The 57,671-nt window shown below is 50.7% G+C and carries 52 protein-coding genes and 3 pseudogenes (1 of these 55 running past the window's edge); 28 read left to right on the top strand and 27 right to left on the bottom strand.

Annotation, left to right across the window (positions count from 1 at the left end; translation table 11 throughout):
- The 3 genes in view from ACI2I2_RS02080 to pcaC are tightly spaced (each overlapping or abutting the next) and all read left to right on the top strand, a layout consistent with a single transcriptional unit that may run on beyond the window.
- A protein-coding gene (locus ACI2I2_RS02080) for a 3-carboxy-cis,cis-muconate cycloisomerase (protein WP_404656378.1) crosses the window boundary here: on the top strand, positions 1-208 show its end. The gene continues 1,157 nt to the left of window position 1, outside the view; only the last 208 of its 1,365 coding nucleotides appear in the window; its start codon lies off the left edge, out of view; the stop codon is at positions 206-208.
- Positions 186-941, top strand: a complete 756-nt coding sequence (gene pcaD / locus ACI2I2_RS02075; protein ID WP_404656483.1) for a 3-oxoadipate enol-lactonase — start codon at positions 186-188, stop codon at positions 939-941. The genes ACI2I2_RS02080 and pcaD overlap by 23 nt, the downstream gene beginning before the upstream one ends.
- Positions 942-1,322, top strand: coding sequence for a 4-carboxymuconolactone decarboxylase (pcaC, locus tag ACI2I2_RS02070; RefSeq protein ID WP_404656377.1), 381 nt, complete (start codon positions 942-944; stop codon positions 1,320-1,322).
- 94 nt (positions 1,323-1,416) lie between these two features.
- Here the strand turns inward: pcaC and map are convergent, their stop codons facing one another.
- The 5 genes and pseudogenes from map to ACI2I2_RS02045 all read right to left on the bottom strand — a co-directional run bounded on the left by map (position 1,417) and on the right by ACI2I2_RS02045 (position 5,355).
- On the bottom strand, positions 1,417-2,196 hold the full coding sequence (gene map / locus ACI2I2_RS02065; RefSeq protein WP_404656376.1) for a type I methionyl aminopeptidase: 780 nt from the start codon (positions 2,194-2,196) through the stop codon (positions 1,417-1,419).
- Positions 2,177-2,395: a ParD-like family protein gene (locus tag ACI2I2_RS02060; RefSeq protein ID WP_404656375.1), complete on the bottom strand. Its 219-nt coding sequence runs from the start codon at positions 2,393-2,395 to the stop codon at positions 2,177-2,179. Before ACI2I2_RS02060 ends, map begins: the two co-directional genes overlap by 20 nt.
- Positions 2,396-2,465: 70 nt before the next feature.
- Positions 2,466-3,422 (bottom strand): annotated as a pseudogene (umuC, locus tag ACI2I2_RS02055) (translesion error-prone DNA polymerase V subunit UmuC); the annotation flags it as partial.
- A gap of 242 nt (positions 3,423-3,664) precedes the next feature.
- Positions 3,665-4,933, bottom strand: a complete 1,269-nt coding sequence (locus ACI2I2_RS02050; protein ID WP_404656374.1) for a Y-family DNA polymerase — start codon at positions 4,931-4,933, stop codon at positions 3,665-3,667.
- A 2-nt stretch (positions 4,934-4,935) separates the two neighbouring features.
- Positions 4,936-5,355 carry a translesion error-prone DNA polymerase V autoproteolytic subunit gene (locus ACI2I2_RS02045; protein WP_404656373.1) on the bottom strand — a complete coding sequence of 140 codons (420 nt, stop codon included), beginning with the start codon at positions 5,353-5,355 and terminating at the stop codon, positions 4,936-4,938.
- Positions 5,356-6,040: 685 nt separating this feature from the next.
- Here ACI2I2_RS02045 and ACI2I2_RS02040 point away from each other — a divergent pair.
- The 15 genes from ACI2I2_RS02040 to ACI2I2_RS01970 all read left to right on the top strand — a co-directional run bounded on the left by ACI2I2_RS02040 (position 6,041) and on the right by ACI2I2_RS01970 (position 29,078).
- Positions 6,041-7,149 (top strand): IS3 family transposase gene (locus ACI2I2_RS02040; RefSeq protein ID WP_404656372.1). Its coding sequence is split into 2 segments (ribosomal slippage): positions 6,041-6,302 and positions 6,302-7,149, totalling 1,110 coding nucleotides; the frame shifts between segments, so codons are not numbered across the junction.
- Positions 7,150-8,010: 861 nt separating this feature from the next.
- Positions 8,011-8,556, top strand: coding sequence for a fimbrial protein (locus tag ACI2I2_RS02035; RefSeq protein WP_404656371.1), 546 nt, complete (start codon positions 8,011-8,013; stop codon positions 8,554-8,556).
- A 33-nt stretch (positions 8,557-8,589) separates the two neighbouring features.
- On the top strand, positions 8,590-9,294 hold the full coding sequence (locus tag ACI2I2_RS02030; RefSeq protein ID WP_404656482.1) for a molecular chaperone: 705 nt from the start codon (positions 8,590-8,592) through the stop codon (positions 9,292-9,294).
- A 46-nt stretch (positions 9,295-9,340) separates the two neighbouring features.
- The gene (locus tag ACI2I2_RS02025) at positions 9,341-11,884 is read left to right on the top strand and encodes a fimbria/pilus outer membrane usher protein (RefSeq protein WP_404656370.1); all 2,544 of its coding nucleotides are present in this window, start codon (positions 9,341-9,343) and stop codon (positions 11,882-11,884) included.
- Positions 11,885-12,341: 457 nt separating this feature from the next.
- Positions 12,342-13,553 carry a fimbrial protein gene (locus tag ACI2I2_RS02020; RefSeq protein ID WP_404656369.1) on the top strand — a complete coding sequence of 404 codons (1,212 nt, stop codon included), beginning with the start codon at positions 12,342-12,344 and terminating at the stop codon, positions 13,551-13,553.
- A 65-nt stretch (positions 13,554-13,618) separates the two neighbouring features.
- Entirely contained in the window at positions 13,619-14,548 is a 930-nt protein-coding gene (locus tag ACI2I2_RS02015; protein WP_404656368.1) for a LysR family transcriptional regulator, read from the top strand.
- A 32-nt stretch (positions 14,549-14,580) separates the two neighbouring features.
- A complete protein-coding gene (locus ACI2I2_RS02010; RefSeq protein ID WP_404656367.1) occupies positions 14,581-15,441 on the top strand; it encodes a LysR family transcriptional regulator in 861 nt (286 codons plus the stop codon).
- A gap of 370 nt (positions 15,442-15,811) precedes the next feature.
- The gene (locus tag ACI2I2_RS02005) at positions 15,812-16,996 is read left to right on the top strand and encodes a fimbrial protein (protein WP_404656366.1); all 1,185 of its coding nucleotides are present in this window, start codon (positions 15,812-15,814) and stop codon (positions 16,994-16,996) included.
- A gap of 385 nt (positions 16,997-17,381) precedes the next feature.
- Positions 17,382-24,053 (top strand): autotransporter outer membrane beta-barrel domain-containing protein, encoded by a 6,672-nt coding sequence (locus ACI2I2_RS02000; protein ID WP_404656364.1) that lies wholly within the window; start codon positions 17,382-17,384, stop codon positions 24,051-24,053.
- A 55-nt stretch (positions 24,054-24,108) separates the two neighbouring features.
- Positions 24,109-25,056 carry a LysR family transcriptional regulator gene (locus ACI2I2_RS01995; protein WP_404656363.1) on the top strand — a complete coding sequence of 316 codons (948 nt, stop codon included), beginning with the start codon at positions 24,109-24,111 and terminating at the stop codon, positions 25,054-25,056.
- A gap of 24 nt (positions 25,057-25,080) precedes the next feature.
- Positions 25,081-25,944 (top strand): LysR family transcriptional regulator, encoded by an 864-nt coding sequence (locus ACI2I2_RS01990; RefSeq protein ID WP_404656362.1) that lies wholly within the window; start codon positions 25,081-25,083, stop codon positions 25,942-25,944.
- 339 nt (positions 25,945-26,283) lie between these two features.
- Positions 26,284-27,336: a DUF4331 family protein gene (locus ACI2I2_RS01985; protein ID WP_404656361.1), complete on the top strand. Its 1,053-nt coding sequence runs from the start codon at positions 26,284-26,286 to the stop codon at positions 27,334-27,336.
- A complete protein-coding gene (locus ACI2I2_RS01980; RefSeq protein ID WP_404656360.1) occupies positions 27,333-28,148 on the top strand; it encodes a DUF4198 domain-containing protein in 816 nt (271 codons plus the stop codon). The genes ACI2I2_RS01985 and ACI2I2_RS01980 overlap by 4 nt, the downstream gene beginning before the upstream one ends.
- Complete coding sequence (locus ACI2I2_RS01975; protein ID WP_404656359.1) at positions 28,145-28,720, top strand: HupE/UreJ family protein; 576 nt, start codon at positions 28,145-28,147, stop codon at positions 28,718-28,720. The genes ACI2I2_RS01980 and ACI2I2_RS01975 overlap by 4 nt, the downstream gene beginning before the upstream one ends.
- 28 nt (positions 28,721-28,748) lie before the next feature.
- Positions 28,749-29,078, top strand: coding sequence for a cupin domain-containing protein (locus ACI2I2_RS01970; protein WP_404656358.1), 330 nt, complete (start codon positions 28,749-28,751; stop codon positions 29,076-29,078).
- A gap of 119 nt (positions 29,079-29,197) precedes the next feature.
- Here the strand turns inward: ACI2I2_RS01970 and ACI2I2_RS01965 are convergent, their stop codons facing one another.
- Entirely contained in the window at positions 29,198-30,049 is an 852-nt protein-coding gene (locus tag ACI2I2_RS01965; protein ID WP_404656357.1) for a mechanosensitive ion channel domain-containing protein, read from the bottom strand.
- Between the two features lie 45 nt (positions 30,050-30,094).
- On the bottom strand, positions 30,095-30,487 hold the full coding sequence (locus tag ACI2I2_RS01960; protein WP_404656356.1) for a YidB family protein: 393 nt from the start codon (positions 30,485-30,487) through the stop codon (positions 30,095-30,097).
- A 1,043-nt stretch (positions 30,488-31,530) separates the two neighbouring features.
- Between ACI2I2_RS01960 and ACI2I2_RS01955 the strand changes: the two are divergent.
- A pseudogene (locus ACI2I2_RS01955) lies at positions 31,531-31,866 on the top strand (porin); the annotation flags it as partial.
- Between the two features lie 437 nt (positions 31,867-32,303).
- Here ACI2I2_RS01955 and ACI2I2_RS01950 read toward each other — a convergent pair.
- From ACI2I2_RS01950 to ACI2I2_RS01930, 5 genes and pseudogenes are all read right to left on the bottom strand, one after another.
- Positions 32,304-32,630, bottom strand: a pseudogene (locus ACI2I2_RS01950) (DNA polymerase V subunit UmuC); the annotation flags it as partial.
- Positions 32,631-32,719: 89 nt separating this feature from the next.
- Positions 32,720-33,676: an omptin family outer membrane protease gene (locus tag ACI2I2_RS01945; protein ID WP_404656355.1), complete on the bottom strand. Its 957-nt coding sequence runs from the start codon at positions 33,674-33,676 to the stop codon at positions 32,720-32,722.
- Between the two features lie 108 nt (positions 33,677-33,784).
- A complete protein-coding gene (gene umuD / locus ACI2I2_RS01940; RefSeq protein ID WP_404656354.1) occupies positions 33,785-34,213 on the bottom strand; it encodes a translesion error-prone DNA polymerase V autoproteolytic subunit in 429 nt (142 codons plus the stop codon).
- Positions 34,214-34,348: 135 nt separating this feature from the next.
- On the bottom strand, positions 34,349-35,080 hold the full coding sequence (locus ACI2I2_RS01935) for a MerR family transcriptional regulator (RefSeq protein ID WP_404656353.1): 732 nt from the start codon (positions 35,078-35,080) through the stop codon (positions 34,349-34,351).
- Positions 35,081-35,293: 213 nt separating this feature from the next.
- The gene (locus tag ACI2I2_RS01930; RefSeq protein WP_404656352.1) at positions 35,294-36,514 is read right to left on the bottom strand and encodes a diguanylate phosphodiesterase; all 1,221 of its coding nucleotides are present in this window, start codon (positions 36,512-36,514) and stop codon (positions 35,294-35,296) included.
- Between the two features lie 325 nt (positions 36,515-36,839).
- Here ACI2I2_RS01930 and ycgZ point away from each other — a divergent pair, with 325 nt between their 5' ends.
- The 4 genes from ycgZ to ACI2I2_RS01910 all read left to right on the top strand — a co-directional run bounded on the left by ycgZ (position 36,840) and on the right by ACI2I2_RS01910 (position 38,343).
- The gene (gene ycgZ, locus ACI2I2_RS01925; protein WP_404656351.1) at positions 36,840-37,079 is read left to right on the top strand and encodes a regulatory protein YcgZ; all 240 of its coding nucleotides are present in this window, start codon (positions 36,840-36,842) and stop codon (positions 37,077-37,079) included.
- 5 nt (positions 37,080-37,084) lie between these two features.
- On the top strand, positions 37,085-37,384 hold the full coding sequence (locus tag ACI2I2_RS01920) for a hypothetical protein (RefSeq protein ID WP_404656350.1): 300 nt from the start codon (positions 37,085-37,087) through the stop codon (positions 37,382-37,384).
- A 43-nt stretch (positions 37,385-37,427) separates the two neighbouring features.
- A complete protein-coding gene (locus tag ACI2I2_RS01915) occupies positions 37,428-37,694 on the top strand; it encodes a biofilm/acid-resistance regulator YmgB/AriR (RefSeq protein WP_404656481.1) in 267 nt (88 codons plus the stop codon).
- A gap of 181 nt (positions 37,695-37,875) precedes the next feature.
- A complete protein-coding gene (locus ACI2I2_RS01910) occupies positions 37,876-38,343 on the top strand; it encodes a LuxR family transcriptional regulator (RefSeq protein WP_404656349.1) in 468 nt (155 codons plus the stop codon).
- 28 nt (positions 38,344-38,371) lie between these two features.
- Here ACI2I2_RS01910 and ACI2I2_RS01905 read toward each other — a convergent pair whose 3' ends face one another.
- The gene (locus tag ACI2I2_RS01905; protein WP_404656348.1) at positions 38,372-39,331 is read right to left on the bottom strand and encodes a hypothetical protein; all 960 of its coding nucleotides are present in this window, start codon (positions 39,329-39,331) and stop codon (positions 38,372-38,374) included.
- Positions 39,332-39,434: 103 nt separating this feature from the next.
- On the opposite strand from ACI2I2_RS01905, the gene ACI2I2_RS01900 reads away from it, so the two are divergent.
- Positions 39,435-40,361: a LysR family transcriptional regulator gene (locus ACI2I2_RS01900; RefSeq protein WP_404656347.1), complete on the top strand. Its 927-nt coding sequence runs from the start codon at positions 39,435-39,437 to the stop codon at positions 40,359-40,361.
- On the opposite strand, the gene mdcH is transcribed toward ACI2I2_RS01900, so the two are convergent.
- From mdcH to mdcA, 8 genes are all read right to left on the bottom strand, one after another.
- A complete protein-coding gene (mdcH, locus tag ACI2I2_RS01895; RefSeq protein WP_404656480.1) occupies positions 40,351-41,253 on the bottom strand; it encodes a malonate decarboxylase subunit epsilon in 903 nt (300 codons plus the stop codon). The two genes, ACI2I2_RS01900 and mdcH, sit on opposite strands and share 11 nt — an antisense overlap.
- Entirely contained in the window at positions 41,253-41,870 is a 618-nt protein-coding gene (locus ACI2I2_RS01890) for a malonate decarboxylase holo-ACP synthase (protein WP_404656346.1), read from the bottom strand. Before ACI2I2_RS01890 ends, mdcH begins: the two co-directional genes overlap by 1 nt.
- A 1-nt stretch (position 41,871) precedes the next feature.
- Positions 41,872-42,831, bottom strand: a complete 960-nt coding sequence (locus tag ACI2I2_RS01885; protein ID WP_404656345.1) for an AEC family transporter — start codon at positions 42,829-42,831, stop codon at positions 41,872-41,874.
- Positions 42,832-42,971: 140 nt separating this feature from the next.
- Complete coding sequence (mdcE, locus tag ACI2I2_RS01880) at positions 42,972-43,772, bottom strand: biotin-independent malonate decarboxylase subunit gamma (protein WP_404656479.1); 801 nt, start codon at positions 43,770-43,772, stop codon at positions 42,972-42,974.
- Positions 43,772-44,605, bottom strand: coding sequence for a biotin-independent malonate decarboxylase subunit beta (locus ACI2I2_RS01875; RefSeq protein ID WP_404656344.1), 834 nt, complete (start codon positions 44,603-44,605; stop codon positions 43,772-43,774). Before ACI2I2_RS01875 ends, mdcE begins: the two co-directional genes overlap by 1 nt.
- The gene (gene mdcC / locus ACI2I2_RS01870) at positions 44,598-44,897 is read right to left on the bottom strand and encodes a malonate decarboxylase acyl carrier protein (RefSeq protein WP_404656343.1); all 300 of its coding nucleotides are present in this window, start codon (positions 44,895-44,897) and stop codon (positions 44,598-44,600) included. The genes ACI2I2_RS01875 and mdcC overlap by 8 nt, the downstream gene beginning before the upstream one ends.
- A 10-nt stretch (positions 44,898-44,907) precedes the next feature.
- Positions 44,908-45,768 (bottom strand): triphosphoribosyl-dephospho-CoA synthase, encoded by an 861-nt coding sequence (locus tag ACI2I2_RS01865; protein ID WP_404656342.1) that lies wholly within the window; start codon positions 45,766-45,768, stop codon positions 44,908-44,910.
- Positions 45,768-47,423, bottom strand: coding sequence for a malonate decarboxylase subunit alpha (mdcA, locus tag ACI2I2_RS01860; protein WP_404656340.1), 1,656 nt, complete (start codon positions 47,421-47,423; stop codon positions 45,768-45,770). The genes ACI2I2_RS01865 and mdcA overlap by 1 nt, the downstream gene beginning before the upstream one ends.
- 406 nt (positions 47,424-47,829) lie before the next feature.
- On the opposite strand from mdcA, the gene ACI2I2_RS01855 reads away from it, so the two are divergent.
- On the top strand, positions 47,830-49,389 hold the full coding sequence (locus ACI2I2_RS01855) for a hypothetical protein (RefSeq protein WP_404656339.1): 1,560 nt from the start codon (positions 47,830-47,832) through the stop codon (positions 49,387-49,389).
- A gap of 224 nt (positions 49,390-49,613) precedes the next feature.
- Here the strand turns inward: ACI2I2_RS01855 and ACI2I2_RS01850 are convergent, their stop codons facing one another.
- The 5 genes from ACI2I2_RS01850 to ACI2I2_RS01830 all read right to left on the bottom strand — a co-directional run bounded on the left by ACI2I2_RS01850 (position 49,614) and on the right by ACI2I2_RS01830 (position 53,179).
- Positions 49,614-50,099: a SymE family type I addiction module toxin gene (locus ACI2I2_RS01850; RefSeq protein ID WP_404656338.1), complete on the bottom strand. Its 486-nt coding sequence runs from the start codon at positions 50,097-50,099 to the stop codon at positions 49,614-49,616.
- A 326-nt stretch (positions 50,100-50,425) separates the two neighbouring features.
- Positions 50,426-50,722 carry a NadS family protein gene (gene nadS / locus ACI2I2_RS01845; RefSeq protein ID WP_404656337.1) on the bottom strand — a complete coding sequence of 99 codons (297 nt, stop codon included), beginning with the start codon at positions 50,720-50,722 and terminating at the stop codon, positions 50,426-50,428.
- Between the two features lie 29 nt (positions 50,723-50,751).
- The gene (locus ACI2I2_RS01840; protein WP_404656336.1) at positions 50,752-51,072 is read right to left on the bottom strand and encodes a type II toxin-antitoxin system RelE/ParE family toxin; all 321 of its coding nucleotides are present in this window, start codon (positions 51,070-51,072) and stop codon (positions 50,752-50,754) included.
- 250 nt (positions 51,073-51,322) lie between these two features.
- The gene (locus ACI2I2_RS01835; protein WP_404656335.1) at positions 51,323-52,129 is read right to left on the bottom strand and encodes an alpha/beta fold hydrolase; all 807 of its coding nucleotides are present in this window, start codon (positions 52,127-52,129) and stop codon (positions 51,323-51,325) included.
- A gap of 18 nt (positions 52,130-52,147) precedes the next feature.
- A complete protein-coding gene (locus ACI2I2_RS01830; RefSeq protein ID WP_404656334.1) occupies positions 52,148-53,179 on the bottom strand; it encodes an AI-2E family transporter in 1,032 nt (343 codons plus the stop codon).
- Positions 53,180-53,578: 399 nt separating this feature from the next.
- On the opposite strand from ACI2I2_RS01830, the gene mdtJ reads away from it, so the two are divergent.
- The 3 genes from mdtJ to ACI2I2_RS01815 all read left to right on the top strand — a co-directional run bounded on the left by mdtJ (position 53,579) and on the right by ACI2I2_RS01815 (position 56,524).
- Complete coding sequence (gene mdtJ / locus ACI2I2_RS01825) at positions 53,579-53,941, top strand: multidrug/spermidine efflux SMR transporter subunit MdtJ (RefSeq protein WP_404656333.1); 363 nt, start codon at positions 53,579-53,581, stop codon at positions 53,939-53,941.
- Entirely contained in the window at positions 53,928-54,257 is a 330-nt protein-coding gene (gene mdtI, locus ACI2I2_RS01820; protein WP_404656332.1) for a multidrug/spermidine efflux SMR transporter subunit MdtI, read from the top strand. The genes mdtJ and mdtI overlap by 14 nt, the downstream gene beginning before the upstream one ends.
- 104 nt (positions 54,258-54,361) lie before the next feature.
- Positions 54,362-56,524, top strand: a complete 2,163-nt coding sequence (locus ACI2I2_RS01815) for an EAL domain-containing protein (protein WP_404656331.1) — start codon at positions 54,362-54,364, stop codon at positions 56,522-56,524.
- Here the strand turns inward: ACI2I2_RS01815 and ACI2I2_RS01810 are convergent, their stop codons facing one another.
- The gene (locus tag ACI2I2_RS01810; RefSeq protein WP_404656330.1) at positions 56,525-57,349 is read right to left on the bottom strand and encodes a trypsin-like serine peptidase; all 825 of its coding nucleotides are present in this window, start codon (positions 57,347-57,349) and stop codon (positions 56,525-56,527) included.
- Positions 57,350-57,671 lie beyond the last annotated feature (322 nt).

Below are 57,671 nucleotides of genomic sequence, written 5' to 3'. Positions count from 1 at the left end.
CGAAACGCTCTGTCATCAGGCGCTGGATCAGAAGCGTCCACTGCTCGAATTATTGGAAAACGAACCACGCGTAAGTACCCATTTCACCTCAAACGAACTCAAGACGTTGCTGGACCCTTCACGGGCCACCGGCAGCGCCACTCACTTTGTGCGTCAGGTTCTGACGCGCTATAAGGAGCAAAATCCTGATGCTTCACTATCAGCTTGATGGCCCAGAAGATGCGCCGGTGCTGGTGCTTTCAAACTCCATGGGCACCACGCTCTCACTGTGGGAGCCACAGCTTAAGGCGCTGACGCCGCACTTTCGCGTGCTGCGTTACGACATGCACGGTCACGGACAAACCCGTAAACGTGGCAAAGTGACGCTCGCCCAATTGGGTGAAGACGTGATTGCGCTGCTCGATCACCTGAATATCGACAAAGCCTGTTTTTGCGGGATTTCAGTCGGTGGTCTGATTGGTCTGTGGCTGGCGCGTTTTGCCCCGGAGCGATTTTACGGTTTGGTGGTGGCGAACACCGCCGCACGAATTGGCGACCAGGCAAGCTGGCTTTCACGCGCACGAGCCGTGCGTCAGGAAGGCATGGGTGTTGTTGCCGCCGGAACAGCCGATCGCTGGTTTACACACAGCTTCCGTCAACATTACCCGGAAGTCGTTGAACCGCTGGTGCATCAACTCGCGCAGATGGACCCGGAAGGGTATGCGGAAGGTTGTGAAGCGTTGGCCGGAGCAGACCTGCGTACTGAAGTGAGCGCGATTACAGCGCCGGTGATGATTATCGCCGGGGAACACGATCCGGTGACAACTGTTGCCGACGCCGATTTTCTGCATCAGCAAATTGCTGGCAGCCAGCGCGTGACGCTGTCAGCCTCACACCTTTCCAATGTAGAAGCCGCAGACGCGTTTACCGCCGCGGTGCTGACTTATTTTCGGGGGCAGTAAATGAACGACGAGGACCGTTATCAGCAAGGTATGGCGGTGCGCCGCAAAGTGCTGGGCGATGCGCACGTCGATCGCACGTTAGATAATTTATCGCCGCTCAATGAAGAATTTCAAAACTTCATTACCCGCTACGCGTGGGGCGAAACCTGGACCCGCCCTGGGCTGGATCACCACACTCGCAGCCTGATAACCATCTCAATGCTGATAGCTTTGAACCGTGAAGCAGAACTGAAAATGCACCTGCGTGCAGCGTTCAATAATGGCGTCACGCGTGATGAACTCAAAGAGCTGATCATGCATTCGGCGCTGTATTGCGGGCTGCCTGCCGCTAACGCCACGCTGCATCTGGCGCAGCAGGTTTTTGACGAGATGGATGCGTGACATCGCCTTTTTGCCCGGCGGCGCGAGCTTGCCGGGCCTACATGACCCGGTTTTGTAGGCCTGCGCAAGCGTAGCGCCGCCAGGCAACCCAATGTTAAGCGGGGATCGTTTCCCCTTCACGTAACGTCAGCACTTCAAAACCGTCGGCGGTGACGGCAATGGTGTGTTCCCACTGCGCCGACAATTTTTTGTCGCGAGTGACTACCGTCCAGCCGTCTTTTTTGGTTTTGATTTTGCTGTCGCCCTGATTGACCATCGGCTCAATCGTGAACACCATGCCTTCGCGCAGCACTTCACCCACGCCGGGTTTGCCGTAATGGAGGATCTGCGGTTCTTCGTGCATCTCGGTGCCTATTCCGTGTCCGCAATATTCCCGTACCACGCTGTAGCCATTGCTCTCGACATAAGACTGAATGGCATGGCCGATATCGCCCAGCGTTGCGCCGGGTTTCACCGCTTTAATGCCTTTCCACATCGCTTCATAGGTTTTTTTCACCAACCGGCGAGCCAATGGCGAGACGTCGCCAATCAGGTACATTTTGCTGGAATCCGCAATCAGACCGTTTTTTTCCAGCGTGATGTCAACGTTCACTATCGCGCCGCTACGCAGATGCTCAGTCTCTTTGGGAATGCCGTGACAAACCACCTCATTCACCGACGTATTCAGCACATACGGGAAGTCATATTGCCCTTTGCTGGCGGGGCGAGATTGCAGCGTATTAACGATAAAATCTTCCGCCAGGTTATTGATTTCCATGGTGGTAATGCCCGGCTGAATTTTCTCATCCAGCATCGCAAACACCGAGGCCAGCAGCTCTCCGGCGTGACGCTGGCGAGCGAGTTCGTCTGCGGTTTTAATTTGAATTGATGGCATTGATTACCTCCAGTAAGCGGTCAGATCCTGATTTCAGCATCATCATTTTGATTTGGTGGTAGTTCAGCTCCGGATAAAGCTCGCTCATCATGCCGAGGCGGACCCAGTACTCAGCCTGCGCGTTGACCGAACGCGACATCGCTTTGCTGGCATCACGAATGTCCTCGTGCAGCAGGTCGGAGATTTTGACAATACCCATGACGATATACTCTGTATATGAAACATATATAAATCGTATATGTTTCGCCGTGTGATGTCACGTGGCGGCTTTAGTCAATCGTGCGGGGAACATCGCTCAGCCGGGTGGTCCATGCGGGGGAAAGCATCGAGCGTTTCATGGTCCAGCCCGGGGAAATGCCCTGGCTGACAAACCACAATTTATTGCCTTTTTTGTTTTGCTTATCGATAACGTCCATCAATTGTTCGCTGTTGGCTCGCGGGGCAAAGTCGTCGAACAAATTGAGCTGGGCCACGCCCTGGCTGTAAAAATCCCCCAGCATCACACCGGCTTTCTGATAACGCGGCCCTTGTTTCCAGATAGCGTTGAGACAATGGGTGGCTGCGGTAATGATATCCCGGGTGTCTTGCGTGGGCGTCAGCAGGCGAATGCCGCTGCTGTTGCTGTAATAAGGTTCGTGTTCATCGTGAGGGCTGCTTTTAATAAAAGCGGACACATAGCGGCAGAACTGATGTTCCAGACGCATTTTTTCGGCAGCACGCGCCGCCCAGGTGCAGATCCCTTCACGCACTTCGAGATAATCGCTGGTGCGTTTGCCAAACGAGCGAGAGCTGATAATTTCCTGTTTTGCCGGAGGATACTCTTCAAACTCCAGACAAGATTCGCCGCGCAGTTCGCGTACTGTGCGCTCCAGCACCACGCTGAAGTTTTTGCGAATAAACCACAGGTCGCAGTCCGCCAGTTTTAGCGCGTTATCCACGCCCATCGCCGTTAATCTTTTGCTCAGCCGCCGCCCGACACCCCAGACTTCATCCACCGGGACGTGTTCCATCAATTTACGCTGGCGAACGGGCGAGGAGAGATCAACCACGCCTTTGGTACCGGGATATTTCTTGGCCGCATAGTTCGCCAGCTTGGCCAGCGTTTTGGTGGGGGCAATGCCGACACCGACCGTCAGCAACGTGCGATTGAAGATCAGTTCGCGGATCTCACGCCCGGTTTTTTCCAGTTCGCGAAAACCCGTTAAATCGACAAACGCTTCATCAACTTAAAGGAAAGATTGCTATTTATGGACATTAAATATTTTCATAAAAATCATTCAATTAAATTGTGATGCAATGTCCATAGCTTTTACCCATTTTAGAAGCCTCAACAGACTCCAATGTCCATGCCCCAGTTGGCTATTTAGCTTTCTTTTTAACGCATCTAGTAAACTAACCGTATTTATCTGGTACACATGCGCGCATAGTTGATAATGTGAAATTAAGGGTTCAAAGATTGACGAGCCATTCATCTGACAGTCAGCAAATCGGAATAACGCGTCGTATACCGCGGTGAAAGCATGTCGCGCTTCATTTGCCACTGCTGCTGTATGCCCTGTCCGGCAAAATACAACGTCCCTCGACCTTCTTTAGCATTGAGGTGATCCAGCACCTCCATCAACCGGCCGCTGTTTTGACGCGGCGCACTGTCGTCGAACAGATTGAGCTGTGCGACTCCCTGGCTGAAAAAATCCCCCAGCATCACGCCTGCTTTCTGATATCGGTGACCCTCTTTCCAGATGGCATCAAGGCAGCGTGTGGCTGCGCCGATAATATCCCGACTGTCCTGTGTCGGAGTCAGAAGCTTTATCGAGGAACAGTTGCCGTAATAGGGTTCGTTCAGTGCGAAAGGCGACGTTTTGACGAACGATGACACAAAACGGCAATACTGATGCTCGCCCCTCAACTTCTCAGCAGCTCTAGTGGCATAACTGCAGATCGCCTGACGCATTTCTTCGTAATCAGTAATACGACCACCGAAAGAGCGGGAGCAGACAATCTCCTGTTTCACCGGAGCAAACTCCTCTAACTCCAGACATGGTTCGCCATTAAGCTCACGAACAGTCCTTTCCAGCACCACATTGAAGTGCTTTCTGATAAAACGGATGTCGGTATCAGCCAACTGTAATACGGTTTTGATCCCCATCGCCTCCAGTTTCCTGGAAATGCGGCGCCCAATGCCCCATACGTCTTCAACAGGTAGCGCAGCCATCAATTTCCTCTGACGTTCCAGGTTTGACAGATCCACTACGCCCCCCGTCTGCCGCTGCCATTTCTTGGCGGCGTGATTCGCCAGTTTAGCCAGCGTCTTTGTCTGGGCTATGCCTACACCAACGGTAAGATGCGTGCGCTGTAAGACAGTAGAGCGGATTTCACGCCCAAACTCTGTCAGGTCACGACAGTTCCGCACGCCTGTCAGATCGCAAAAGGCCTCATCGATGCTATAAATTTCGCAGCGAGGTGACATTTCTTCCAGGGTCGTCATCACCCTGTCGGACATGTCCGCATAGAGCTCGTAGTTGCTGCTGAAGCAGACTACACCGTGACGCCGGAACAATTCTTTCTGCTTAAAATACGGTTCGCCCATCTTAATGCCAATTTTTTTTGCCTCTGCCGAACGTGCAATCACACAGCCATCGTTGTTCGAGAGACACGCAATCGGCCGCCCCTTCAGGTCCGGGCGAAATACTGTTTCGCAAGATGCGTAGAATGAATTCACATCACATAGTGCAAACATGTTCAGCTCGCAGACTTCACGATGTAAGTCACCACCCCGAAGATCTCCAGATTCTCCTCACAGCCAATCATTATTGGCCGATAGGAAGGGTTGTCTGGTTTGAGCATCACGATGGGGTGTAGCTGAAGCCGTTTAACAGTGAACTCCCCATCGACTGCAGCAATGACAATATCTCCGTGACTGGGTTTGCGGGAACTGTCTACCACCAATAGGTCGCCCTCTCCGATCCCTGCATCACGCATTGAGTCGCCAGAGGACTTAACAAAATACGTCGCGCTAGGATGCTGCACCATCAGTGCATTCAGGTCGATGCGTTGCTCGACATAATCCTGCGCAGGGCTCGGAAATCCACAAGGAACCAAATCCGCAAAGAGAGGTAAAGCCACAATCTGACGCAATTCAGTGGGCGTGAAAAACTGCATAATTATCACCGATGTAAATTTGAAAAGGTAAAACCGATACCACTGGCGGCTTATCAAACCCAGCACGGTTATCAGGTGGGTAACATGCTGGTATCCGTCCTGCAGGAGCAACCGCTCACAGAAAAGCCATTTTGTGCCTCAATGACTTCAACTTGCTGACTTATCCCGCATTTGTGTAGACCGATTGCTACATGGTAGATTCCCTACCAAGGTGTAACTGTTTTTATATACAGTATTATTCATTGACAGCCATGGTCAAGATCAAAAAGTAAGGATCCCGGCAACACCATGAGCATGCACAGGATTTATTATGCAGACGATGGTTCGAGTCAGCATTCCTTGCCAGTTCACGGCCAAAGACATGGGTTAGTGGACATGGAATGTGGGCTGAAGGGTATGGATACAGATTGAAGCGGCACACTGAATTTGGCCACCTGATACGAGCAGCCATCATCTCTCGTGGAGGTGATTTAAAGATGAAAATAAAAAAAGAGCCCATAAAATCATGGACTCTTCTTCAGAAGTCTCTTTATTCTGTTCTGCTCTAATTGAGCAGAACAGTTGAAGAAATCCCTATGCCTAGACGGATCAAACCATAGCCTCTCATGACCCTGACCCGAAATCCTGAGCCAGCCAGAAACAGAATTCCGGCATGATCTACACTCCCTGAACGGAGGTGGTGCCGATGAAAAAATCACGATTCACCGAAGAGCAGATTGTTTTTGCCCTGAAGCAGGCCGAACTGGGTACGCCGGTACCTGAGGTCTGCCGTAAGCTGGGGATTTCTGATGCCACGTTTTATACGTGGCGCAAGAAATACGGCGGGATTTCGCCCTCTGAGCTGAAGCACATGCGCCAGCTTGAGGAAGAGAACCTCAGGCTGAAGAAGCTGGTTGCCGATCTGAGCCTCGACAAAGCCATGCTGCAGGATGTGCTGGCAAAAAAGAACTGACGCTGGCACGCCTGCGTGAATGGGTCCGGGACCTGCAGGCCCGCTACGGGGCCAGCGAGAGGCAGGTTTGTTTTGCTCTGCGGGTCAGTCGCAGTTCGTTTCGCTATCGTTCTGTGGCCGCCGACGACAGCGCACTGCGATTGCGCATCCGTGAAATCACCGAAACCCGGGTCCACTATGGTTACCGCAGAGTTCACGTCATGCTCAGGCGGGAGGGCTGGCGGGATAATCATAAACGCATTTACCGGCTCTACAGCGAACAGGGCCTGTCCCTGCGCCTTAAACGTCCACGCCGGAATAAATCGGCACAGCGGCGACAGCCCCAGTCTCAGGGGCTGTATCCGAATCATGTCCGGGGTATGGACTTTGTCTCTGATGCCTTATTTGACGGGCGTCGGTTGCGCCTGCTGACAGTCATTGACCTCTACACGCGCGAATGTCTGGGAATTTGCGTGGGCCAGAATCTGCGATCAACAGAGGTCGCAGAGATGCTGAACACCATTGCACTCAGACGCCCCTTACCCCAGTTGCTGAAAACCGATAACGGCGCTGAATTTGCAGGGAAAATGCTGGATAAGTGGGTGTATGAACGAGGGATCCGTATAGACTTCTCACGACCGGGAACACCGACGGACAATGCCACAGTGGAGTCGTTCAATGGCAGGCTTCGACAGGAATGTCTGAACGAGAACTGGTTCATGTCCCTGGAGGATGCGCGGTGCAAAATCGAGGCCTGGCGCATACACTATAACCAGAAGCGTCCCCATTCTGCTCTGGGCTGGATGACGCCATCTGAATTCGCCGAGAAATCTGCCGGTTGCCAGAATATGCAGCCAACATGAGGCCGGCTATTCCTGATTATGACTGGAGCATATTCGGGGTCAGGGTCAATCTGATTTATTCAACAAAGTTACTCTCACCCTATGTCAGGAAAATTATCAATGAAAAATTGGCTTTGGTTCGCAGCATTACTGAGCCAGGATTTCGGCATGAATAAAATGGCCTCATCTGTCCTTTTCTCTCTCCAGCTAAAATTCTAATGGTTATCTCAAAAACATGCCGTCGTTGTGATTTCCGATTTTTTAAATACAAATATCAGTAAGTTTGTGGTTAATGACGTTTAATTGATGAGTTTGATTCGATATGTGAGCGTAATGTGGCGAATTACGTGTTTAGCTGTGGTGTTGATATCACTATGAAAAATATGATTTTTTTTGGGTGGCATACATTTTATTAATTTGTTGATTTTAGTTAGGCTCTAATTTTGAATGTAATTAGAAAAGTTAATTAACTTATTGTTTTGTCAGAGCTTTTATTTGTCGCGCCTATCGTGTTATACGCGGGGATGTTATTTTTTTAAACCGTAATCATTATCATTTATTGGTGTTTTGTTCCTTTTTTGTTTGGTTTTTTGGTTTTTTGTTTCTTTTTTTTGATTGTTTTTGATATTGTATATTGAAATGGTTGTTTTCTAAGTATTCCAAAAGTGTTTTTTTGTATTTAAACGAGACTTTTGATTGGGGCGTTATTTTTGTGTAAGGTCTTACTTCATGGATAGACAAATTTAGGTCATTTGAATTTGACTATTCATTCAGGCTTCATTTGCACTAATGTGCATGACTGATGATAGAGATATCACGCTATTCTCTCTCGAGAATAGCGGTGGTCGTCATCCTCAATTAACTTGTAAACGGGACTTACAGATGAAAAAAATTATTACTTCTTCTGCACTTCTGGCTGTTATTTCGGCCGCTACGATGAGCGCACAGGCTGCTTCTACTGGTACTATCAATTTTAATGGAGAGCTGACAGCGACAACTTGTGATGCAGATGTTGATGGCCAGGGCCCAGACGCGACTGTGGTTTTGCCTACTGTCGGCACCAACCAGCTGACCGCACAGGGACAGACAGCTGGCCGTACCGGTTTCGTTATCGGCCTGAGCAACTGTGCTGGTACGCTGCAAACGGCTTCCGCATTTTTTGAATCAGGCTCATCCGTTGATTTGTCGACCGGACACCTGAAAAACATGACGGGTGATGCCACCAACGTTAGCTTGCAGCTGAGCGAAGAAGGCAGCAACGAGCAGGTCATCCAGGCGGGTAATTCCAACCAGACCGCAAACGCAACTTATTACGACACATCTTCCGGCTCTGCTGAACTGCCGTATGCCGTCGAGTATTTCGCCGACGGTGCAACCACTGCCGGTACCGTTGTAAGTGATGTTGTGTACTCCATTCAGTACAAATAATCCGCTCAGGAGGAGTCTGGCTCCTCCTGTTTTATTGGAGGAACATCAGTGTATCGCACATTGCTTTCTGTATGCGCATCATTATTAATTTGCACCACTGCGAATGCCAGCATTGTAATTACTGGTACACGTGTGGTTTATCCGGCTGGAGACAAGGAAGTCAGTGTAAAAATAAGCAATAAGGGTAGGTCGCCGGTGTTAATTCAGAGTTGGTTAGATAATGGTGATACCAAAGCCAAACCTGATCAGATTAAACTTCCCTTTGTTTTAACACCACCTATTAACCGTGTTGAACCAGACAGGGGACAAACCCTACGTATTCGGGCTCTGCCTAATAATTTACCCGAAAATAAAGAATCAGTTTTCTGGTTAAATGTACTGGAAATCCCTGCAAAGCCCAAAGACGAACTTAAAGATACGAACAACTACCTTCAGGTGGCCTTCCGTAGCCGCATTAAGTTCTTTTATCGACCAGCGGGGTTGAAGGGTAGTCCCAAAGCAGCGGCAACGGACCTGCAGTGGTCCCGCGTGGGCTCCAGTCTGCATGTGAAAAACGATTCGCCTTATCACATCTCACTGGTGGATGTGTATGTCAACGGCAAGAAAGCCGACGGAAAAATGCTTGCACCGTTTGCTGAAGATAATTATGCCCTGACAGTGTCAGCAGGCAGCAAAGTAAAAGCAGAATATGTCAATGATTACGGTGCCGTTATTCCATTGGATATCACCGTACAGTAATCGCTCGAGACGATTATTAAACTCCGGATGAGGATAATAAAACGCCATGAATAAAAGTAAAGTGAATGATAACGCTTACCCGTTATTTTCAATGAAATTATCCCCTTTGGCGATTGCATTATTTTGTCTGGGTGCTCAGGCGCAGTCTGCGGAGCATCATCCTGCTGCACTGGCGAAAAATGTGGAATTCAGTTCTTCCTTTTTACAACTTGAAAATCCGATGGCCGTTGACCTCAGCCGCTATGCAAACGGCGCCAGTATCGCTCCTGGCGTCTATAACACCACGGTTTATGTCAATGGTAATGCCATCGGAAATTTGGATGTGGACCTGCGTGAGCGTAAAGATAAGACTCTCTATCCTTGTATGAGTGAAACGCTGTTGCGCCAGATCCCTTTCCGTTACGACCATTTGCCAGCACACTTCTTTGAGCAGGCTGGTCAGTGTGGCGACCTGACGCAGATGCTTCCGGAAGCGGTGACGCAGTACGACAGTAATGAGTTGCGTCTCAATATTCAGCTGCCGCAACTGTATGTGTCGGACAATGCGCATGGTTCGGTGAGCCCGGAACTCTGGGACAGCGGCATTCCGGTCGCCATTCTGGGGTATAACCTGAACGGCTATCAGAATACGTCTCAGGGATATGACAGCCAATCTTTGTATGCCGGCATCAATGCTGGTGTGAATCTGGGAGCCTGGTATTTTCGCCACAACGGAAGTTATAACTGGGACAATCGCGGACAAAAAAAATACGAATCCATTAACACCTATTTGCAGCGTGATATCACGTCGATGAGGGCTCGTGCGTTGGTTGGCCAGGCCAATACCCGTGGTGATGTGTTTGACACACTCCCATTTACGGGCGTTGAGCTCGCCACCGACGAACGCATGTTGCCAGAATCCCAGCGTGGCTATGCGCCGGAAATCCGTGGGATTGCGCGAACGAATGCGAAGGTCACGGTTCGTCAGGGTGGGACGGTTATCTACCAGACGAGCGTCCCTCCGGGGGCTTTCCTGATTGACGATCTTTATCCGACAGGTTACGGCGGCGACCTGATGGTGACCGTCGAGGAAGCGGATGGCACTCGTCAGTCGTTCGCTGTGCCTTATGCTTCGGTCGTGGAGCAGTTGCGTCCGGGGGCCACACGCTATGAAATTGTGGGCGGTAAACTTCGCAATGATTATCTCGCTGATGATGTTGCGCTCTACCAGGGTACGGTTCGTCATGGGATCACCAACTGGTTGACCGGCTATGGTGGCCTGCAGGCCAGCCAGAATTATTACGCTATTCTTGGCGGTGCGGCTGTAGGGACGAGTATTGGCGCCTTCTCCTTTGATATTACTCAGGCACGAATGCACCTGCCGCATACGCCAGAAGTGACGAGCCCGGGGCAGAGCTATCGCCTGAGCTACAGTGAGACAGTGGACAGCAGCAGCCTGTCTGTGGCCGCATACCGTTTCTCTTCCAACGGCTACATGGATTTTCTGACCGCCCAGCAGACGTTGAATGCTCTGCACCACGGGGGCAATGCGGACAGCATCTGGCGCTCCCGCGAGCGATTCAGTCTGACGGCTAGCCAGGGGTTACCAGGGGCATGGGGCCAGGTTTACGTCAGCGGCTCGGTGCAGGATTACTGGAATAAATCCGGCTCCGACAAACAATATCAATTCGGTTACAACAACAGTTATGGATCGGTCAGCTACGGGATTTCTGCTGGCAGGAGCTACAACCTGAACGGCACAGAGGACACCTATCTGCTGACCCTGAGCGTCCCACTTGGGCGTTCTGACAGCACTTATCGTCCGCAGCTTTCTATGCAGCTGGCACATGATTCGAGCGGACATACTGCTGAACAGGCTACGGTCTCAGGCACAGGAGGCTATGAGCAGCAGTTTAGCTATAGCGCGACAGCGATGAACAGCAATCAGGGCGTAGGGACCTCGGGAGCGGTGAGTGGACAATACCGCGCGCCTTATACCAATCTGAGCGCCGGTTGGAGCGGCGGGCGTAATTATCATAGCGAGTCCCTTGGCGCTAACGGTACCCTGGTTGTACACAGCGGCGGCGTAACGCTGACCCCCTATAACTCAGATACCTTCGCCCTGATTGAAGCCAAAGGAGCGACAGGCGCTTCTGTTTCAGGTTACCCAGGCGTTCACATCGATCGATTTGGCTATGCGCTGGTCCCTTATCTCGATCCCTATCAGTTGAACGACATCACTCTGGATCCGAAGGGGGCCAGCGATGACGTAGAAATGGTCAGTACAGAGAAGAAAGTGGCTCCGTATTTTGGTGCGGTAGTGAAAGTGAAATACGGCACTAAGACGGGAACGCCGGTGCTGGTCAATGCCACGCTTAAAAGTGAGCCTGTGCCGTTTGGTGCTGAAGTGCTGGATGAACAGGGTCAGAGTGTGGGAAGCGCAGGCCAGGGGGGGCAGGTCTATGCCAGAGTACAAAACACGATGGGCGTTCTAACTGTGCGTTGGGGAAAGCGCCCAGAAGAGTCGTGCCACATCCACTATCATCTGATGCCTGTGGCTTATGAGCAGAAAGGCAGCAGGATACAGACCTTCAACTCCGTGTGTGAATAACCTGGTGAGCTTTGACGAATCAGCTTGCTTTGCTGGCTGGCAAGAAGAGGAAGATGGCGATGAATAAAGCGGCGGAAAGTGTGAAAACCAGAGGCAACATTGCATTGATATTCTTGCAGGCAGGTGAGGGCCGATATCATTGTTATTGATTCTGATACTAACGCCGCAACGGGCATTGATGTTCAGTTAGGCTACGCTACCGATATTAGTACCAGCCCAACGCAACCTCTTGAAAAATGATTAGTAGGGTCGGCTGGGGGTATTTAAACCCCAACGAATGGAAGAAGCTAATTTAAAATTCCACTGGCACTCGGCTATTATCAAACTGCAGATCAGGTTACGCCTGGGGAAGCCAATGCTAAAGTGATCTTCAATATTGATTATAAGTAATGTGCGGTAATGTCAATGCGTGCAAGGGCCTGTAACTAATTCAACCAATATAATTGAGTAGATGATAATGCGATGGGTGAAAATTAAATTTATGATTATGCCTTTTCTGGAAAAGGTAAGCGTGACGTTTAGTTTGATGGGCGACATACACAAGAGAAATACACTGTCATGCACAATGTTTATTGTGTTGGTCACGCTATCTCCCCATGCTTTCGCTTCATGTTACTTCGATCCTGACTCACCGGTGCAACAGCAAGTTAATATAACCGTGCCGTTGCAAGTGTCCAGGGTAACGGTAGGGCCCGATTATCCTGTAGGTTCTGTAGTGTATCGGCAGGAATATAAACCCGCCTTCGCGAGTGGGAAGAATATTCGAATAACTTGCGACAGCAAGGGGGTATTTAATATTTATAAATCGTACGCTTCGACCCCAGAAAAATTATCATCATGGAATGGGGAGCCTTATGCCGGTAAAGTCTATGAAACTGGGATGCCGGGGCTGGGTGCTGTGGTGACCTATAGTGGGTATTCCTATGTTAACGGGACACCCTTTCCGAATGAGGTACAGGCCTGTGCCCCCGCAGTGGAGAACACTTCATGTGATGTGCCAAACGGGCATTTCGGGTTTGTTATTACCGTCATAAAAACAGGCCCGGTGACACCTGGCGTCTTAAATGGCGCTACGTTACCCTGTCCGAAAATAGCGATGGGAATGGCTGGAAACGAAGTTCCTGTAGTGAACGCCTGTTTCAGTGGGGCTGTGACCGTCGTGTCGAACACCTGCCAGACCCCGGATGTCTTCGTTAATTTAGGTACCCATGATACAGCAGAGTTTTCAGGTAAGGGCTCCGCCACGCCCTGGGTTAATGCCAGTATTCAGTTGAAAAACTGCCCAGTATTTTATGGCGAGAACCGCTTTGGCGGGGCATGGTCGGAAGACGGAACCTATTCACCAGACTCACATTCCTCAGCCAATCAGGTCTGGTATACATTGCGTCCCGTTCAAAGTGTGATCGACAATGCTCAGGGTATAATGAATATCGATCAATCTGTAGAGAATGCCGCCAAGGGGATCAGTATTCAAGTTGCCAGTGGAGATAAAGACTCTCCAGTGGCCGTGGAATTTGGTACAGGCTTCTCTCTGGATTTGCCATCAGATGGAAGCCAAAATATCGTTATTCCCTTAGTCTCACGCTATATTCAGACAGCGTCTTCAGTTAGGGACCTAAAGCCTGGCCTGGCAAACGGTCAAATAACATTTTTGATTAATTATTATTAATACATTTTGTAAATCACGAGATCTTAGAGTTTTATTTATTTCTTCTGAGTATAATGAGATGCGCTATGATAAAAGAAATCGATCTGAAATTATTAAAGGTTATCCATACCATCGTAACAACGGGTACGGTTACCGAGGCAGCGAGAACGCTTAAGCAAAGTGCAGGAAATATTAGCTACCAGCTCAGCAAAGCACGGGAGTTAACCGGTGCACATTTGTTTATCAGAACGCGCGAAGGGATGAAGCCAGATGCTACTGCCCTTGAGCTGAGTGAGCGTTACCGCCAGTTTGAAGAGCGTGATGGCTTGTCTCTTGAGTTACCCACGGAAGATGTGATTCGTAGCGCTCTGCATATTAACACCTATTCATTGCTGGAGATGATGTTGGCGATCTCGGCATGTGACGCTCAAAAAAAAGATACTTCTCTTCGCTATATCTTTCACTCTTATATATCTGCACCAGAGGAGCGCCTGACCCGGCTCAGAAATAAAACGGTGGATATCGATATTGGCAATAAACTTCCGGTGGATCCTTCTGTCACCGCCATAAAACTGTTCACTTCAAACGTTTCAGTGCTAAGGGGGCAACACAATCAGCAGCAAGAACCTTTAAATATGGAACTGTTATGTTCCGCGCGACATGCTATTTGGTCGGCGTTGCCGGACTACTATGCTGCGAGCGTAGAGGGAGCCATGACGATGTCTTCTTTTATGCATTCCCGTGATATTGCAGTCGTCTCTGGCAGCATGATTAATATGGTCTCGCTCTGTGCCTGTAGCCAGTATGTCATGCTCATCCCAGAATTTTTCTCCTCGATGATAGAGAAAAACTTTTCGGTTAAATGCCTGCCGACGCCTGATGAGTTAGATATCCGCTACGACTGTTATTTGCACTACGCCACAAAACCGGAAAAGGAAGTTGGGATGCTTGATGCTATCCATGAAATCGTCGCCAGTATGGCCCGCAATAAACCTTGCTACGAGGCCGTTCCATGACGCCCTCAGAGAATAGCGAGAAGGGTGGCGCTATGAATAATATCAGCCTGGTTGCTTTAAAAGTGGTGGACGCGGTGATAGAGCATAAATCTGCGGTGGCAGCGGGACTTAAGCTCAATATTTCGCCCTCCAGTATCAGCTACATCCTTAAAAAGCTGAGAGAAGAGACGCAGCAGACTTTGTTTATCCGGACCCGATGGGGGCTGGTACCCGATCGCTATGCTCTCGAATTGCAGAAGAAGTACAGAGAGATCCGGATGTTGAGTGACAGTCGCCGGGAGTACATTGTCACGACTTATTCCCCGGTAGAATTGTTGATTGGCATGCGTATTCAGTCACTTGCACTGGATGATATTTTTCTGCGGTTTCAGGGAATGCCGGATACGCCGGAAGAAAGACTCAGAAATATTCGGCACCGCTCGGTGGACATCGATATTGGAAGCCGGCTGCCTACAGATAACGCTATCGTCAGCTTTCCTTACCTGATGTCAGGTATGTGCGTGATGGTGAGTAAACATCACCGGTCAGTCGGCGAGAGTTTCACGAAAAGTGACTGGTATGACAATCGGCATATTACCTGGCTGCGGGGCAACGACGATCTTTCAGAGACCATTGCCAATCTCGACAAGAATCGCGAGGTGTTCGAGAGCAGGGTGATTGCCTGTGAAAGTACCAGTTTATTAGCCATGTCGCATTTGTGCGCTTATAGCGACAACATTATGCTTTTGCCTGAGATCTTTGCTCCTTCACTAGAGAATATATTCCCTGTGAATACATTTCCGATGCCCTGGGATATTCCCTTGCAGTTTCGTTGTCATATTCACTACCATCGGGAGACAGGCAGAAATCCTAACACTGAGCGTCTAATCAAGCTATTTGATGATTTGATTTAACGGGTCATTAAGATGAAAGCGTCTACAGTATGCCTGCTATTTTCTGTGGCCTTATTTACGGAGTTCCTTGCTTTAGCCAACAATCTGGTGGATAGCATAGTGCAGATAAGGAGCGGTCCACAGGCGGATTATGATCCCCTTAAAAACTGTCTTTTCAAAAAATATCTTTATCCCGAGGGAGCCACAATTAAGGAGGCGGGGGCTTGTTAACATGCTCAAAGAAAAAAGAATGATTTTTATATGACCTGGGAGCAGTGAGTTGCCCATCATTTATTATTGTTACTTTCTTTTTAGACGGTCAGCTAAAACTGATTAAAAATTAATGGTGGAATTATCCACCTGCATTGAGTGAATGTCTGGAGTTCTTGTTATGAATGAAGCTACGTCTTATGTCATGGGCGGTAACAAAAAACGGGTCAGGATTGCAGCGATTATCCGGCTAGGGTTAATGGTTATTTTGTCCGGGAATGCAATGTCAGCGATGGCGGACACAACCTGCAAAAATTCCGCGATATATCCAGCACAAACGCTAGTGCCCAGCATGAATGTGCCTGCCGTTTATACCGGCAATGATCTGCCGGTGGGGAGCACTCTTTATCGGGCAAAAATGACCCTTAGCACTAACGTAGGGGTTAGCTGCGACGCTGCCTACACTCTCAGCAGCATCTTGTCTGTCTCGCAAGAAATGGCTGGGACGCCCGTGACAATGAGTACTGTCTATGGGTCTGGGCCGGTCTACCCAACCAATGTGCCGGGTATAGGTGTGGCGGTATGGGCAGCGTCACCAGCAGGAGGGAATGTCTTATTTTCAAAATCTTCCCCCGCTGATTATGTCAAATTTCAGAGGGACAGCGCTGGCGATGTAGGACAAAAACAGGCGATAAATGTGTCACTGATTAAAACAGGGGCGATAGCCTCAGGAAGTGTGGTCAATGCGACTTCCTTTCCTCATATCGTCTGGAGCATACCTGCTGCTTCAGGCTATTCGGGGCTGCCACTGACCCTACTGGAGTACAGTTTCACAGGCACGCTCTCTTATATTACTCAGACGTGCACTACGCCTGATGTTAACGTTAAGCTGGGTCAATATGAGATAGCGAAATACTTCACGGGCCAAGGTTCATCGACGCCGTGGATTGACGCCTCTATTGTGATGACTAATTGCCCGACCTTCTCCGGTTACCATGCCGATGGAGCCACTATTCAGACCGTGCTCAACGCTGAGGCTGCCCGCGGCACCACGCTTAAGGCGAATTTTCTGTCGGTATCATTGTCACCCGTCAATCCCGTCACCAACAACATTATTGGGTTGGATGCGAGCGATAACTCGGCAACTGGCGTGGGCATTCAATTGGGATATTCGACTGATGTCGATGCTAACACGGCAGTGCCTGAAAAACTGTGGACCAATGGGAGTTCCTGGGATGTCAACCTACCTGCGGATGGTCGCTCTACGGTAAAAATTCCGCTCTCAGCTCGTTATTATCAGAATGCTGAAAAAGTCACTCCAGGAAAGGCAAGTGCCAAAGTAGTCTTTCAGATCGACTATAAATAACAGCTATTTCATAAAAAATAGGGTGCACATTGCTTCATGCTGAAAGGCTATCAACAGCTAGCGTCAGTACAGTTGCATTTCGGTATTGTTGTCGCGGGCGAAAAATACCGAGAAAGTTCTCATCTATTACTCCTCGACTGACCTTGAAAGAATAAAATCTGGTCCTGCGGAGAAATTTTTCCTGTTGCAATCTGCTTTCTTGATGATTTTAGTAATTAAAATCCAAATTTTAGATTTTTAAAATTCACAATGTCGATTTTACAAGCCATATACAGTTTTTCTTCCTTTACAATGTTTTTTAATAAACATGTTTGTATGAATTCGCATCACATTGAAATTTCTTTCCAGGTTGTGGTGCGGCAGGCCAAATGCCAGGGGAGGCAAATTGAACAGAACTTACAAAGTGATCTGGTGCGAGGCGACCCAAAACTGGGTTGTCACCAGTGAATTAGCAGCAGGGAAAAAGAAGCTCAAAACCTCGCGGTCTGCCAAAATGTGGCAAGCCGCATGCTTGTTAGGCGGTGCGGTTACTTCATTTTCGGGGAGCGCTGCCGACATTGATCTCTCGACAACAGACCCCGCCACGCAGACCTGGGTCTTCACCGGGAACGATAACCTCATTCAGGGATCTGGCAGTGGCTTTAAGGCGCTTGCACGAGGCGACACAGGCTACACCTCGATGACTCTCGCACAGGCGAGAGACGCAGGATTGCTGACTTCAGGAAGCGAGTATGTAGACAGTGAGAATCTGTCCATGGGTAGCCGAACTCAAATTATCACCTACACAGACCCTGTCACTCACACCAAACAAACGTTAAATGCTTATGATAACAATACGATGAGCGCTAAAACGTTGGATGGGGTCACTTACGCATTTTCTCACGATGTCGGCCCAACGGGGCAATATCTGGACAAAAGTATCTATTCCGTTGCAACGGGGGCGAATTTAACCGTCAATGTGGGCGAAACGGACTCCAACTGGGCGGCCAATGCGGCTAATAAAGTTAACGTCATTCTTAAAGGGAGTTCCCCTGATGGCGTCACGGCATCGGTATTTTCCGTTGACCAGGGGGGGACTCTTAATTACGACTCTAAAACACAGGTTGCGTTAGGTAATTATAGAAACGTTAACTCTTCAACATCAGGGGCCATAACTTCGATAGCCACCTATGCGGGTGAGGTGGACAGTAAAATTGGCCATTTTTCCATTTACAGTTTGGCCGATTTTCAGAACTATAATACAGCCCTGATTACTGCTGTAGAGAAGGGCGAATTAAGCTCGGCAGAGTATGTTACTGAGTTAGTCAAAGGCCATACGCCAACGATTTATTTCAAATACGCTGATTCGACTACCGCAGGGGATCCGGTTAATGCGAATGTCGGCCCAACACATATTGCCTATCTGAAAGCAAAAGGCGCAGATGCGCAGATTAACCTTAACCCTGATTCAATTATCCAGCTCGTCGCCACGGATGCTTCGCTGGTGAGCCTGGAACAGGGCGCAGTATTAAACAACAGTGGTTCACTTGCCTCGCTGAAAAATAGCCAGTTTGGGTCTTATGTGGTGAATGCCACGACGGGCTCGACCGTGCACAACGTCAGTGCAGGTGTGATTAACGTAAACGCCGATGCTGATGCAACGATGAATACGGGGCTGGCTACCGGTGTTTATGCGACGGATTCCACGTTCATTAATGATGGTGTCATAAATGTTGCGACACTGGCATCGCATACGGGCAACGTTGGCGTCAGGCTTTATGGCAGTAGCAACGTCGAGAACAATGGCAATATCAACCTTGCCACCACGGCTCAAACTGCAGGCGTCAGTGGCATCTACGAGGTTGGCGCGCAGATCATGGGGTCCAGTACGATGACCAATAAGGGCCTGATTGCCATTGGTCGCAGCGGCCAGACTTCTCTGACTGATGATACTACCGACGTGGATGTCGTCGTTCCGGGCGCCACCGCAGTTTACGTGGGGGAGACTGGAAAATTCATCAATGCAGCGCAAGGGAATATTACTCTCGGGAGTAAAACTCAGGGCGCTATTGCCATTCAGGTTCAAGGGAGCGATGCGCAGGTTGACCAACAGGGAACGATCACCCTGGAGAACAACGGCTTGTCCGGAGGGAAAATCCCGGCGCAATCCATAGCGCTTGATGTGAGCAATGGCGCCAATCAGGTCATCAACAGCGGCACCCTTAATCTTAATGGTATCAATACCATTGGGCTCAACGTTCAGGCAGGAAGCCAGGCGACCCACTCCGGTAAAATTGTCGTGACTCAGGGAGTGGATAGCCTAACCAAAACGGCGAACTACGGTATTCGTGTTCAGGGAGAGGATGCCGTGGCAAGCATCACCAGCGGGGGGGAAGTTGACCTCAGTGGCGATGGGGCTATAGCTGTTTACGCTAAAGATGGTGGAAAGGTGGCTATTGATGGGGGCAACATCAACTTTATCAGCGGTCAGAACCAACTGGGCTATCTGATTTACGGCGTCGGTTCTTCTGTCTCATCCCAAAATTCGATTCAGGATGTCTCAACCACAAACTCCACCCTCTACCGCATTGATGGCGGGGCGAAATACTCTTCCAACGGTGCTGATTTAACGGGAAGCGGCCAGAACAGCACTCTACTGCTTTCCACCGGTAATGGCAGCGATATCAACACCAGCGGCATGACCCTCACCGCCAGCGGTACTGGCGCTACGGCTGTAAAAGTTGAAGGCGGTGGTCATGCCACTATTGATGCAAGCACCTTAATTAACCTCACCGGGACGGGGTCCGTGGCGGGAAGCGTGCAGGGAGCATCGACCACGATTTACGGTGATGACAGCGCGGCTGGAGACTCTGTCCTCGACAGTTCAGCTGTCCTGACCAGTATGGGTAGCGTGGCTCCCGGCGCGATGGGGTACAAAGTCGCAAGCGGCGGTACGCTGAACAATGATGGTTCCCTGGATGTAAACGGTATTGCAGTAGATATCATCGGCGCTAACTCCGCCGTTAATAATACGGGCCTGGTAGCAGCCACTGACGGAATTGCGGCTTATCGTTTATCTAACGGCGCTTCTCTGGCGCTGAGTGGGGCGGGGGCGACCAAAGCGGCAGGCACTGCTAACGGGATCTTACTGGATACAGGAGCAGCGGGGCTGACCGTGAAGGATACCATTATCACCATGGATGCTATGGGGACAGGTAATGGCATTGAGAACAAAGCCGAAATCGCCGGGATCCAGCTCACCAATACCACCCTCAATGTGGGCAACGGTGCGGGAGTAAGGACGTCGGCTACGCTGGCGCAAACCAACAGCGGTACCCTTAATGTCAACGGTTCTGGTACCGGCCTGCTCTTCCAGAACGCTGACGGTTCGATGACCAACAAAGCCTACGATATGTCTGGCTCACAGGACCTGGTCATTAATGTCAACAGTGCCGATGGCAAAGGGATGACCACCAATACCTCAGGGGATATCAAATTTGGCGTCAGTATCAATGTGCGTGATAGCGCAGGAGGCTCTGCCCTGGTCATTGGCGGGCAGACGGCATCGGTCGAGCAGTCCGGTCATATTCATTCAGCCTCTTCGGTCAAGATGGTTGACATTAACAACGGCTACACCGGCAAATTTACCAACAGCGGTACGATTGCTTCTGATTCGGCCAATGCTGTGGTGATGGCGGTGTATCAGCAGGCGGTTGCCTTCACTAACGCTGCAGGTGGCGTATTAGCGGGGGCGGTGAAGTTGCTCAACGGAAACAACTCCGTGACTCTGGCACACGGCAGCCAGGCGGACAGTGTGTTCACCACTGGCACCGGCGATGACACCTTTAATCTGACGGATATCACCGCTAGCGAAAACGAAGCGCTGTTCAACACCCTGGATGGCGGGGGAGGTCACAACTCTCTCAATCTTGATAACTCGGTCTACACCCTCTCTGACGCGAGCAAAATCCAGAATATGAGCGGCGTCAAACTGACCAACAACTCCAGCTTTACACTCGACAAAACCCAGTTGGATCTGACGGCAACGGATGCAGACTGGAACATCGATAGCAGCAGTATGCTTGCGATAAACGACAGTGCTGATATGGATTTCGCCAGCCACCTGAAGGGCAATGGCCTGGTGAAAATAGATCTCAGCAGTGCGGAGAATACTTTCTCGTTCAGCGACAACAACAAAGCCGATGGTTTTGCCGGTACCGTTGAGTTGACTCACAGCCACTTTGTGCTGGACGACGACACTACCGTCAACAATCAGGCGCTGGCAGACGCTACGCTAAAACTGGGTGAAGGAAGCGTCACCGATATCGCTAAAGGAACCCAGCAGATTGGCAGTCTGGCGTTTAATGGCGGTACCGCCGTGTTTGACACCGATACACTCGGAAAATCCGTGTCTGAGGCCTACGTTACAACCACGGGTAACCTGGACATCAGCGGCTCGGGGTCCATACAGCTGACCAGTGACAACCCGGTCTTCAACGGTCCAGTAATGCCGGATAATACCGTGAATATTCTGGCGCAGGATGATGGCGACATTTCCATGAAACTCGCCGACTCTACCGGAACGGTCTCAAACTACGGCGGGAATCTGCAGCTGCTGGACCGTAACGGTAAAGCAATCTCTGATTCGGTATCTACCACCATTGAGCAGAACGGCAAAACTGTGGCGAACGGTACCTACGATTATCGCCTGACCTCTGGTGAGAGCAATGATGGTCTGTATGTCAACTACGGCCTGACCAAAGTGGAACTGCTGACTGGCGAGGATGATGCGCTGGCCCTCAACGCAGAGGGTGCCACTGGTGCCACTGCTGACCTCAGTGCGCAGGTGACTGGCGCTGGTGATCTGGCTATTGATACCGGAACAGGTAATACCGTGTCGCTGTCGAATCTTAGCAACAATTACACCGGCAAAACCGATGTTCGTACTGGTAAGTTGCTGGCGAACAACAACAATGTGCTTGGGAATACCAGTGAACTCCATCAAGCCACCGGTACCACTGTCGACCTGAACGGATACAGCCAGACCGTCGGTATGTTGAACACCGATATCGGGGCTACCACTGATTTCAACGGCGGCTCACTGGCGCTGACCAACGGCGGTACGGTTAATGGCTCACTGACCGGTGCCGGGGCGCTGGCAGTCAATGGCGGTAACCTGACCGTAAATGGCGCGAATAGCGGTATGAGCGCGGTAACCAACATCGCCAGCGGTGCCACGGTGAACCTGAATGACATCACTGGTCTGGGCACGTCTGCCATTACCGATGATGGCCTGCTGGCGCTGAACGAAGGCGTACAGGGTGAGCTGGCTACCAGCATCACCGGCAGCGGTAATGTGGATAAAAACGGCAGCGGTCTGGTGACCCTGACGGCTGACGCGGCACAGTATTCCGGCACCACCAACGTCAACGCCGGCGGCCTGCAACTGGGCAGCAATGGTAACGACGTGATTCTGGCTTCCTCCAGCGTGAACGTGGCGGCAGGTAGCGTCTTCGGCGGCTACGGTGGTACTGCGGGCGATGTTAACAACAACGGTACCCTGACACTCGGTGGCTTGTCACCACAGCTGAAAGCCCTGCGTGCCAACGCAACTGAAGGTCAGACCTTCGTCGTCGGCAACAACCTGAGCAACAGTGGTGTGATTAACATCAGTTCGCCAGGTGCCAGCAATGCCGGCAATACCCTGCACGTTGTGGGCAACTATGCAGGTCACAACGGCACGTTGAACCTCAACACTGTGCTTGGTGGTGATGACTCGGTCACCGACAAACTGATGGTGGATGGTGATACCAGCGGTACGACTCAGGTTGCAGTCACTAACGCCGGCGGTAGTGGTGCGAAGACCCTGGACGGTATCGAAGTGGTCTCCGTCGGTGGAAGCTCTGACGGTAAGTTCACCAAAAAAGGGCGTATCGTGGCGGGCGCTTACGACTACGACCTGGAGAAAAAAGGCAGCAACTGGTACCTGACCAATAATAGTGCGACGCCAGTACCTCCGGTGCCAGATGATGGCGGTGACACACCAGATAATGGCGGTAACACACCGGACAATGGTGGCAATGATGACCATCATGACGTTCCGCAGGTGCGTCCAGAAGGCAAGGCTTACGCTGACACCCTCCTGGCGGCGAACACGATGTTCAACATGACGCTGCACGACCGTCTTGGTGAAACCCACTACGTCGATGCACTCACCGGACAGGAAAACGTGACCAGCCTTTGGCTGCGCCAGGTAGGTGGGCATTCCGGCTCCTATGACGGCAGCAGTCAGAACAAAACCGAAGCGAACCGCTATGTGGCGCAGTTGGGGGGTGACATTGCTCAGTGGAGTAGCAATAAGGATAACCGTTTCCATATCGGTGTGATGGGCGGCTATGCGAACCAGCACGGTAACACCCGCAACCATGTGAATGGTTACTCTGCGGACAGCTCTGTGAGCGGCTATAGCGCCGGTCTGTACGGTACCTGGTTCCAGGATGATGCCGAGAAAACGGGCGCTTATGTCGATAGCTGGATGCTTTACAACTGGTTTGACAACACCGTCAGCAGCAAAGGCGCTACATCTGAAAGCTACAAATCGAAAGGCCTGACCGCTTCCATTGAAACGGGTTACACCTGGAAGATGGGTGAGAAGAATGACCACGAGAGCTACTTCGTGCAGCCGCAGGCACAGGTGACGTGGATGGGTGTGAAAGCGCATGACCATCAGGAATCGAACGGAACCACCGTGCAGTTTGGTGGTGATGACAACGTGCAAACCCGTCTGGGTGCTCGTCTGTTCATCAAAGGTCATAACGCGAAGCTTGACGATGGCAAGAATCGTACATTCGAACCGTTTGTGGAAGCTAACTGGATCCACAACACCAAAGACTTCAGCGCAGGTCTGAACGGTGTGGCCGTGAAAGTGGCCGGTACCCGTGATATCGGTCAGTTGAAAGCCGGTGTGGAAGGCAAGCTGAACAACAACGTTAATCTGTGGGGGAACGTGGCGCAGGAAATGGGTGGCAAAGGCTACAGCGACACCCAGGCGATGATTGGTCTGAAAGTTAACTTCTGACAGTGAAAACTCCTCCCTTCGGGGAGGAGAGTAAAATGATAAAAGAGCGCTTCAAATGGACGATTTAGTCGACTTAAAAACTTTAGAAATAATACATATTCTTGTTCGTACGCAAAGCATAGCAAAAGCAGCGTTGGAAAAAGGCATTAAACCGGGTGCCATCTCCTACATTCTCAATAAAGCAAGGAAAGTTACCGGCCAGGTTCTTTTTGTGAGAACGAAAAATGGAATGATCCCCGATGCTACCGCAACTAAAATGAGTGAACATTATTTTCAACTTACTAATCGGCGGATCATGAATGGTGAAAATTCCTCGGCACAAAAACGTCAGGTCGTTTATCATAGAGCATTTTCACTCATGGAAATTATGTCGACGAGTCAAATTCTAAAGGATGAGTACGATTATCAAGCCCTGCATTCCTACCAGCCACAAACGAATTGTAATGAAGAGCGTTTGGCCGATCTTAAAAGCTTTAAGGTAAATATGGATGTAGGGGCTAAATTGCCGCCAGATCCCGCGATTCATCAAATAAAACTATTCTCAAGTAGGGTTTCAATTATTTTAAATAAACAGCATGGTTATCGGCAGGACCGATTAACTCTGGATGAATGGCTGGCATCAAAGCATGTGGTAAGGACGTCATTGTCTGATTACTATTGTGATAATGCCATCAAAGCCAGTGACTCATTTATTAATCTCAATAAACGCAATGTTGTTATGACTTCGGGCAGCCATATCAACATGGTGGCGTTTTGCTCGTCAACAGATTGTATTATGCTGGCTCCTGATTTTTACATTTTAAGCATGATGGACAGCTTTCCTGTTACCTATTTAAAAACGCCGCCTGAAATCGAGTTGAAGTATGACTGTTACATGCATATCCATGCGGGGATGGCAGAGGATAAGAACATAATGATTCAAATCGATGAGATTATCAGAGATTTCAATTCGTATGCAGACGCACATTTTTCACGAGAAAATGGAATTATTTCCTTACGGTAAATGGATGGAGTGTTTGAGGGATATATGAATAAGTTCAGTGTTAGACAGCTCAGCATAGTGGATTCTTTAATTAAAACGGGGAGCAGGGCGAAAACAGCACAGGATATTGGAGTGACACAAGCAACGATAAGCTATAGCTTAAAGCAAGTGTATAAAGTTTACCCACATGAACTCTTCAGGAAAGAAAGTAAAGTTCTGATGCCTACGCCTGAGGCTCTAAAATTACAAGAGCAGTATCAGGACCTGATGCAAACGCAGAATTCAAAGCAGGAGTTATTACTCTCTTGCGATGCAATTATAGAGCATGTGCTTATCCATTACCTCTACAAATTACAAAAAGAGATTATCCCGAAATTTATTACTGCAGAATCTGATGCTGAAAAACGGATAATGAAACTACGAAACAAAGTAATAGATCTGGATATCGGGAGTGCTTTGCCCAATGATACCTCCATCGTGTCTACACCCTTTCTGGAGTCAGCAATTTGCATCCTGGCCAGAGAGGGGCATCCCATCACTGAGGGCCAGGTTACTATGGAGCAATGGCTGAAATGTGGGCATGTCCGATGGAAATCTGATATAGAGCAAATTTCTTCATTCGTTCCCGATCTGGACGTGGATGCGCCTTTTATGCGTGACAGAAAAATTCGATACGAGAGCCATAACCTGCTTTCATTGGCCTTAATTTGCTCCCGCAGCGATTATATTATGCTTATTCCTGAGGTGTTTATAAAACCGCTAAAATCGTTCTATAAAATTACCGGTATCAATCTTCCCGATGAGATATCAATGAGTTTTAAGTGCTTTGCACATTATCACCGCTCACGCAAGGAAAAGGTTGCAAGCCTGTCGTTAAAACACGTTATGCGATATTGGGATGAAATATAAGCAATCAACTTTTTGTGGAATGAATACTCTGGTGAGCATAACCTGTATCTGGCGTAGAGAAATGTTTTTAAATGTGTGGAAGCGGTTTTATATTATGTAGCATTTAATCGCAAGAATCGGATGATAATAGTCATTGCGTGAATGATTTCACATTTTATTCCTTGTGTGGTTGAACGCTGTCCAGAGTAATGTAAAAAGATGAGGTCAACAGAAATACTATTGAGCGTGAAGTTCTCTGTGACGTTTTCGACGCTGTGGGGATTTTCATTTCTTTAAAAGTGAATTTATCCGCTTTACGATTTAACTATTCTTTATTATCCATTCAGGAAAGGCTTACTTATGTCTAAAAAAATAGTATTAGCCGCATTAATTGCCGCAGCAATTATTTCACCCCAAACCTATGCCAGCCATCATTTTGAAACGGCTATAGCCATCAAAAATCCATCGCTTAATCAACTGGATAATTTTGTTTTTCCTGCTAGAACCCCAGGCTATACAGCACTGGTTATGACAGTGAATAACTCACCAAAGGCCGGGGAGGCTGGTGTCTTTAATCCTGACGCGCTTTATAACATTCATATCGCCGAGTCGTCTGATTATAAGCAAGGTAAAACCTTCACCTTTAAGTTTGATCGCAGCGGTAAGGTTACGGTGTTCCAGGAAACCACGGCCGATAGCCAGGTGGGTGAAACGGGCAGTGCCTTGGGCCAGGTTGCGACTAATACTGCTGCAACATTGAGCAATGGCATCAAAATATGGACCGGGGCGGCTCAGGATCCTTTTGTCGGCAACTCTCCAGGTTTGCACCGCTTTCGCACTGAATTAGCTAAAGGGAAATATGACCCTGCGGTCTGGAAATCTGTGCAAGGTAAAAATATTTTTGCCGCGCGTAATTGCGGTGCCATCGTCATGGAAGTGCCCAATAAGTTATTGGCGGAGACTATTCAGGTTTATATGACCACCGATTTCAACAACGGCGAGAGCTGGAAACAGGTGCAATATTCCGCCAATCCTCTGTTCTCTCATACCATGCTTTTCGAAAATGACGCCCTCAAGCGTGAGCATGATGAGAGCCGTCCGCAAAACAGTGACGATATGAAACCGTTTGTCTCTGCGCGTACCGCACGGGCAAGTGCTCTGGCACATTCGCAAAAAGATCCCATCGCTTACGGCGACAAAGTTGCCAATCTGTTAGTACCTGACGTGCTGACTTATCGCGTCGGTGAAAAAGCTATTTTCAGCGCTGACCAACGTAACGGGCGCAGCATGGATGATGATGCGATGAGCGCCATGCTCAGCCTGTTGATAGGTCAGCCGACCGATCAGGCGGTGGCTAACCCGAAACGTTATAGCCAGGACTTCCCTTACGTTGTCCCTGTGACGCTGAAATGATGATGCTCAGGCGTACCTTACTGGCTTCGGCTCTTACGCTGTCTGCACTGTCGATCGGTCACGCACAGGCCCATGAATTTTGGATGGTTCCTCATGATGCGCAAAGCCATACGGGGGCGCAGGTGCTTTTCGAACTACGGATTGGCAGCGGGCTGCCTGGCAAGCAAACGCCGCGCATTCCAGGTCTGGTTGCAGAGTTTTCAGCCAGGGATGCTCAGGGACAGTTTTCGGTCAGTGGCCATGACAATTCGCTCGTTATTGGTCATTTCAAACCACGATCTGCGGGCGCGACCGTGGTGGCTTTGCAGACCAATCCAGCGCAGATAACGCTATCGGCCTCTGAGTTCGAAACCTATCTGCGTGAAGAAGGGCTTGAGAAGATCATTCAGCAGCGCCAGCGAGAAGGGGATTCGGATCAACCTGGGAGTGAACTCTATTCGCGCTTTGCAAAAAGCATTGTGCTGGTAGACGGGCACAGCGAGGGCTTTGATCGGAATGTAGGGCTGCCGCTGGAACTGATCCCACAAACGGAGCCTTTACAGTATAAGCCCGGGCAACAGTACCACCTGCGCCTGCTGCTGAATGGCAAGCCACTCGTTGGCACGCAGGTGAAAGCACAGTCTCAAGGCAAGCAGCGTTATTTCCTGAAAACCAGGACTGATGCGCATGGGGAAGTGGCTTTTGCGCTGCCCGAGTCCGGATTCTGGATTTTCAGTGCTGAAGAGATGACCGCCTCGCAGAGTCAGGATGCCGACTGGGATAGCCAGTGGGCCTCGGTGACGATGGCGATTGGGAAAAGGAAGGCTTCATGATACGACGTTGGCAAGGGGGAGCGGCTTCGGGCAGCTTGATGTTGCTGCCCACGTTGGCCTGGGCGCATGCAGGCAGCAGCGCCGGATGGCTGCATCCTCTCAGTGGCCTTGATCATCTTCTGGCAATGACCGCTGTGGGGGCCTGGAGTGTTCAAATTGGCGGGCGCGCGGTGTGGGCAGTACCAGGTGCGTTTGTCTGTTTTATGTTTTTGGGAGGCGTGATTGGTTTTGAGCATATCGAACTGCCGCTGACGGAAGTGGGGGTAGCCATGTCGGTAGTGTTGTTGGGTTTGGCGATTGCCCTTCGCCAGCGTCTGCCGCTTTTGGTGGCTGCGGGAGCGACTGCGCTATTTGGCATTTTTCACGGCTATGCCCACGGCTATGAAATGCCACTGATGCAAAACAAGGTTGTCTATACCGCGGGTTTTCTGGCGACGACGGCAACGCTTCATCTGGTAGGGGCCATAGGCGCGCATTTTCTGCAGAAAGTAAAACGTGGTGATGGCCTGCTGAGACTGTCCGGCGCGGCCTCTGCGCTATGTGGCCTGTGGCTTGTGATTAACGCAGTTTAAGTAACAACAAATAACAGGAAGGTGAAACATGACACAACACAACGATACCGTTCATTTTGGCGATGTAGCGATTCGGATCCTGACCAACAGCGATGAACTGACGGTGTCTGAATTGACACTGCCGGCAGGGGCAGTTGCCAGCGTGCATCAGCACCCTCATGAGGAAGTGAACTACGTAGTGAGCGGCGTACTGGATTTTATGTGCAACGGTGAAGTCACCACTTTGCATGCCGGTCAGGCGATTCGCATTCCTCCTGATAAACCTCATAACATCACTTGTCACAAAGAGGCTCCGGGCGTAGTTCTGACCGCATGGACGCCGTCCAGAAAGGATTTACTTGCCCGACTGGAAGACTAAACCTCAATGCCCGACAGTCGTCGGGCATTCGTCAGGCTATTGGGTTGAAGGTATCGTAAATTGGCCGGCTACCTCTTCGCCGGGTCGGTGAATCTCTGGTACAGGTTGAATAAAAGAAACTACTCTGAGTTTGCTTTCTCTGCGAAATGGAGATGCATATGCGGCCAGGGCATTGGAATGTTATTTTCATCCAGAGCATTTTTAATATTTTCCAGCAGATCAAAATAAATATCCCAGTACTGGCTGTTTTGCCCCCAAACTCTGATCACAAAATTCATGGACGTCGGGGTTAGTTCCATCATGCGGACGGTTACACCTTTCTCTTGAATAATTCTCGGGTCCTGCGTAATCACGGCAGTTATCACCTGTTTTACCTGAGAAACCACTGCTGAATTGGCGACACTGATGGAAAGATCGACCCGGCGAACTTTTTGACGGGTGAAGTTCGTGATTTCGCCGGCAATAATTTTACCGTTCGGTACCACCACGGTTTTATTGTCTGGCGTTGTCAGAGTAGTTGAGAAAATGTTTATCTCCTGAATGGTACCGGCAGCGGAACCGACCATGGCATATTCACCTACACGTATAGGGCGGAAAGTCACCAGCATCACGCCTGCGGCAAAATTAGCTAAAGAGCCCTGAAGAGCAAGACCAACAGCCAGCCCGGCGGCACCAATGATCGCCACGATTGAGGAGGTTTCTACTCCGATCCTTTGCAGCGCCGCTACGATAAAGATGATCATCAGCGCATAGCGTAAAAGAGCGCTGAAAAATTGTGTTACCGTATTATCAATACCCCGCTTAACCAGTACCTTTTTTAAGGCTTCCCCGGATATACGCGCGAGACAAATTCCGATCACAAATAGCAATATCGCTATCGTGAGATGACTGACGCCTGTCAATATCATAGATTTATGGGTTACTAGCCACGCCGTGAGCGAGTTGACAGTACGAGTTGCTTCTGAACTCATTATATTTTCCTTGATGATTTGTTATTTCTATAAAACAAAGAGGGCTCAGTGGCCGCACAGAATATCAATGCCATCGGCATAAAAATCATGGTCGGGTGAAAGTGGCAATTTACCCTTTATGGATAACCCATTCACTAGTCTGGGGAAGGTGGAAGCAAGTAACTGTGCGGCACCGGGAAGATCGGTATTGCACTCAATGGCCAGATTATCCAGTTCATCTGTGTTGATGATACTGAGAATTTGCTCAGGATAGAGAGTAAAGTTTTCACCCTTCTCCAGCCACGAGGCGACTGAATTATGGAGACCATGCTGCGATATCGCCTCCAGAAGAGCGGCAATACCACCGTAATGCTCAATCCACATTAAAATCGAAAAGTAGTCGCTTTCGGTCGCTACTTTTTCCATAAATTTACTATTTAACTGTTCGGAATAAAACATACGGCTTCACCGACTATTGCGTGCATAAAGGGATACTGGTTTTTAGTTAAAACCGGGCTGACAGGAATAGAGTAAAAGAGGAGGTATGGCAATGCGCAGGGTTGAGATAGTTTTTTTAAAGAAGTTAAAATAACTTTATATTCAGGAAGCTAGGTCATCTTATTTTTACGGCATGACCTGCTCCCCGTTGATTAAAAATGCTTTCTGCCGGACTTAGCAGTTCGACGTGGACAGGTTCGGGTATTTGTGAGTTTGGTGCCTGACCGAGGGGGTATGGGGCAGAACCAGACTATGAGGCGTTGATGACGTGGCGGCGCGCGTTCATCGTGATTGCTGTTCGCATAGGGAACGCCGGTGATATGCATCTTGCCAACGGTGCACGAACTATTCTGGCGAATTCACTCAGCGGATTGTGGAGTGATAAGAAGATGGGTTCAGTCCTAGTTGATGCCGCAAGTGCACTGCATACCCGTCTTCCCTGGGGGAGGGCTGGAAGGCTATTCGGACAAAACTGTATTTTATGCGTAAAGTTCCTCAGGTATCACCCGTTCTGCTTGAAACTCTTGATGCTCTGCAAAGGGAGCTCAGACCGAATGATTTGCTTTCCGGTATCCGCCTTTATGTTTTGAACAAAGGCCACCACAACTGGGTGCTTGATGACGAATTTAACCGAAATAGCCAAGACCGATATGATGAAGCATAAGAGCGATTGATGGCCAGGGCAGCGCAATTGGGGCGTGATTTTGCCGCTTCGACACTTTGTTTTCTGATCTGAGGCCCAATCTGTTCTCTTCTGAGTGGATGCCTTACAGGAGCGCATTTAGGCAGGGGCTTGCTCAGGGAACTGCGAGCCCTCGTGAAATCTGGCAATTGCTTATAAAGGAACTTGAACAGGATACTACTGAAAATAAAGATTTTTCGATATTTCTAGGCTTCATCGAAGTCGTAGATCGTATTAAAGAAGGCTGACTGAGAATCAGAGCGAAAATGCGGAAGCCTGGGCCATTTCATTGAAATATGATAATTAGTCATTCTATTTTGCGGCGACCTGGGGGGAAACACACAACCTGACGGCGCTTGGTGATGGCACGGTGGCGCAGAAAACAAAAAATATTGAGATTGTTGCGCAGTACCAGTTTGCGTCGGGGTTCCGTCCCTCTATCGCCTGGCTCCAGTCCGTGGCGTTCAGGCCGGAGCATCAACGCTTCGACAGGGTGAAGTATCTCGATCTGGCGCTGTTTTATGATATCAACGACCAGTTTACTATTTATGTCGACCATAAAGTTAATAGGTTGAAAGGCGGAGCGGATGCTGCGAGCACGTATAAGCTGAGCAGTGCTAACGTCACCGCAACCGGGATGGTTATCACTTCTGAATGACTTTTCCCCCAAGGGCAATAGTAGACTAACTACAGATGGTTAATTGCAAAGGTGGCAGACACTCATTGATATGGGAAAAGCAGGACCCGATCCATAATTGTTGGAATACTCAATACAATGCGAAGCTCTGTCGATATTCCATTTTTGCAGAATACATTCGAGTAATGAACTGTCTGGTGCCGAATATGGTTGCTCTGCAAGTCTGGTTCTGAAAAAGGACACAGTCGGTGTAGCCGACGGGTCTACTTACTCCAAAGCCAGGAATAAGGATAATTAATAATATGTTGTTTAACTTTTCGCATATCGTTCAATTCGGAGAGAAAACCAAGATTATATGACAAATAGACTTCACTTAAGATGAGTTTCGCTTTCAAATCACACCACAATTGTTGTTGGGTGTGAATTTACGTCCATACATGTTATTGCATGCCGTGGTTGCCCACACCATCCGCCTTACTCTTATCGATGCTGTAGATATCCACTCGTGGGCAATACTCTTCCAGCGCGCTCATCACCCGGTGGCTCATGTCGCCATACAGCGCATAGTTGCTGCTGAAGGTCACCACGCCCATTCTCTGCAGCTGCGCTTTTTGTTTAAACCACGGTTCACCCATTTTGATATCGAGCTTTTTGGCTTCTGCCGAGCGGGAAATAATGCAGCCGTCGCTATTGGAAAGCACCACGATCGGCTTACCAATCAGCTCTGGCCGCCAGGCGGTTTCGCAGCTGGTGTAGAAGTTGTTGACGTCAACAAGGGCAAGCATGGTCAGAAAATCCCGATATACTGTGTTTATATGCAGTATATCGAAAAAGTGACAAACTCAATCTCTAACGGAGGCGGTTTACAAGGGCATTACCACAAATACTGCACACCGGCGGTCAGGCTCCAGGCCCGGCTTTGGAGACCACCGCCGCCTTCGCTGTAATAGTCACCTTTTGACGTCCAGATTTTCTCATCGCCCTGTTTGTTGGGGTAATAGGTGTAGGTCGCTTCGGTAAAGACTTTGGTATGCGGGGTGACCCAGTAACCGGCATTCATCACACCGGCCCAAAGCTCGGCATTGTTGCTGCTGGTGGAAGAAGTGGAGTCAGCCTGGTAATGCACATCATGATCGGTGGCATCCACCCAATGGCTGTATTTGAGCAGGCCGCTGAACTCGAACTGGTTGATGGCATAGTAACCGACAAGGCCGAAATAGGGCGTTTTAAACACCTGACGGTAGCCGACACCGGGCTCATTATTGAACGTCCCTTTCTGACGAGGAAGAGTGGGATCGTAGTCATCGTTGGCATCTGTGCCCGCGTAATCGTAAGTACCGCCTCTCGACAGCCAGCTGGTGCGGTTTTCCTGATACCCCGCGATAGCGCCGACCTTATAATTCGGTTGATTCCACGCCCAAAAGCGCAAGCTTAAGTCGTATTCGTTGGCTTCATTGACCGTGGCCGGGCTGTGGGAGCTGTCGGTGTAATGGCTGGAATGCGGGTCCTGCCAGTCGTAATCATCCAGATGACCGCTGCCTGAGGCGAGTGTGGTCCAGCCTTTGGCGTTCAGGCTCAGCCACGATAAAACGTCATAGTTAGCTTCGGCTTTGATGATAGCCGCGTTCTTCAGCTTCCAGTCCAGGCGGCTGACCTGTTGGCCCTGAAAATAGACAAACTCCTTCGACTCTCCGCCCAGATAACCCAGTGAGGCATTCAGCGAGACACCATCATACTGATACCTTGTCGGCTCACCGGTGGCATAACTGCTGGCGAGGGCAGGCGCAGCCACGGGAACACACATCAACCAGAGTGCCGGATAGAGTTTCATAAGAGCCCCGCTCAGGAGTGAATGAAAGCAACGCCGCAACAAACTGGAAGAAGTATAGAAACACCTGCTCAAAAAACAATCAGCCGCAGGTGTGAGCCTGGGCCGTTATCACTGATGCCGCTGCGGTTGGGTGATCACCGCCGTGACGACACCCAGAATATGTACATCGTCACCTTCATTGATGGGAATGGGCGCATAGTTTGGGTTTTCGGGCATCAGATGCGGAGCAGGGTGCAGCCGCAGACGCTTGACCGTAAACCCGCTGCTCAGACGGGCGACAACGATATCGCCATCACCGGCTTGCAAACTGGCATCCACCAGCAGCATGGATTCGGGCACGATGGCGGCATCTCGCATTGAATCGCCGGAAACCCGCAGCACATAAGTAGCCGCAGGATGCTGGATAAGGCTTTTCACCAGATCGATGGCATCGTCTTTATAATCCGCCGCCGGGCTGGGAAAGCCACAGGAAACGCGCTCGGTGAAAATGGGCAGAGCCATATCGGCATCGGCTTCAAGGTGATGAACAGACTGCATAGATAAACAACCTCAGTGATACTGTTTATATATACAGTATCGCCAGAAAAAAGCAGACTCGCAAGCCGCCTTTGAGCCCGTAACAGGAACATATTGATCGTGGAGAGAATTTACTGCGAGCGTGTCCCGACGTACTCAGGGCTGGTGAAACGTGAGGGAATAGCCTTGTTCATGCCAGTGTTGCAACAGTTCTTGCTGGCGGCGAGTTGGGGTGAGGCCGGTCCAGACAAAAAGCTGTTGTCCCGGGAAGAGTTCCGGACGTGGGCCATCAAGCGGTTCAGCCAGAACAGCAATGTGCCAGCCTTGCTGCGAAAGGCGCCAGGCTTCGAGCCACAGGCGAGTCCGGTCATCGATATCCCAACCAATCAGCAGGGCATCTTTGCCCGCTTTTTTGCGGGTTTCTGACAAGGTGAGGGCGACGTGTTCGATAAGCGCCCCGTCCAGCAGGCTGCACATGATGCGCGCGGTATTATGATCGAGGCTGAGGCGCTGACGTACCGGAACGAACACGAAATCGATGAGTTCACTGGCAGCGTGCTCACGACTGAGAGCTACAATTTTGGCGCGCAATTTAGCCGGATGGGCAAAACGCAACACCGACATCATCTCTTCCTGGCGCGAGGTCCAGTCGTCGTAGGTCTGAACTTTGGTTTTTTCCAGCAGCGCTTTGACTTTGCCGACAGGAACGCCGCTCTGTATCCAGCGTTTAATCTCTTCGATACGCTGAATATCTTCTTCATCGAACTGGCGATGGCCGCCTTCACTGCGCTGGGGTTTTAACAACCCATAGCGCCGCTGCCAGGCACGAAGCGTGACCGGGTTGATATCACACCGTTCGGCAACGTCACCAATACTGTAAAAGGCCATAGCTTCCCTCACTCTGAAACCGACACGTCCTTGCCCAAATTAACGAATCGGAAGGCGCTTGTACAATTTATAAAATATTGTACAGCGCAACAGTCAAAGCATAGCAAGAAAATCGTCAACGTTTCATTAACAAAATATAAATAGGAATGTGTGAAGGTCAGGCGGGCAAAGCACCCGGTCAGGAAGAACATCATGACCGGGTAAGCGTCGTGATCAGAGGGCGGTTTTCTTCTCAGGCCAGGCAACGGCAGGAATACCGTCGAGGCAAGGTTCGGCAAAAAGATGCCCCTGGAACAGAGAAATACCCGCCGACTCAAGCCACATCCACTCTTCAGGCTTCTCAACGCCGACGGCGGACACGAGGATCTCCAGCGAAAGGCAGCATTTGATAATGGCCTGAATGATGGCCTGGCGCGGTCCGCTTTTGTGGACATCGCGAATAAGGTCGCGGTTGATTTTAATTCTGTCGGGCTGGAACTGGGCCAGCAACAGAAGCCCGGCGGAGCCGGCACCAAAGTGATCAATCGCCACGCTGATTCCGGCCCCTTTAAGCGAACGCACCGCCTGAGTGAACGCATCGAACTGAGAGATAACTTCCGTTTCGGTAAACTCGACGATGACTTGCTCAGGGATAAGCCCATTGACTTCAATCGCTTGCAATAAGCGAGGAACGGCGTCAGGGACGTTGACCAGTGTCATGGGCAGCAGGTTTACGGAAAGCGTCTGATCATGCAACTGAAGCGCGGCCGCCAGTGCGAAAGCGGTCTCTTTGCTTTTCAAATCGGCGTGATAAATCTCGTCGCCTGAAAGCGTCTCAAAATAGGCTTTCGGTGAATCCCCTGAAGCGGTACGAAGCAGGGCTTCGACAGACATAATCTCCTGCGACAGCGGGTCGATAATGGGCTGAAAAGCAAAGCGGCAATCGGCATCCGCAGGCAGGTTTTGCGGGTCGACATAGCGAGGCTTGTCTGAAGGGATAAAATCCCAGCTGTCGGCATCAGGGATCTGATAGTAATTCTCTTTTTCCGTCGCTTCGACAAAGGTGCGGAAAAACTGCAACGCGCGGTCATTGTAGGTGAGCTGATACTTTGACGTGCCTTTATCCAGCACGTTCTGCAATACGTCGTTTTTGTTGTGATCGCGCAGATCAAACAGCTCCATTCCCACTTTGCCAAACCGGCGCGAAGGCCCGTAATCACAGAGCAGTTCCACCACGTTAGTGTGGCGTTCGTCTTCGCAAATAGTCTGATAGATGGCTTTGACTTCCTGCTCCGGGCCTTCCAGCAACTGGAAGAAATGGGTGCCATTAAATAACAGGATGCCGGTCACGTTGGCCCGTCTGTTTTTGAGATTGGCGCTGGCCACCATACCTTCAAGTGCTTTAAACGGCACGTTCTCACGCAGATGACTTCGATAGATGATAGTTGTGAGCATGGTTTGTTAGCTGTCCGGGAAATGTCTTATAACCCTATCAGATAGAGGCCATAACGTCTTCTAAACAAAACAATAAATTAACAATAGTCTTACAACGAAAGGAGGAGACCGACCTGTGTCTCGCCGTTGTGGTGAAAACGCCAGTGAGTAGCTGTACAACGCAGTATCAGACAATGTCCAATTTAAATCCTTTAACCATTTGAAAATAAATCATTAGCATTTTTTGTTAAAAATTAAAAATGTCATTGTACAGCTTTTGTGTACAATTTTTTCAGGATTGATTAACGGCTTATTAACCTTTAACCGATACGCCCTGGAGACCACAATGCAACAGAACAGTTACCTTTCCGATCCCGCAAGCGCTATCGCCCAGTACTTCAGCAAGGCCACGATGCCTACGCAGCAGGAGACATTAGGCCAGATAGTTGTCGAGATCCTGACTGACGGACGCAACCTGAACCGTAAATCGCTGTGCACAAAATTGCTCAGCCGTCTGGAGAAGGCTTCTTGTACAGAAGAAGAAAAGCACTACAACGCCCTGATTGGTTTGCTGTTTGAGCGCTGAGCGTGATGAACAGAAGCAAAAGTGACCCCCTGACAGATGCACTGATTGGCGAAGCGGTGCTGGCGTTGTTAAAACGCAAAGCACCGGTTAGCGCAGGCTCGCTGTTAGCGGAATTGGGGGCGATGGAGTCCAGAGAACTGGACGCGCAACGACGCGCGGCATTCCCCCGAATTATTGCCGATCTCCAGGCCGTGCTGGCGGAGAAAACGCACAGAGAAGCACCCGCATCAGAACAAGAGCACAGGGAAAAAGGGGAAATACGCTTGAGCAAAGCGCCCCAGCAAGGAAAAGACAACCTCCACTGACAACCTAAATTCATTGATAAAGGTGAAACCGATGAACACAGCCCTGATCCAACAACCTGATATTTACTCTGCAATGCCTGATAACGCCTTGTCTGAGTATTTTCGTCATGCGGGTGAGGCATTGGCAGAAGAATCCGTCGTCCTTGGCGCGTCTATTCGCGACGTATTGCTCAGCGGAAAGCATATTAATAATAAGAATATTATCTTATCGCTTATTCACTCCCTGGAAACCACGGACGATATTGTGCAGGCCGATGTAATTCGTAAAACACTGGAAATTGTCGTCGGCCACACTAATGACGATATTTGAACATGACAGTGAGTCTTCACGCCTGACCACGTAATATTTCGCGTAGCCGTCAGGGTCTGGTATTTCCTGCAAAAACGGAAGATGAATGATGAATGGCATGAAACCTGTGCAGCTTGCGCACGCAGATCTCTGGCTGTCTGACCATTATCTGCGGCTTGGGCTGGAAAGCATTTTTGCGACAATGACCTTTGATTCACCTTCATTGCGCTACGTTTTTTTCACTGAAAAACATTATGCCGATGTGCTGGCGCAGCGCTACGATCTGAACAAGCATCGCCTGATCCTCTTAACGGAGGGGTATCTTTATAACTTCCTCACCGATATCCCGCTTCACCGCCTTTCCGCAAGATCAACTGTGAGTGAAATGGAGGCGTTTATCGCAGCCATTACTTACGGCAAAGGCAGGGAAAGTGTGGCAGAAAAACGTGTGCGCTTTACGGCCAGAGAAAGACTCCTGATTGATTTAATCAAGGACGGAAAAAAGATGGCGGAAATGGGCGCGTATTTTAATGTGCACACCAAAACGGTTTATCAAATCCGCCAGACGGTGATCAGGAAAATGGGCTGTTCAGGGATGATTGATTTTTTACGTACGCTGCGCAGTGATGTTTTCAGTAATTGGCTGGTGGAAAATCATCGGGTCCATTAAACCCGATGCTCATATATGACATTGCACGTTATTTTTCCGGCTTATTCAGCCAGGGTGTTTGGGTGCTCCAGAAAATGATATTTGCGCCAAGATAGTTTTCGGCGAAATCGGTAAATTCCGCACGCGTGAATTTCTTATGCGTTTTGGGATTGGTGTAGCTCAGCGTCGGTTCCTGCACCGCCATTGCCACCAGATCCAGTTTGCCTTTGTACTGGTTGAAAAACGGGTAGGCATTTTTCATCTGGGCATTCTTGTAAGGCACAATATCCGGGCCGCCAAGGCCGATGCGGTTCTGGGCGGCAACGGTAAACAGGCGTGACATGTACTGCTTATCGTTATTCCACTCGCAAGGCCAGAAATTGACGTACTGCACCACGTGCGACTGAACAAACGCTTTACGGGCAAACTGGATATTATCGAGCGTGGCGGTGAAGTACTTCTCACAACTAAAGCCACTTTTCGGGTCTTTCATGTCGATGTCGATAGCTGTTTCCGGCAGATTGACGCCTGCCACTTTGCCATCAAATTTTTCAGCCAACGCGCTTAATAATGCCTGATAACGGGCACGCACTTCGGGGTTCCACTGCATCGCCACCCAGCCTTGTGCCGGGGCTTTGCCTTCGCCTGGGTTATCGGTTTGCGCCACTAATCCGCCCGCGTATTTTGACGTCTGGAGATAAGCGGGAATATTGCGCGCCTGTGCTTCAAAAAAACGATCCTGAATCTGGATAAACAGCTTCTTATGCAGGGCGTCTGTCTGAGCCAAATCTTGCTCAATCGCGCTGAAATCGTATTTCCCTTCGGCAGGCTCCAGCTGTTTCCACGAATAGACTATCTGCACGCCGTGAATATCAGGTCGGGCCAGCAAGGCACGATGTTCAGCCAGTTCGCCGGAAGAGGTATACAGGTAATTTTGCGGGGCTTCCGCCAGTGCGGAATGGGCGACAAACAGCGCAGATAGCGCGGCCAGGGTGAGCCTGTAGTGCATCGTGTTCTCCTTGTGTGCGATCGGCACGCCACCGGCAGTGTGACGTAAAATGAATAAATACGCGTATAATCATTCATCTGCAAAATAAATAATGGCTCAAGGGATGAAAGACGACATCAACCAGGACATCACCTTTCGCAAACTCAGCGTGTTCATGATGTTTATGAGTAAAGGCAACATCGCCCGCACGGCCGAAGCGCTGGAGCTCAGCAGCGTTAGCGTGCACCGGGCGCTGCACACGCTGGAAGAAGGAGTCGGCTGCCCGCTGTTTATTCATAAAGGACGCAACTTGTTGCCATTGCCTGCGGCCTGGACGCTGCTGGAATACTGCCAGGATGTGATCAACCTGATGAGTCGTGGTCTGGAAGAAACACGAAAAGTGGCTGGGGTTGGGCGCGGGCGGCTGCGTATTGGCACGCTCTATTCATTGACGCTGGAAACGGTGCCGAAAATCATCATGGGCATGAAGCTGCGCCGTCCAACGCTTGAGCTGGATTTGACCATGGGCTCAAACCAGATGTTGCTGGATATGCTGGAAGACGACGCACTGGATGCGATCCTGATATCCACTAACGAAGGGGAATTTACCGGGTCAAAATTTGATGTGATCCCATTGTTCCACGACGATATTTTTCTGGCTGCCCCCGCCAGTGAAAAGCTGAACAGTACGCAAAATGCCGATCTGCGTGACTATGCCGATCGCAAATTCGTCTCGCTGGCAGAAGGGTTCGCAACGTATGCCGGTTTTCAGGAGGCGTTCAGCATTGCCGGGTTTGAGCCGGAAATCGTCACTCGCGTAAACGACATCTTTTCGATGATAAGCCTGGTGCAGGCTGGGGTTGGGTTTTCGCTGATCCCGGGCAGGATGAAAAAAGTGTACGAGAACGATGTACAACTTTTGAAGCTGGCGGAGCCGTACCAGATGCGCCAGCTGATTTCGATTGTCTATTCACACCACCGCGAGCGCGATCAGGATTTGCTGGCGCTGGCAGCAGAAGGGCGCATGTACGCCCGAAGCCTCAGCGAGTAAGGCGTTTCAGCAGATGCTGCGCCACTTCAATACTGTTACGTTCGCGGCAAATCGCTTCGCCTTGCCAGCCCGCCAGATGCGTTAAGCCAGTCAACACGCTGCCCGGCGGCATTTCGATGGCAAGACGGGCATCGCGCTGATTGGCGGACACCATCGCATCCTGCCATTGCACGGTGCGGGCCATGTTGAAGGCCAGATCGTCAGCAATTTTCAGCGGTTCCCACAGCACACGTCCCGTCGAGCCACTCAGGTAAGCTCGCTGCGGGCGTGACAACGTCACGGATTCAAACGCTTTCGCCAACTTCGCCGCAGGTTCATCCAGCAGAGCACAATGCGACGGCACGCTCACCGCGAGGTGCGTGGCTTTACTGGCACCGGCTTCCAACGCTTTCTGCGCGACGGCGGCCATCTCTTCATCGCGCCCGGCGATCACAATTTGCGTTTCGGCATTCAGGTTAGCGATATACGTGTGGCTGCCTGCCATCAGTTTTTCGACCTGATTCAGCCTAAGCCCGACAATCGCCGTCAGGCCATAGCCGTGCGGATAAGCCTGCTCCATCAAATCGCCGCGCAATGCCACCAGACGCAGGGCATCGCGGAAATCCAGCGCCCCGGCAATCACCGCCGCAGGATAAGCGCCAATCGACAGCCCGCTGACGATATCGGGTTTAACCCCGTTTGCCATCAATTCGCGCGCCCAGGCGACACCGGCAATCAGCAGGCAAAGTTGTACCGCGCGGGTGTGTTGCAACGCGTCAGTGCTATCAAGCTGGTCAGTTTCATCGCCCAACACCGCACGAACATCGGCGAAGATAGCGTCGCGGTCAGGAATATTTTGCAGCATCCCGGCACGTTGAGTGCCCTGGCCGGGAAAGGTGAAGAGGGTTTTCATCATGGCTCCCTGTGCCACGGCGTCTGTGTCAGACGTGGGCCGGTGGCGGTTTTCAGCAAAACGCGTCCTTCGCGCAGCCATTCGTTGAGAGCGAAAGCGCCAGACGGCGTTTCGACCTGAGTGTCGGCACGGCACGGCAGTTTTTCGACCTGCGCCTGCCATTGACGCAGCTCATCGTGCGTTAACGGCTGCGGGGCGCGGATAAGTAAATCGAGATCGCTGTCAGCGTGCAGAACAGGAATTTCAGTGGCGATGGCGTAACCGGTGCTGCCGGTAATGCCCCAGTGCCACGGCCAGGCAAAGGTGGTGAGTAAAATAGCAGCCTGAACCGGCTGCTGGGAGACAAACGGGGAGTGCAGCAGACGCTCGCGCTCGGCAAGCATTTCTGGTGTCATTACGCGGGAAACCGTCGCTGCCTTCACCCATCCGGCGGCGCGTTGTTCGCGTTTCATGCCACGCACGCCAACCGGAATATCACTCTCGTCATTCACATCGCGCCGTACCACGACCGGCAGCCCGGTGTGCCACTGGCTTGCCACCCACGCCTCCTGAATATTCAGCAGGGCATCGCGGCTTTGCAGCCACAGTAAGTCGTGAGGGCGCGGTGTGAATGTCATATCAAATGCCTGAAGTTAAGGTAATAAACAGCGGTAACGACAGGATACACAGAACCGAGCTCAACAGCAGCACCGCTTCTGCATCTGGCGACTGCACGCCAAAGCGGTTGCCGAACACCACGCCAAAGAAGCCGGCGGACAGGGCAATCATCAGGATAGCGGTGATAGCCACAGAACCGTGCAGACCGAACGCCAGCACAATGCCCCAGGCAATGAACGGCTGGATCAGCAGTTTGGTGATGGTCGCAATCCCAACCATCGCGTTCAGTTTGAGTTTACGCGCAGACAGGATCACACCGGTCAGGAACAGCGCCGCAGCGGTCGCAGACAGGCCCAGTGGCTTGATTGCGGCCAGAACCAGGTCCGGCATTTTGATCCCGATAGCCGACAGGATCACACCCAGCAGCGGTCCCATCACGATAGGTTTTTTCAGGGAGCGCCACATCAGCACTGGCAGCATCGACAGGGTAGAACCACTGTTTTCACCAGCTGCACGCGCTTTTTCACGCTCAAGGATCAGCAGGCAGAATGGGGTCATCAGCACAGAACCACAGGCGATGGAAACGGCGACAGACAGCGAGGTGGCAGAACCTTCACCCAACACGCTACCGAGGATTGGCAGGCCAAGTGCTGCATAGTTCGGCAGCGCAACGGTCAACGTCAGAACAGCCGCATCCTGTGGAGATTTTTTAAAGACGCTGGTCGCGAGGAAATAGATTGCCGCGTAGGTAATCCACATCGCACCCGTCAACACCACAATCAGCGGAGATTGCGCGACGATACCCGACCACGGCGTCTGAACAGTCGCGCTGAACAGCGCTGCTGGCAGAGCAAAGTCCATCACAAAGATATTGAGCAGCGACACATTTTTGTTGTCGACCATTCCGGCTTTACCGGCAAAGAAGCCCAGCAGCATGATCACGAAAATCGGAGCAAGAGCATGAATAATTACATAAGTCATAGATCACCTGTAGAAGATAAAAAAATTACACTGACGCGATGGTTATAATTTTCTAAAAACGGCTGAGCCGTGGGCGCTATAGCTGCGCCCGACGGCGACCGCTTTCGGCAGGTCTTTTTTTACGTACTACTGACTGCTCGTTACCAGGCGGCGCGCATCCTTTCGCGAACCAGGGCAGAGCTACGGCGATTTTCCGCGCCGAGGCGGTTTTTCAGTGTTGGGTCAAGACGGGCATCCGAAATGGCTTTTTGAACGGTGATTTCCACCAGCGCCAGATCAGCATCCGATGGCGCATCCGGGTTGCTGAGGTTCAGCAGGTCGGAAAGCAGGCCAAGGGTGGCGTAGTTGCTCACGTCGTAAGCCATTGGCGGAATGGTGGCCGCCAGTTTTTCCAGTGCATCGACGGTACGCAGCGTGATACGTGCGGCGGATTCTTTCCCCATCGCATGCACCAGCACGCCTTTGTCGTTGATGGCAATCAGGCGGTTGGCCTGATACCCGTGCGCCAGAAACGCCCCGGACATCGCCTTGCCGACAATCAAACCAATCACCGGATGGCCCGCCAGACGCGCTTTAGCGTAAGCGCCTGCGGCACCGGCCAGCGCCTGGTGAATACCGAACGCTTCTTCGCGACGGCCATAGGCCTGACTCGGCACGTCGATCACCGCCACAATCGGGCGTTTCACGTCGCTGTTGGCGTCGGCATCAATGGTTTCATTCACCACTTTTGCCAGCGTCCAGCCTTCCAGCAGACCCACTTCGCCTTTAGCCGCGCGGGGATAGTGGTTGTTGGCATCCGGCACCACGGCAATAAATCGCACGTTTTCACCGTTAAGACTGGCATCTGCCACCTGAACGGACGGGCATAGGCCGCTCATACGAGGGGCATTGGGCGCCAGTTTTTCCAGCCAGAGTGCGCCACGGCTGTTGCTCTGAGTCATCATTTCACCTCCCGGGCGAAAAGCTGTTTAATCTGCGCGGTGTCGGCCTGCTGACGGGTATCGAAATTCGTCAGACGAGACAGGTAATCAGCGTACTTATCGCTGCGATGCTGAGCCGGAACGCCTTTGGCAATGGCTTCGTTCATCGCAGCTTTCACAGCATTCACGCCGTCGCCAACCAGGGCATCAACCAGGCCACTTTCATAACGGATTTCGCCGCCGGTCATGCTCCAGATAAACGGCCGGTCGCGGGAGTCGTACTCTTCAATCCCGGCTTCCTGCTCGATAACCTGCGGGCCGTTCAGACCCAGACGCGCTTCGCGAGTCACAATCAGATAGCTGCACAGCGCGGCGGCGATAGACATCCCGCCGAAACAGCCGACGGTGCCAGTAATGATGCCGACAACCGGGGTGTAGCGACGCAGGTCAACAATCGCTGCGTGGATATCCGCAATCGCCGCCAGGCCGAGGTTGGCTTCCTGCAAACGCACGCCGCCGGTTTCAAGGCTCAGAACGGCTTGCGTTGGAATGCCGTTGCGGTTGTCTTCTGCTGCCAGTTCCAGCGCGGCGGCCATTTTCGCCCCGGACACTTCGCCCATGCTGCCGCCCTGGAAAGTCCCTTCGATGGCGATAACCACTGCTGGCTGACCGTTGATCGTGCCGCGAGCAACCACCATGCCGTCATCAGACTGTGGCACCACACCCTGCGGGGCGAGCCAGGGCGACATGATGCCTTCGAACGGATCTAACAGTTCGCGATAGCTGCCGTCGTCAAGCAGGGCATGCGCGCGTTCGCGGGCCCGTAATTCAATAAAACTGCTGTCGTTACGCATGGCTCACCTCTTCAAAAACCTGTTCGATGCGGATGCGGGCCACGCCCGGTGTCGCGCCGAAATCGTGGATAACCAGCTTGCCCGCAGGCAGACCGTTGGTCAGGTTCAGGCGATCAAACAGCGCATTCCAGCGGCTGGTGCTGTTATCCACGGACGTGGTGATATCAATGTTGAGCGTTTCGCCGGTGGCGGCGGTGAACAGCACTTCCATATCACCGGAGCCTACGACACCTGCCAGCGCTCTGCCGTTGAAGGTACGGCTGGCAGGAAATGACAATGTAATGTGTTCCATAACATCCTCTTTAAAATGAGCAAGACGCGGGCTGGCTGACCCTGTCGAGAAACAGCGTGGCGGCGAGCAAATCGGCAGCGCCACCGGGCGAGGCATTGAGCGCTAACATCTGCGCATCAAGCGCGGCAAGTGCTTCACGGCCTGCGACAGTGGCACAACCTCCTGCATTCAGCACGGCGCGGGCACCGTCCTGCATCGCTTTCAGGCCGGGCATTCCGGCACGAGAGAGCACGCAGGTGTCGCTGAGCGAGGTCATGATCGCCATCAGCGCATCAAGACGGGCTTCACTTTCACTGGCGCCCTTTGCACGGCTGCGTAAAAGCTGCGGCAACGCCAGAGTCAGCACGTGTGGAAACGCCTGTTGCGCTTCTTCACGTGCGCCCGGGACCCGATACTGATGAGTCGCTTTCAGACCTTTGCTGAAGACTTTCGGCGCGGCGCTGTCTGGCAAACGCGCGAGCAGGGCGGCTGTCTCCGCAATCTGCTGAGCATTAGCGTCAGAACCGTGCATCGCCACGGCGCTCACCAACAGGCCAAGCGCCCAGATTGCGCCGCGATGCGTGTTCACACCTGCGGTTGCGGCCATCATCTGCTGTTCGCCTTCGCGCCCTAAACGGCCCACGGTTTCGCGCAGGGCGATGTCGGCAGGACTCAGCCAGCTTTGCTGGGCCAGTTGCAGAAACGTGGGGGTCAGGCTGTGCGCGGAGCACTCCATCAGTGCCAAAGAGAGATCGTGATGGGCACCGTTTCCCCGGCTGTCCACCAGACCCGGCTTCGGGCTTAATCGTGCTTCGTCGATCAGGCAGTCGCGGGCGATCACCGCCAGCCGCACGGCCTGTACCTCTGCATGAGTCTGTGACAGGAGTTTCATTACCAGCTCCGGAATTTCGCAGGTGGGTTGTAAAGACCGTCGGACCATTCCACCAGGTCGGCAACGCTGCTGGCGGCCAGCAGAGAACGCGTGGCTTCAGAACGACGAATACCCATGTCTTCCGGGTAAACCACTTTGCCGCTCTTACGCAGGTCGGCAACGCGTTTCGCGTCCACACCCAGGCCGATATCGGTGATCCCGGCAACGGCAGCAACCATCGCACGGCGCTCTTCGATATCTTTTGCGCGATACAGGTAAGCGATACCTTCTTCAGTCAGCACGTGGGTGACGTCGTCGCCGTAAATCATGACCGGTGCCAGCGGCATGCCAGAAGATTTAGCAACTTCAACGGCATCGAGCTGTTCAACGAAGGTTGGTTTCACGCCAGCCTGGAAGGTTTCCACCATTTGCACGACGAGTTTTTTACCGCGCTGCATGGGGTCTGGCTCGGTGATCATGTTCAGCCATGCTGGTGTGGCATGACGACGGCCGTGAGGATCGTGACCCATGTTTGGCGCACCGCCGAAACCGGACAAACGACCACGAGTCACCGTGGAGGAGTTCGCCAGGCCATCAACCTGCAAGGTCGAGCCGATAAACATATCGACCGCGTACTGGCCTGCCAGCTGGCAGAAGGCGCGGTTAGAACGCATGGAGCCGTCAGAACCGGTGAAGAAGATGTCCGGACGCGCGCGGATGTACTCTTCCATCCCCAGTTCGCCGCCGAAGCAGTGCACGCTTTCCACCCAGCCACTTTCAATCGCCGGGATCAGCGTAGGATGCGGGTTGAGGGTCCAGTGCTTACAGATTTTGCCTTTCAGGCCGAGTTGTTCACCGTAGGTTGGCAGCAGCAGCTCGATAGCGGCGGTGTTAAACCCAATCCCGTGGTTGAGCGACTGCACCTGATGTTCTGCGTAGATGCCTTTAATCGCCATCATCGCCATCAGGATGTGTTCCTGTTTAATGAGGCGCGGGTCGCGGGTGAACAGCGGTTCGATAAAGAATGGCTTATCGGCCACCACCACGTAATCAATCCACGAACCAGGGATATCGACACGCGGCAGGTCACACTCGTCATCCACGATTTCGTTAACCTGGGCGATAACAATGCCATCGCGGAACGCTGCGGCTTCCACCAGCGCCGGGGTATCTTCAGTACTTGGCCCGGTGTAGAGGTTACCTTTGCGGTCAGCTTTGTAACCGGCAATCAGCGCTACGTTCGGGCAGAGATCGACATAAAGGCGGGAATAGAGTTCGATGTAGGTGTGAATTGCACCGATTTCGAGCTGACCGTCCTGCAACAGCTGCGAAATACGCAGACTTTGCGGGCCAGAGAAAGAGAAGTCGAGTTTACGGGCAATGCCTTTTTCGAAGATATCGAGGTGTTCGCTACGGCCCACACTCGGCATGATCATATGCAGATTGTTGACTTTCGCCGGGTTCACTTCTGCCAGCATGCGAGAGAGAAAATCCGCCTGCTTCTGGTTGTTACCTTCAAGCACCACGCGGTCGCCGGGGGCAATCAATTTTTCCAGCGCATCCACCAGACCGTCGGTGGGAATTACCTTGCCCTGCACCGGAAGGGAGGCAACGCGTCGAGCTTTCTCGCTACGACGTGTGTTCCAGTCCCGGGCCGGAGTTTGGCCAGCATTCATTATTAACCTCCTGATTCAGCAAATCATTTTTGCCTGGATTTATGCTGCAGTAAGTCTGCTCCGTAAGGAGTAGGGCATCAATTAAGCTGGTGTGCAGATCATTAGCCTAAGAGTAATAATTTCTGGAGTGATTATGTGATGGCGATCGAGGATGGAATAGGGAGTGTAGACTATGGGGGAGAGAGTGGGATAAATGCATTAATACCAAGGTTACTATATACATGTGTTGAGTGAGATAGTGATATGTTATAGCATTCATAAATTTAAATGCTTAAATAAGAAGCTGGCATATGCGGTGTACATAAATTGTGATTTAAAACTAACGTTGCAGATTAGATATATTGAAAGTGTTTGCGTTAAAAAATATTGTATTTGATGACTTTTAAAATGATTTCTTGGATGGGTTATGGATATTAGTAAATTGGTTAATTTTGGGGTGTTAACTTCATTTAAAGATGTTTTTAAGGAGAATGAGGATGCGTCATTTTATCTTGACTCGGATTTCAACTATATTGATGCTCTTCTTTTATCTCTTATGTCTTTCGATGAAAAAGAAAAAGATAATGTATGGATGTGGAGTAAAATGTTTTTTTTGAGTAATGTTGAAGCATTACATCACATTAACAACACAAAACCATTCAACCGACGCGGAAGGCTTATTGCATGGAAATTTTTGTTGGCAAATTTCAACTTAAGTCAAAATGATAATTTTGATTTTGATACGCGTTTCTTGAAAATATATAAAACCCTACTCGCTGTCAATGATAGAAAGAATGATAGTTTAAATGTTGAGCATGAATTTATTAATGGGTTTATTTTTAACTATAGAGATAATTATCTTAGTCAATGCTATAGAGCGTCGCTGATTTTCCTTGAAAAAATAGATCATAATGTAGCTGAAAGATTTTATAACAGCTTTGGCATAACTCTTAAAGATTACTGCAAAGTGCTACACTGTGTAATTGTCTATTATAAAAACAATTTTACGATGAAGTGCGTCCCTAAAGTCATTGTGTCTAATGTTTTCTTGGATATAAATAAAGTTTGCAATTTTTATCATATAGATAAAGCAATCTTGGACAAGGTTATGGATGTTATTTCTTTTGATGTTGAAGATGGCGTGGCTTTTTCTAAAGAAAATATTCAAGATGACTATGCATTCAGTTTATTTAGAGATAAGCCATTTATTAAAATGTATGACGGATGCTATCTTCCCGTAGATGGGAAATTAGTAGAGGATTTAATGTTTAATAATTTATTTTATAAAATAAAGGATTTATATTGTGATGGTGATGTTGCTTTTTTGAATCATTTTGGCGAGGTGTTTGAATCTTATATACAAGGCATAACTATTTCAGAAGCCATGAACTCAATAATTAATAAATACATTGTCATCCCTGAATTCTCATATAAATACAAGAAAAACATATTAAAATCTCCTGATATTCTCATTTATAATGAAAAAGAAAAATCTCTGATAGTTATAGAAATAAAATCATCTAAGTACTTAGGCGGTGTGATTGAGAGCAATAACAACATTGAATCAATCGATGCATCATTAGAAAAAATTGCAATAAAACCGTGGGAGCAGGCAGTTAAAAGCCTTGGGAGGTTAAGGGAGGTTAAGGCAAGTGAATACGTAAATGATGCTGAGAAGGTTATTTTTGTTGCTGTCTCAATGAATGATTTTCCTATGTTGTGGAATAAGTTTGAAATTAAAGGCGAGGAAGGTGTAAATTTAACCAATGCATTTTTTTCTATGGGGATGGAAGCATATGAAAATTTAGTTGAGTTATTATCGTTAGATGTGGGGTTCTCTCTTTATCAAATATTAATTGCCTATAACGGAGTAAAGGATAAAATGTCAATGAAAACGTATCTGGCAAGGCTAAAGAAAAAAAATATGCGTAATGCAAATCCATTTCGGGAAAAGGTAAAATATTCTACTATTAACACGTTTTTTTAAAGTGAAATGTTATCGAGGGTTTCCTTAGGTGGGGAGTTTAAGGGGGAAGCGCAATGTCCTGGTGAGTGTTAGATAAGTAAACATAAAGAAGGATGAAAAAAATACTATCTACTATCATTTAATACGGCTATATAGATCGATGGGCAATCCAAAAAATTTTAACCATATATTCCCAATCAACGGCATTAAACCCTTCCCGGCCCAAAGCCGGGAAGGCCATTCCCTCAGCGGCTGCCGCGAATCAACCCATCATGTGGGTTGCGGCGAATCACCGGTATATTGCCGGTGTCGTTCAGCGCGTAGGGGAAGGTTCTTAGCCAGACGCCGACTCGCTGTTTGTTGATATCCACCACGCTCATGCCTTCAATACAGCCCCACAGCTCGCGGGTGTTTTGTGGGGTAATGACGATGCAGTCTGGCATCACTCTTATTTTAATCGGCATGCCGTTCAGAAAACCTGCTTTGGGTAACCAATCTCCCTGAAGGGGGATATAGCGGTTGCGTATTCTTGAATAGATTTCGCAGCAGGCCGCGCTCGCTTCGGGTGTATCTGCACTGGCGTGCTTTGCTGTTGCCGCGTCTGTGGCTTTGCCGTGCAGGCGGCGGGCGCTCTTTTTGCGAGTGACCTCGGGAAACTGTTCTTTATTCCCGGATTGCTCAAGATCTGTTTGGGCGATCGCGGCTTCTGGCATACCATTCTTCACAGCCATAAATAACTCCTTGTAAGTTTTTTGTGGTTAGCGGCATGGAGGTGTTCTAGCACCTTTATGTCGCGTTTCTTTTTACTTAATTTGACGACCTGGTGATTATACCCCGCTGGATGGATGTACATATCTTAATAAATGAGGGAATGTACAGAAATGCGAGGGCGCTTCTGAGGTGATGTAACGCGTTGCAGTTTGGCCTGAAATAGCGTGCGTTTGCGATATCGAGTTAATGCCGGATGGCGGCCTCGCCTTATACCGGCCTAAAATGTATATCGGACTGTAGATTTGGCAAGTGCACGTAAAAAAGGCGGCATATTCGCCACCTTTATTCAGGCCAGTTTCAGGTCTTCCATAAATTTCGGGTTTCGTTCCAGCAGACGTAACACCTTCAGCGCGATACCGGTTGGAATTCTGCGTTTCAATTCCCAGGATTGGACCAGCGCCGCGCTGGCACCAATGGCTTCGGCAAATTCGTGCTGCTTCATGCCAAACTGGCTTCGTATCAGTTTCACGTCCGGAACGGTATGGTGATGGACGCGATCGGGGTGAGGCTGCATTTCGCCTTTTTCCATAGCGACCATTTCGTTCACGCCATCCAGCAACTCGTTAAATAATTTGTTTTCCATCAACTGATCCTCATTGAGAAAATAAGCCGCTAAGTCAGCAAGTCTACTGCGGCTTTGAGTTGGGCTTTTTGCCTGGCACTCAGGTTATCCAGCCAGCTCTTTGGGTAAATAATCAGCAAATAAATTCTGCCTTGCTGCGTTCTGGCAAAGTAGATGACTCTGACTCCGCCAGACTTGCCTGAACCGGGTCGCTGCCAGCGGACTTTTTTGCACCCGCCTGTCCCTGACATCGTCTTGCCCTGACCATAATTTTCCAGAAGCCAGGCCTGGAACGCTTGTAGCTCATCGTCTTGCATCAGCCCATGCCTGGCCCGACTAAACGCTGTGGTTTCAATAAACAGAAAATCCATCTTCAGCTGTTTTCCTTGTCGGTCGAAGTGATGTTATGCGTACAAAGTACGTTTTGCAATGTCCTAAACCGTACTTTGTACGTTTCTTACCGTCCTCCCTTGCGACAGACACTGGACGGTTGCTGGCGAGTATATCGGGCAGAAAAAAGCCTTTAAGGGGCAAATCAGAGAAATGCGAGCGTGCTTCAGAGGAAGTTTTAGGGCGAGACAACGTTGCACTAAACTGGAGGGAAAAGGGGGAAGGGAGGGCTTAATTAGCCGAATATTTCTGCAAAAACTTCAGCACTTGCGCATTAAAAACCTCAGGCTTCTGCAAGGGGGCAAAATGACTGACGCCAGGAATCATCGTTAGCGTGGCGTTCGGGAGCGTAGCCGCCAGATAAGTGGCATGTTCGGGTTTGATAAATTCGTCATGCTCACCCAGAACAACTTCCACCGGCACTTCGATTTTTTGCAGGTCATTTGGCGAATAGTTTGGTTGGCTGCTCATCATTTTTGATACGGCTGCAACGAAATCCTCAAAGCAGTCCGGCGTGGCCGAGAGTGCCAGATAGTCTTGCCGATGGCGGGAAAAGCAGCGTTCAATTTCCGGGGTGGCGTGAAATTCTTTGGTGCCGGTTGGGTCCATGTTGCAGGCAAAGAAAAACACGCCTGCGGTACGTTCCGGGTGATGGGCGGCAAAGATGAGCGCCGTGCAGGCTCCGTCACTCCAGCCGATGAAACTGGCCTTTTTCAGCGCGATGTTGTCCATCACTGCCAGCACGTCGGCGGCCATTCGTTCATACGAGTAGGGCTGTTCGTCGCGCGTGCTGCGACCATGCCCGCGGCTGTCGATTAACACCACGCGATAACCAGCTTCAACCAGCATTGAAGCCAGGTAACTCCAGTTGCCGGAATGACCCAGTCCGCCATGCAGCAGAACAACCGCAGGGCCTTTGCCGCAGACGGCATACCAGATCTGCGCGCCGTCGTGTTCCAGCCAGCCTTGTTCGGCGGCCGGAGGAAGCGGCGGTGTGCCAGCGGTGAGAAACTGAGTGAGGTCGAGGTCTTCTGTCATGATCAATAAGTTTAGATGCTACTTACTCAAATCACTCAACAGCACCGCAATACTTTGCCCGCCTTGCGTATGTTCAAGGCCAATTTTCACGATAATGGTCAGCGGCACGGAAAGCAGCATCCCTACAGGGCCGAGCAGCCAGCCCCAGAAAATCAACGACAGGAACACCACCAGCGTGGAAAGCCCTAAACCACGCCCCATGATCCGTGGCTCCAGAATATTGCCGAACACCATGTTGATGGCCAGATAGCCTGCCAGCACCACTAACGCCTCGTAAAACCCGCTGAACACCAGCACCTGCAAAATCGGCGGAATGGCGGCCAGCACCGACCCGATATTGGGAATGTAGTTGAGTGCGAAGGCTAATAAGCCCCAGATAAACGCAAACCGCACGTCCAGCGCGGCTAACATGCCCCAGGCGACCAGCCCGGTGACGACACTGATTGCAGTTTTCAGCACCAGATAGTGGCTGACGCTGTCGAGGGCTTTCTGGATTGCCGCCATGCCCTCCACCGGACGGACCATCATCTGTTGCAGTTTGGCCGGGAGCTGCGGCACTTCGAACAACATAAAGACCACCGTCAGCAGCAGCAGGAATATCGACGACATCGCGTGGGTGAGCTGTGTCAGCAGGCTGGTGACGAACGTCATCGCCGCATTGGGGTCGATGTATTTCACCAGTTCATCGACGGAAATGGAGATCCCCAGGCGTTGCAGCCAGGGCTCCATGTTTTGCAGCGGCACCAAAAGCGAAGAACGGTATTGCGGCAGGGTACGCGCCAGTTCGTTCAGCGAGGTGCCGAGCGAGGCGAGCAGCAGTACAGCGACGAAAATGATGAAGCTTATCAGCAGGGTGATAGCCAGCACGCGCGGCACTCGGCAGCGTTCCAGAAGACGGATCACCGGGTTGAGCACCACGGCAATGAACAGTGCCAGAATAAACGGCACGATGATGTCAGCTGCAAACCGAATGCCGGTAAGGATGATCACCAGCATCCCGAGCATGATGACTATCTTTAATCCATTAAGCGTAATAATAGGCCTGGCCATATCTTTCCTTATAAAAAACGTTGCCGGGGGAGCATAATCTGAATCATCGCAGAATAAACGTACTGACCTTAAACAACTTCCGTAAAGAATTGAAAAGACTTTGAGTTTAGTATAGCGCTATGCCAGAATTATGGCGTGTTTAACCACTGAGGACAATTTCCATCCGCAAGGACGAGAAGCAATACCGCGGATAATTGTAATTTTATGGACATCATGTTCAACATTCGTACTACCACGCAATCTTCTGTTTTTCCTTCCTTTTCTCTGCTATCTGGTGAGCAGCACTGGCGTTCTGCGCTGTAGTCTTCTCCTTCGTTTGAGCTAAATCTTAATCACTTTTTACGGTTTGCACGCAATGGCAAGCTGCTACGGATTATATTCTCAGGCAGGAGAAGAACCATGTTTTACTGGATTTTATTAGCCCTGGCGATCGTCGCTGAAATTACGGGTACATTATCAATGAAATGGGCAAGCGTGAGCGATGGCCATGCTGGCTATATTTTAATGCTCGCCATGATTTCACTTTCTTATATATTCCTTTCTTTCGCAGTGAAGAAAATCGCGCTCGGTGTGGCGTATGCGCTGTGGGAAGGCGTCGGCATTTTGCTGATCACCCTGTTCAGTGTGACGCTGTTTGATGAAAGCCTGACGCTGATGAAAGGCGCAGGGCTTGCCACACTGGTGGCGGGCATTGTGCTGATCAAATCCGGCACCCGCAAAGCGAAAAGCAACAGCGAAGAGGTGAGCCATGCAGCAGTTTGAGTGGATTCACGCCGCCTGGCTCGCAGGCTCGATTGTGCTGGAAATTATCGCCAATATCTTCCTGAAATTTTCGGATGGTTTTCGTCGCAAAACCTACGGCATTTTATCCCTGGTGGCCGTGTTAGCGGCGTTCAGCGCGCTGTCGCAGGCGGTGAAAGGTATCGATCTCTCGGTGGCGTACGCCATTTGGGGCGGTTTTGGTGTCGCAGCGACACTGGCTGCGGGCTGGATCTTGTTTGGGCAGCGCCTTAATCACAAAGGTTGGATCGGTTTAGCCTTATTATTGGCCGGTATGGTGATGATTAAACTTTCATGATGTGACGCTGCCCGCGTTTACGGGCAGCGAAAAATGCTGGCTGTATTACGCTATGTAAATAGGGTGCATTTCCCCAGTGCCAACCGCGTGCATGAGGGTCGCGAATGTTTAATCCATCTCGCTGGCGTAATATCGCCACAGCCAGAACGCTGTTTGTGATGCTTTTTATGGCGGGCATCGGGCTTATCATTTCTATTGTCTCTCTGCTTTACCTTTCCCAGCACCTGATCAGCAGCAAAATCAACGCTATCGATGCTCATCGTTCGGCACTTTCCGTGGATGGCGCGATTCAGACTTCCGTGAATCGCGTGCTGTCGCTGGTGGTGGATAACGCCATCTGGGACGACGCCGTGCATAAAGTGTATCCGCCTGAACTCGATACCCGCTGGTTGTACGATACCTGGGGCGCGGGCTTCAAAATCAATAACCTTTATGACGGCACCTTTGTGCTGGACCAACACTATCAGGTGCTATGGGGATCGTTTCACAGCCAGCCGTTTAACGAGCGTAATCTCGATTTTTTTGGCGAAGGGTTGCAGGCGCTGATTGATCAACATAAAGCAGATTTGGCGAGCGGGAAAAATGTTTTCGCCGGAATAACCGAAACGCGTGAAGGTACGGCTTTTGTCGGTGTTGGTTTGATTCGCCCGATGACGGGCCGTTTGCAGATTTACGATGCTACACGGCGCTATCTGGTGATCACCCGGCATATCAACCCGGGCATTCTCAAGGATTTGGGCAACACCTTCCAGATTGCCAATCTCCATCTCACCAAAGCGAAAATTAGCGAGTACAGCGTGCCGCTGAAAAGCTCGGGCGGAAAAGTGCTGGGCTATCTTAACTGGCAGCCGCGCCTGCCCGGTGCGGAAGCAGCAATGGCGGCCTCGCCGGAGATTCGCAAAATCGTGGCGCTGGCGGCGGGGCTGATCCTGCTTTTTATTCTGCTGAGCAGCCTGGGATTGTACAAACTGGCACGTGGGGAAAAACAGGCGCGGGAAATTGCGCTGACCGACTGGCTGAGCCATTTGCCGAATCGTCGGGCGTTGATTGAACATCTGGAAAATGTCAGCCATCGCGATGGTGAAGCGCTGAAAACCGTGGTGTTTATCGATCTGGATGGATTCAAGGACGTCAATGATATCTACGGGCATGACGTGGGCGACACACTGATTGTGCATATTGCGCACACGCTGCAGGCGCAAGTGCCGCAGGGCGGGATGCTTGCCAGGCTTGGTGGCGATGAGTTTGCGATGACAGTGAGCGGAGGCGATTCCGGGCAGAAAGCGGCAGCCTTTGCGGGCAGCGTGCTGGATTACCTGAATGCGCCGATTCGCCTGGGGGAACGCACGATCCACATCAGCGCCAGCATCGGGATTGCCAGCGGTTCGCTGGAGAGCAGTTCCAGTTCCGAGCTGTTCCGCCGGGCGGATATCGCCATGTATCACTCCAAAATCACCGGTAAAGGCCGCATCACGCATTACGATGCGGAGCTGAACAGCGCCCGCGAATACCAGCTCAGTATCGAAAATGACATCCGCGACGGGCTGGAAAATGAAGAGTTTGAGGTCTGGTATCAGCCGATTGTCGATGCTCGCTCGCAGGTGATGACGGGCGTCGAAGCGCTGTTACGCTGGCCGCGCAGGCCGAAAGGCGAACTGAAACCGGACGCTTTTATCGCCATCGCCGAGACCAGCGGGCTGATTTATTCCCTCGGGCAGTTTGTGCTGCGTCGTGCGTGTTCGGATTTGCAGGCGCTGGACGATCTTAAATTGTCGGTGAATATCTCTCCGGCGCAGTTTCGCGACCCGGAATTTGAAAACAAGGTGGCGCGGGTGCTCGATTCTTGTCGCTTTCCGCCACACCGTTTGCAGTTAGAAGTCACTGAAACCTATGTGCTGGAAAACCCGGAGCGCGCACGTGCGGCGATTTTAAACCTTAAACTGCTGGGCACGGCCGTGGCGCTGGATGATTTCGGAACCGGTTATTCAAGCATTGGCTATCTGCGGCGTTTTAATTTCGACACCATCAAGATTGATAAATCGCTGGCGGGGCTGGTGGATAACGATGACCAGGCTGCCGCGCTGGTTGGCGGTACGATTCGGATTGCCAGTGCTCTGGGAATGACGGTGATTGCTGAAGGGGTGGAAAACGAGAAGCAGATGAAGTTACTGCGGCTTGCCGGGTGCGATCAGTTGCAAGGTTTTTGGTTTAGCGAGCCGATGCCAATCGCGTCGCTGCTGCAGTTACGTCAGCAGCGACAGTGTTAATTACTGATTAGCCAGCGCTTCAAGCTTGTCACGAAAACCCGTGACGGAGATAGCGCGGTTGTCCGCACGATAGCGATCTTTGGCCGCAGGGGCTGAACTCTGTACCCCAATTAATTCCCAGCCCTTGTCTGTTTTAATCATTAACGGTGAACCGCTGTCGCCCGGCAGCGTGTCGCACTGGTGCGATAACACGGTGGTTTGCGCCCAACCCGTCACCAGACAATCACTGTGCGTGTATAGCGAATCAAGGTGGTCGAGCGGGTAACCCGACTGCGTCACTTTGCGATCGGTGGTTTTCAGCGCAGCGGTTAAGGCATCTTTATCACCTTCGAACAACGGCAGCGGCGTGATACCGGATGGCGGATAGCGCAATACAATCAGGCCAAAATCCCACGGGGCAGCAGAAGGGGGCACAATCCAGCCATCACCATCGGGTTTTAAACGTTTCCCGAGCGAAGGTTCAACGCGGCCTTCAATGCCATGAATTTCGTAACGCCAGACGCCTTTTTGTGAAATAAAACGCAAGGCGACGGCTTTATCGGGTTTGCCGCGCGGAGGCGTCAACAGGCAGTGTCCGGCGGTGAGCGCCAGATGAGGTGAAATCAGGGTGGCCGTGCAGAGATTTCCGCTGGCGGTTTCCAGTTGACCAATAGCATCCCACGGCGATTCCGTCGGATTGGTGACCCGGACGCGGTCGTCATGACCAAAAAATAGCGTCTTCAGATCTTTGGCACTCATGCCAGTGTCGTCGCTGTCATCGTCAGCGTGAGTCAAAGGAGAAAAAAGGCAAACGGCTCCCAGTAATACCACTATGGATCTGCGCATAACTCTCTCTGGAGGGCAATTATGATTATAAAAAAAGGTAACCCAATGTGTTTACTATAGACGGGATGAATGAAAAGTGGGAGTAAAATCAGCGAACTACACTCAGTACAAAAAGAACCGGGTAGCAACCAGCGCACAGATAATCAGCAGTAAAAGGATGAGCTCGAAACGGTAGCGGCGCAACATGATTGCTCTCCGGAAAAAAACGGCGCTTAAGCAGCGCCGATTTAGTATATGAAACCTTACTGACTGGTGCGAACTTATGCTGCTGGCTGAGCAGCTGGTTTAGCAGCAGTGTGTTTCACGTGCTTAGTGTGCTTTT

The organism is Scandinavium sp. NPDC088450, assembly GCF_044900545.1.
Lineage (GTDB): Bacteria > Pseudomonadota > Gammaproteobacteria > Enterobacterales > Enterobacteriaceae > Scandinavium.
This window is presented reverse-complemented; position numbering and strand designations above follow the sequence as displayed.

Coding starts and splice junctions, on each gene's coding strand:
- pcaC (WP_404656377.1), top strand. CDS start 942: ATGAACGACGAGGACCGTTATCAGCAAGGTATGGCGGTGCGCCGCAAA.
- map (WP_404656376.1), bottom strand. CDS start 2,196: ATGCCATCAATTCAAATTAAAACCGCAGACGAACTCGCTCGCCAGCGT.
- ACI2I2_RS02060 (WP_404656375.1), bottom strand. CDS start 2,395: ATGGGTATTGTCAAAATCTCCGACCTGCTGCACGAGGACATTCGTGAT.
- ACI2I2_RS02050 (WP_404656374.1), bottom strand. CDS start 4,933: ATGTTTGCACTATGTGATGTGAATTCATTCTACGCATCTTGCGAAACA.
- ACI2I2_RS02045 (WP_404656373.1), bottom strand. CDS start 5,355: ATGCAGTTTTTCACGCCCACTGAATTGCGTCAGATTGTGGCTTTACCT.
- ACI2I2_RS02035 (WP_404656371.1), top strand. CDS start 8,011: ATGAAAAAAATTATTACTTCTTCTGCACTTCTGGCTGTTATTTCGGCC.
- ACI2I2_RS02025 (WP_404656370.1), top strand. CDS start 9,341: ATGAATAAAAGTAAAGTGAATGATAACGCTTACCCGTTATTTTCAATG.
- ACI2I2_RS02020 (WP_404656369.1), top strand. CDS start 12,342: ATGCGATGGGTGAAAATTAAATTTATGATTATGCCTTTTCTGGAAAAG.
- ACI2I2_RS02015 (WP_404656368.1), top strand. CDS start 13,619: ATGATAAAAGAAATCGATCTGAAATTATTAAAGGTTATCCATACCATC.
- ACI2I2_RS02010 (WP_404656367.1), top strand. CDS start 14,581: ATGAATAATATCAGCCTGGTTGCTTTAAAAGTGGTGGACGCGGTGATA.
- ACI2I2_RS02005 (WP_404656366.1), top strand. CDS start 15,812: ATGAATGAAGCTACGTCTTATGTCATGGGCGGTAACAAAAAACGGGTC.
- ACI2I2_RS01995 (WP_404656363.1), top strand. CDS start 24,109: ATGGACGATTTAGTCGACTTAAAAACTTTAGAAATAATACATATTCTT.
- ACI2I2_RS01990 (WP_404656362.1), top strand. CDS start 25,081: ATGAATAAGTTCAGTGTTAGACAGCTCAGCATAGTGGATTCTTTAATT.
- ACI2I2_RS01985 (WP_404656361.1), top strand. CDS start 26,284: ATGTCTAAAAAAATAGTATTAGCCGCATTAATTGCCGCAGCAATTATT.
- ACI2I2_RS01980 (WP_404656360.1), top strand. CDS start 27,333: ATGATGATGCTCAGGCGTACCTTACTGGCTTCGGCTCTTACGCTGTCT.
- ACI2I2_RS01975 (WP_404656359.1), top strand. CDS start 28,145: ATGATACGACGTTGGCAAGGGGGAGCGGCTTCGGGCAGCTTGATGTTG.
- ACI2I2_RS01970 (WP_404656358.1), top strand. CDS start 28,749: ATGACACAACACAACGATACCGTTCATTTTGGCGATGTAGCGATTCGG.
- ACI2I2_RS01965 (WP_404656357.1), bottom strand. CDS start 30,049: ATGAGTTCAGAAGCAACTCGTACTGTCAACTCGCTCACGGCGTGGCTA.
- ACI2I2_RS01960 (WP_404656356.1), bottom strand. CDS start 30,487: ATGTTTTATTCCGAACAGTTAAATAGTAAATTTATGGAAAAAGTAGCG.
- ACI2I2_RS01945 (WP_404656355.1), bottom strand. CDS start 33,676: ATGAAACTCTATCCGGCACTCTGGTTGATGTGTGTTCCCGTGGCTGCG.
- umuD (WP_404656354.1), bottom strand. CDS start 34,213: ATGCAGTCTGTTCATCACCTTGAAGCCGATGCCGATATGGCTCTGCCC.
- ACI2I2_RS01935 (WP_404656353.1), bottom strand. CDS start 35,080: ATGGCCTTTTACAGTATTGGTGACGTTGCCGAACGGTGTGATATCAAC.
- ACI2I2_RS01930 (WP_404656352.1), bottom strand. CDS start 36,514: ATGCTCACAACTATCATCTATCGAAGTCATCTGCGTGAGAACGTGCCG.
- ycgZ (WP_404656351.1), top strand. CDS start 36,840: ATGCAACAGAACAGTTACCTTTCCGATCCCGCAAGCGCTATCGCCCAG.
- ACI2I2_RS01920 (WP_404656350.1), top strand. CDS start 37,085: ATGAACAGAAGCAAAAGTGACCCCCTGACAGATGCACTGATTGGCGAA.
- ACI2I2_RS01910 (WP_404656349.1), top strand. CDS start 37,876: ATGACCTTTGATTCACCTTCATTGCGCTACGTTTTTTTCACTGAAAAA.
- ACI2I2_RS01905 (WP_404656348.1), bottom strand. CDS start 39,331: ATGCACTACAGGCTCACCCTGGCCGCGCTATCTGCGCTGTTTGTCGCC.
- ACI2I2_RS01900 (WP_404656347.1), top strand. CDS start 39,435: ATGAAAGACGACATCAACCAGGACATCACCTTTCGCAAACTCAGCGTG.
- mdcH (WP_404656480.1), bottom strand. CDS start 41,253: ATGAAAACCCTCTTCACCTTTCCCGGCCAGGGCACTCAACGTGCCGGG.
- ACI2I2_RS01890 (WP_404656346.1), bottom strand. CDS start 41,870: ATGACATTCACACCGCGCCCTCACGACTTACTGTGGCTGCAAAGCCGC.
- ACI2I2_RS01885 (WP_404656345.1), bottom strand. CDS start 42,831: ATGACTTATGTAATTATTCATGCTCTTGCTCCGATTTTCGTGATCATG.
- mdcE (WP_404656479.1), bottom strand. CDS start 43,772: ATGACTCAGAGCAACAGCCGTGGCGCACTCTGGCTGGAAAAACTGGCG.
- ACI2I2_RS01875 (WP_404656344.1), bottom strand. CDS start 44,605: ATGCGTAACGACAGCAGTTTTATTGAATTACGGGCCCGCGAACGCGCG.
- mdcC (WP_404656343.1), bottom strand. CDS start 44,897: ATGGAACACATTACATTGTCATTTCCTGCCAGCCGTACCTTCAACGGC.
- ACI2I2_RS01865 (WP_404656342.1), bottom strand. CDS start 45,768: ATGAAACTCCTGTCACAGACTCATGCAGAGGTACAGGCCGTGCGGCTG.
- mdcA (WP_404656340.1), bottom strand. CDS start 47,423: ATGAATGCTGGCCAAACTCCGGCCCGGGACTGGAACACACGTCGTAGC.
- ACI2I2_RS01855 (WP_404656339.1), top strand. CDS start 47,830: ATGGATATTAGTAAATTGGTTAATTTTGGGGTGTTAACTTCATTTAAA.
- ACI2I2_RS01850 (WP_404656338.1), bottom strand. CDS start 50,099: ATGGCTGTGAAGAATGGTATGCCAGAAGCCGCGATCGCCCAAACAGAT.
- nadS (WP_404656337.1), bottom strand. CDS start 50,722: ATGGAAAACAAATTATTTAACGAGTTGCTGGATGGCGTGAACGAAATG.
- ACI2I2_RS01840 (WP_404656336.1), bottom strand. CDS start 51,072: ATGGATTTTCTGTTTATTGAAACCACAGCGTTTAGTCGGGCCAGGCAT.
- ACI2I2_RS01835 (WP_404656335.1), bottom strand. CDS start 52,129: ATGACAGAAGACCTCGACCTCACTCAGTTTCTCACCGCTGGCACACCG.
- ACI2I2_RS01830 (WP_404656334.1), bottom strand. CDS start 53,179: ATGGCCAGGCCTATTATTACGCTTAATGGATTAAAGATAGTCATCATG.
- mdtJ (WP_404656333.1), top strand. CDS start 53,579: ATGTTTTACTGGATTTTATTAGCCCTGGCGATCGTCGCTGAAATTACG.
- mdtI (WP_404656332.1), top strand. CDS start 53,928: ATGCAGCAGTTTGAGTGGATTCACGCCGCCTGGCTCGCAGGCTCGATT.
- ACI2I2_RS01815 (WP_404656331.1), top strand. CDS start 54,362: ATGTTTAATCCATCTCGCTGGCGTAATATCGCCACAGCCAGAACGCTG.
- ACI2I2_RS01810 (WP_404656330.1), bottom strand. CDS start 57,349: ATGCGCAGATCCATAGTGGTATTACTGGGAGCCGTTTGCCTTTTTTCT.